The following is a 57,671-nucleotide window of genomic DNA, read 5'->3' on the forward strand; positions in this document are numbered from 1 at the left end:
TTGGCGGCAGCGAAGCTAACCTTAAGCTCGGGCTTGAAACTCTGCTGGGCGTGCTAAACGCCAGCAGCCGCCAGGGACTGAGCGCCGAGCTGACGCGCTATACGCTCAGCCTGATGGTGCTGGAGCGTAAACTCCACGCTGCCAAAGGCGCGATGGACACGCTCGGCAGCAAAATTAATGGCCTGCAGCGCCAGCTGGAACACTTTGATCTCGAGTCTGACACGCTACTGAGCGCCATGGCCGGGATCTACGTGGATGTCATCAGCCCGCTTGGCCCGCGTATTCAGGTCACCGGTTCCCCTGCCGTGCTGCAAAGCCCGCAGGTGCAAAGTAAAGTACGCGCGGCGCTGCTGGCCGGGATCCGTGCCGCGGTGCTGTGGCATCAGGTTGGCGGTGGCCGCCTGCAGTTAATGTTTTCTCGTCGTCGCCTGACCGATCAGGCCAAACAAATTCTTGCTCATTGTTAACCTCTCAGGAGTTGTTATGGAATTATCCTCACTGACCGCCGTTTCCCCCGTTGACGGGCGCTACGGCGACAAAGTCAGCGCTCTGCGCGCTATTTTCAGCGAATTCGGTCTGCTGAAATTCCGCGTACAGGTCGAAGTACGTTGGCTGCAAAAGCTGGCCGCGCACGCAGCGATCAAGGAAGTTCCTGCTTTTGATGCGGACGCAAACGGTTACCTTGATAAAATCGTCGCCGAGTTCAGCGAGGCTGACGCCGCGCGCATCAAAACCATCGAGCGCACCACCAACCACGACGTGAAAGCGGTGGAATACTTCCTGAAAGAGAAAGTGGAAGCGATCCCTGCCCTGCACGCGGTGTCCGAATTTATTCACTTCGCCTGTACTTCCGAAGACATCAACAACCTGTCCCACGCGCTGATGCTCGACACCGCGCGTAAAGACGTGGTCCTGCCGTACTGGCGTAAAATCATCGATGCGGTGAAAGATCTGGCGGTGCAGTACCGCGACATCCCGCTGCTGTCCCGTACCCACGGCCAGCCGGCGACCCCATCCACCATGGGGAAAGAGATGGCAAACGTCGCTTACCGCATGGAGCGCCAGTTCCGCCAGCTCGGCAACGTTGAAATCCTCGGCAAAATCAACGGCGCGGTCGGCAACTACAACGCCCACATCGCCGCTTACCCGGAAGTGGACTGGCACCAGTTCAGCGAAGAGTTCGTGACTTCTCTGGGCGTTCAGTGGAACCCGTACACCACCCAGATCGAACCGCACGACTATATCGCCGAGCTGTTTGACTGCATCGCGCGCTTCAACACCATCCTGATCGACTTCGACCGCGACGTGTGGGGCTACATCGCCCTGAACCACTTCAAGCAGAAAACTATCGCCGGTGAAATTGGCTCCTCCACCATGCCGCACAAGGTGAACCCGATTGACTTCGAAAACTCCGAAGGCAACCTCGGCCTGTCCAACGCCATGCTGCAGCACCTGGCAAGCAAACTGCCGGTGTCCCGCTGGCAGCGTGACCTGACCGACTCTACCGTGCTGCGTAACCTGGGCGTGGGTATCGGCTATGCGTTGATCGCCTATCAGTCCACCCTGAAGGGCGTGAGCAAGCTGGAAGTGAACCGCGACCGCCTGCTGGACGAGCTGGATCACAACTGGGAAGTGCTGGCTGAGCCGATTCAGACCGTGATGCGCCGCTACGGCATCGAAAAGCCGTACGAGAAGCTGAAAGAGCTGACCCGCGGCAAACGCGTTGACGCCGAAGGCATGAAGCAGTTCATCGACAGCCTCGAGCTGCCGGAAGAAGAGAAAACTCGCCTGAAAGCCATGACGCCTGCCAACTATATTGGCCGCGCCATTACCATGGTTGACGAGCTGAAGTAATGAAAAATGCCCTCTTCGGAGGGCTTTTTTTTGCCTGCAATTTGCCCCTCACCCCGGCCCTCTCCCCAGAGGGGCGAGGGGGAAAACAAGTGACAAAACACCTTTGTCATCCCCTCCCCCCAAAGGGGCGAGGGAGGAAACAAGTGACAAGGTATATTTTTTTATCCCCTCTCCCTCTGGGAGAGGGTTAGGGTGAGGGTCTCCAGCCAAATGCGATTGTTGACTAAGCGTTAATCTCCATAAGGGCATTGTTTATACGAGGTTTATTTCCTGTCATTAATAATTAGCGCTAAACTATCAATACTATGAATGGATTGAGGAAATACAATGCGCGTACTGGTCGTGGAAGATAATGCCCTGCTGCGTCATCACCTTAAGGTGCAGCTGCGTGAAGCAGGCCACCAGGTGGATGCGGCCGAGGATGCCAAAGAGGCAGACTATTTCCTGAATGAACATACCCCGGACATCGCAATTGTTGACTTAGGCCTGCCGGATGAAGACGGCATGAGCCTGATCCGCCGCTGGCGCAGCCATGACGTAACCATTCCCATCATGGTATTAACCGCCCGTGAAGGCTGGCAGGACAAAGTTGAAGTTCTGGGCGCCGGGGCCGATGACTACGTCACTAAACCTTTCCATCTGGAAGAAGTGGTCGCCCGTATGCAGGCGCTGATGCGCCGTAACAGCGGTCTGGCTTCGCAGGTGATTTCCCTGCCGCCGTTCCAGGTCGATTTGTCCCGCCGCGAGCTGTCGATTAACGACAACCTGATCAAGCTCACCGCGTTTGAATACACCATCATGGAAACCATCATCCGCAACGCCGGGAAGGTGGTCAGCAAAGACTCGCTGATGCTGCAGCTCTACCCGGACGCCGAACTGCGCGAAAGCCACACTATTGACGTGCTGATGGGCCGTTTACGTAAAAAAATTCAGGCTGAATACCCGCAGGAAGTGATCACCACCGTGCGCGGGCAGGGCTACAGGTTCGATCTCCACTAAATGCTGAACATTTTTCGCCATATCCTGCCGCTGTCGCTGCGGGTTCGTTTCTTACTGGCTACCGCCGCGGTTGTGATGGTGCTTTCCCTGGCTTACGGCCTGGTGGCGCTGGTGGGCTACAGCGTCAGCTTCGATAAAACCACCTTCCGCCTGCTGCGCGGGGAAAGTAACCTGTTCTATACGCTGTCCAGCTGGAAGGACGGCAAGCTGCAGGTGGACTTGCCCGATAACATCAGCATCCAAAGCCCGACCATGGCGCTGATTTACGACGAGCACGGCAAACTGCTGTGGATGCAGCGCAACGTCCCGGACGTGGTGCAGCAGATCCAGAAAGAGTGGCTGACCGGCAACGGCTTCCACGAGCTGGAGGCCGACTACGCAACGAGTACCGCCCTGCTGGACAACGACAAAGACCGCCTGGCCCAGCTGAAAGACATGCACGATGACGAAAGCGACGACGGCTACGAGATGACCCACTCGGTGGCGGTCAACCTTTACCCGGCGACGGCGCGCATGCCGGCGCTGACCGTGGTCGTGGTGGACACCATTCCTATCGAGCTAAAGCGCTCGTACATGGTGTGGAGCTGGTTTATTTACGTCCTGCTGGCCAACCTGCTGCTGGTAGTGCCGCTGCTGTGGCTTGCCGCCTGGTGGAGCCTGCGCCCGATTCAGGAACTCGCTCAGGAAGTGCGCGAGCTGGAAAAACACGACCGCGACAGCCTGAACCCGGAAACAACCCGCGAGCTGACAAGCCTGGTGCGTAACCTTAACCAGCTGCTGCGCACCGAGCGCGATCGCCACGACAAGTACCGCACCACGCTAACGGACTTAACGCACAGCCTGAAAACGCCGCTCGCCGTGCTGCAGTCGACCCTGCGGTCGCTGCGCACCGACAAGATGAACGTCGAGCAGGCCGAACCGGTGATGCTGGAGCAGATCAGCCGCATCTCGCAGCAGATCGGCTACTACCTGCATCGCGCCAGCATGCGCGGCAACAGCGCCCTGCTTAGCCGGGAGCTGCATTCCGTTGCCCCGCTGCTGGACAACCTGTGCTCGGCGCTGAACAAGGTTTACCAGCGCAAAGGGGTGAACATCACGCTGGACGTTTCGCCGGAAATCACCTTTATCGGCGAGCAAAATGACTTTATGGAAGTGATGGGCAACCTGCTGGATAACGCCTGCAAATACTGCCTCGAGTTTGTGGAAGTGACCGCCCGCCAGACCGACGACGCGCTGCACCTGATCGTGGAAGACGACGGCCCCGGTATTCCGGAAAGCAAACGCGCCATGGTCTTCGATCGCGGCCAGCGGGCCGATACGCTGCGCCCGGGCCAGGGCGTCGGGCTGTCGGTTGCCCGCGAAATTGTCGAGCAGTACAACGGCGAGATCCAGACCAGTGCCAGCATTCTGGGCGGCGCGCGCATGGAGGTGATTTTTGCCCGCCAGCAGCCGGAGCAGAATGAAGGGTGAAATAGTCCCGTAACCCGGCTCGCCATCCGTTATAATCCGTGTCAGGCTCCTCCATCTGCAGGAAGACAATAATATGGATTATCACCTGGATTTAAACTGGCCCGACTTTATTGCACGCTACTGGCAAAAACGCCCTGTGGTGCTGAAGCGCGGCTTTAAAAACTTCATCGACCCTATTTCACCGGATGAGCTGGCCGGTCTGGCCATGGAAAGCGAGGTGGACAGCCGCCTCGTGAGCCACCAGGGCGGCAAATGGCAGGTCAGCCACGGCCCGTTCCAGAGCTACGATCACCTCGGCGAAAACAACTGGTCGCTGCTGGTGCAGGCCGTGAACAACTGGCATGAACCTTCCAGCGCCCTGATGCGCCCCTTCCGCGCCCTGCCCGACTGGCGCATTGACGACCTGATGATCTCCTTCTCTGTGCCAGGCGGCGGCGTAGGCCCGCACCTGGACCAGTACGACGTGTTTATTATTCAGGGCGTGGGCCGCCGCCGCTGGCGCGTGGGCGAAAAAGTCGCCATGAAACAGCACTGCCCGCACCCGGACCTGCTCCAGGTTGAGCCGTTCGACGCCATCATCGACGAAGAGATGGAGCCGGGCGACATTCTGTATATTCCGCCGGGCTTCCCGCACGAAGGCTACTCGCTGGAAAACGCGCTGAACTACTCCGTCGGCTTCCGCGCGCCAAGCGGCCGCGAGCTGATCAGCGGCTTTGCCGACTACGTGCTGCAGCGCGAGCTGGGCGGGTTACGCTATACCGACCCGGATGTGCCTGAGCGCCAGCACCCGGCAGATATTCTGCCGCAGGAAATCGACAAGCTGCGCGAGATGATGCTGGATATCGTTAACCAGCCGGAGACCTTCCACAGCTGGTTTGGCGAGTTTATTACCCAGTCCCGCCACGAGCTGGACGTTGCGCCGCCGGAGCCGCCTTATCAGCCGGATGAGATCTACGACGCGCTGCAGCAGGGCGATAAGCTGGTGCGCCTGGGTGGCCTGCGCGTGCTCCGCGTGGCCGGAGAGGTGTACGTGAACGGCGAGAAGCTCGACAGCCCTCACCGCCCGGCGGTGGAAGCGCTGGCCAGCCACATTAAGCTGGACGCGGAGAAGTTTGGCGATGCGCTGGAAGATCCTTCCTTCCTCGCCACGTTAGCCGCGCTGGTGAACAGCGGCTACTGGTTCTTCGAAGACTAAAGCCCTGCCCCGCCTTTGCCGTTTATCGCGGTGAAGGCGGGATATTCCTGCCAACGGCGTAATTGTCACGCCGCATCCAGCCGCCAGCCCTGCAACAGCTGCACATTCACGCTCTGCCGCACCGCCAGCGGCGCAGAATGAAACGCGCTCAGCGCCTGCCCGTCCTGCAAACGCAGTTCCAGCAGATAGCGTTCCCCCTGATAAATACAGCTTTCGACGCTGGCCATCGGCCCGCTGCGTGAGATCTGCACATGCTCCGGGCGCACCAGAACCGGCACGGTTTTATTTCGCCCGGGCTGATCCAGTCCGCCGTGCAAGGCGGCGAGATCCAGACTTTGTAAGCCCGGCGAAACGGCGAGGGACAGCACGCTGCCCTGGCCGATAAACCCGGCCACCCAGCTATTCTGCGGCTGCTGATAAAGCTGCTGCGGGGTGCCCCACTGCATCAGTTCGCCCTGGTGCATCACCGCGATATGGCTGGCGAGCGCCATCGCCTCCGCCTGGTCGTGCGTGACGTAGACAAATGTCGCCCCCGTGCGGCGGTGAAACTCGCGGAAAGTCTGCTCCATAGTAGCGCGAAGATGGCGGTCGAGGTTCGCCAGCGGTTCATCAAGCAAAACCACACGCGGCTCTGAGACCAGGCAACGTGCCAGCGCCACCCGCTGACGCTGCCCGCCGCTGAGTTCCTGGGGCGAGCGCCCGAAATAGGCCCCAAGCTCCACGACCTCCAGCGCCTCCATCACACGTTTCTGCCTTGCCGCGCCGTTGACCTGGCGCAGCTTCAGCGGGTAGCCGACATTTTCCCCCACGGTCATGTGCGGCCACAGGGCGTAGGACTGAAACACCATGCCCATGTCGCGCTGTTCCGGCGGGACGTGGGTGCCGCTGTCGGCCAGCAGCTTATCGCCCAGCCACAGGCGACCGCCGCTCAGCGACTCCAGCCCGGCCACAATCCGCAGCGTGGTGGTTTTGCCGCAGCCACTCGGCCCCAGCAGGGCGGTAAAAGCTCCGGACGGGATCGTCAGGCTGAGATCCTTCACCACGGCCTGCTCGCCAAATAATTTGCTGAGCTTGTCCAGCCTTAGCTCTGCCATGGAATAACTCCTTTCGGTAAATAACGGCCCAGCGCGCCGAGCAACAGCATTACCACGGCGACCAGCCCCACCACCAGCACGGAAATCGCCGAGGCCATCACCTTGTCGCCGCTTTCGTCGAGGTTAAACACCACCACGCCGAGGGTCTCTTTTCCGGCGCTCCAGAGCAGCGCGGAGACAGTCAGCTCGTTCACCGCCGTGAGAAATACCAGCAGCGCACCGGCAAAGGCCGCCGGGGCCAGCAGCGGCAGCACGATGTGGCGTAACCGTTGGGAGGCGTCCGCTCCTGCCAGGCTCGCGGCCTCTTCCATCGCCGGATCCAGCTGCAGCATGCTGGTGTGAACCGGCTTCAGGCAGACGGTAAGAAACCGGGCCAGGTAGGCGAAGAAGATAATCGTCAACGTGCCGCTGAGACTGACGTTCAGCAGCGGCAGCGGGCGCGCAAACAGCAGAATGCAGGCGATGGCCAGCACCACGCCGGGAAGCGTGTAGGGAATGTCGATCAGGCTGTGCAGCCAGCGCAAAGGCCGACTGGGGCGACGCACCAGCAGCCAGGCCAGCGGCAGGCTCAGCGCCATCAGCAGCGCGGCGGCACTGACGGAGAGCAGCAGACTGTTGGTCAGCGCCCGCCAGGTAGCACTTTGCTCATCAAAAATGCCAGCCCAGGCGGCAAACGTCAGCGTGTCGCCGTTGAGCGGCACGCCCAGGGTTGGCACCAGCGAGGTCGCGATCAGCGCCAGCAGCGGGGCCACCAGCATCCCGGCCAGCACGAGCGCGAGCAGGATCTCCACCGCCAGCCGCCCTTTCCCTGTCGCAATACTTGCCGCCCGCCCGGCCATGCCGATCAGCGGCAAAGCGTAACGCCGCTGCATGATGCCCTGCAGCGTGACAATAGCGACGGCCAGCACGCCCATCAGCACCGAGAGCGAGGCCACCTCGTTCAGCATCGACGGGCCAAAGCTGGAGAGCGTCTGGTAGATGTACACGGGCAGCACGAAATAGGAGATGGGGATGCCGAGCATCGCCGGGATGCCGAAGTTGCCGAGGGCGGAAACAAAGGCCAGCGCCGCCCCGGCCCACAGCGCGGGTCGGCACAGCGGCAGAATAATGTCGATGAAAACTCTCCAAAGAGAAGCGCCGTTCAGCCTCGCCGCCTCAATCTGTTCCTGCGGCAAACTCTGCAACTGCGTGCGCAGGGTCAGGAACACCAGCGGCGCGTGCTGGATGCCAAGCAGGAAGGCGATCCCCTCCGCCGAATAAAGCGGATTGGGGCTGCCAAACCCCGGCGCCAGGCCGAGGCTGTTGAGCAGCACGCTGCCGGGGCCGAAAAGCTGCAGCCAGCTCAGGGCCGTGACCTGCGGCGGGATCATCATCGGCAGCATAAAGAGAAACGCCCACGCCTGGCGGCCCCGGATGTTCATCAGGCCGAGGCAAAAGGCAAACAGGCTGCCCAGCAGGAGCGAAAGCAGCGCCCCCAGGCCGCTGGTATACACACTATTCCATAGTGCGACCCAGGTGTTCGGGTTGCTGAGCACGCGGCCCAGGCTGCTTTGCCCACCGAGCCGCCAGTCCACCAACGCGGAGACCAGCAGCTGCAGGCTGGGGAGCAGGCTTAAGAGCGCAATGACGACAACAAGCAGGCGCAGCAGCCCTTTCATCAGGCTGCCGTCGTTAGGGCGGGACAATGCCGGGCTGAGCATCAATCAGCGGCTACCGAACAGGTCGGCAAACCGCTTTTTGTTCGCGTCGGTGTCCGCCAGCGCTTTGGCGGCATCAAACGGCATGATTTTGATGCTGTCGCGCGGCGGGAAGCCCTGCGGCACCGGCAGGCTGGCATCTGCTGGCAGATAGCCCTGTTTCAGCACCAGCTCCTGCCCCGCTTTGGAGAGCACGAAGTCGATAAACGCTTTTGCCGCTTCGGGATTTTTAGCGCCCTTCATCATCGCCACCGGCTCGGTGACAATGCTCACGCCCTCGGTCGGGAAGGCAAACTCAATCGGCGCGCCTTTGGCTTTCTCACGGATCGCCATGTAATCGACCAGCACGCCGTAGGCTTTGCTGCCGGAGGCAATGGCGTTCATCACCGCGCCGTTGCCGCTCTGCGGCATCGCCCCGTTGGCCTTCAGTTTTTCGTAGTAATCCCAGCCCAGCGTCGGCGCGCCCATGATCGCGGCCTGGTGGATCTGCGCCGCGCCGGAGTATAGCGGGCTTGGCAGCGTGGTCATGTTCTTCAGCTCGGGCTTGAGCAAATCGAGCCACGAAGTGGGCTTGACCGGGGCTTTGCTGTGGTACGCAATGCCGGTGGTAATCAACTTGGTACCGTAGTAATAGCCATCTTTGTCATAGAGCTGGGCATCGAAGCGCGCCGCCTCCGGCGACTTGTAGGCCGCCAGCAGGTTTTGCTGCTTGAGGGATTCCATGGTCACGCTGTCGGCAATCAGCAGCACGTCCGGCGCTGCGCCCCCGGCGGCCATTTCCGCCTGTAAGCGGGCGGTCAGCTTGCTGGTGCCGTCGCGGATCCATTTCACTTCGATGTCCGGGTTCGCTTTTTCAAAGGCGCTGACGGTGGTCTGCGCATCTTCATTGGGCTGGCTGGTGTAAAGCGTTAAGGTGGATTTTGCCAGAGCAGATGCACTCATTGCCGCCAGCATCACCGTCAACAACACATGTTTTTTCATCATTTTATGTCCCTTTTTTCCGTGGCGACGATTAAACCAGCCGAATCTGACAAGAGTATGACCGAAGCCGGACTGGCACCGCAGCTGGCTGGCCGGAGGCACGTTAAGCGTAGCGCTTAATAGCCCTAACAGGAGGAAAACATTATTAATCCCGGTAAATAATGGACTGTTTTTCATTGACTGCATATTGCCTTAAATTAAATTAACAGCATCAACCCTGTTATTTTAAAAAATAAGGAACCAACACATTATATATTGCACGCGCATGATGTTTTATATCAACCAAATAACAAATAAGCCAAAGCCTGCGCCAGGCACATATAAAAATCGCGCGAGTTTATTCGGTTGCTATAATCATCGAGCGTTTGGCGAAAAAAGTTAAACGCGGCAGGAAACATATTGCATATATTTAGTTTATTTACCCAACGTCAAATAAATATATTATATGGCATGCTCCGTTTTTATTTGACACACAGCATAAATATCCATTGTGGAGAACATTGTTATGTTCAATGAAAAAGCGATCGACGCGGCAGAAGCGTACTTTAGTCAAATCCACGGTTTGAAAGGGGCTGAACTCCTGAGTGACAAACCTCCTCTCGTTCCCGGCCTGTCTCAGGATGGCGCCGTACAATATCAAACCTATCAATTCAATGATGCCCCCGCTAATTTAAAAAAACAGGTGGAGGCTGGCCGCGTATTAATGGAACGCTTCGTCGGCGTTGCCAGCGCAGCGGTAAATAAAAAAGCCCCTAACAGTGCCGATAAATATAATTATAAAGAGTGGAAAGAAGTCACCCAGCAGCTGCTCAACGCCTTCTTTACCGATCCGGTCTCAGGCGATAAAAGCCTGGACACGTCGGTCAAAGGAATTGAAATAGCCAAAACGGTGATTGAATTTGCCTGCAGCGTTATCGCGGGGAATGTTTCTGCTTTTGCTGCCTTCCTGAAAGGCTTTGGCGACGGGCTTAGCGCAGAAATGAATAAGACCACCGCCGACTACAATTACCTGTATGCTTATTCCACTCACGATTTATTTAAAGACAACAGCGGCAATATTTTCTATAAGCCCAGTTTCCTGGTCTACGGCACCTATTTCAGCCAGGCGCAAAAGAAAATAGCCACTTCATGCGGCTCTTACAATGAGGTGAACCTCAAGTTCGGGGTCAATACTGTAGGCGGTACCTTCAAAATTGAAGAGTACTTTAGCAACCCCACTTTCAAGAAACGGGTCGATGATTTCCTCGATAAATATGAAGGGAAAGCCATCGATGAGACCGACTCCTACTTCGACGGTATCTTTAATGATTCCTCCCCGGCAAAAGATTACCAGTTCAAAAAGGAGCATGCCTATTAGCCTGATTGCTTCCGGCCAAAGGATGGCCGGGCATAATACTGTGAGCAACCCTGGCTGACTCCTGAAGGGGCGGGCACTGGCTCAACGTCTCCGCCCTGGAAGGGTTACATTGTGGTTAGCCCCCGTCTGGTGTAAGCCACCCCATTCGGGGGCTAATACTTTTCTAATGCAGTTTATTGAAAAAATTGAGGGGCGCGGCAATACGGCAACTGAAAAGGTAAGTGACGCCGGTGTATACCCGGCCCCGGGTAAGAAGAGGCTTCAGGCTGGCGGGAGAAGTCCCCACCCTGTAGCCGCCCGAGGATAAAAGATGGAAATCTGATTAGCGCCTGCCCATACTTGGGTGAACGTTAATAGGGACATTGAGCGCAATCCCATGAGCAAATCTCTGCATACTTTCCTCCTCTCCTGCCTGTTATTTGTCTGCCTGTGTCTGACGGCCCAAAGCAGCCTGGCGGCTCCGACTGAAGACCAGGATCCCAGCCTGAAAGAGATTGCCGGGCAGCTAAAGCAATACAAGACGCAGATAGACAACATTAAGCAGCAGGTGTCGCAGACCAATACCGACAACCGTCTAATCAAGCTGTTCGACACCACGCAAAAGCTGGGCGTGGAGGTGGATAGCCTGGCCGCGCTGCTGCAGCCGATGCACGACAAAGTGCAGGCTCAGCTGCAGGTGCTGGGGCCTGCTCCGGAGACCGCTGCGGGGAATGAAACCGCCAGCGTGTCCCGGCAGCGCAACGCGCTGAACAGCGACAAAAAGCAGATTGATGAGGCCATCAGCACCTCGCAAAGCCTGCAAACCAACATCCGGGCGCTAGGTATCCAGATTAACGATCTCCGCCGCACCTATTTTAAATCCCAGCTGGCGTCGAACAGCGGGAGCATGTTGAGCGCCACCTTCTGGCTGCAGGAAGCTGACACCCAGGCGGTGGATATCCAGCGCTTCAATGCCTTTGGCGAGCAGCTGCTCGAAACCTGGCAGGTAGCCTGGGAACCCGAGTTGTTCTGGGGCACCTTCTGGCTGCTCGTGGCTGCCGCCGCGATAGTGTTCGCTGGCTGCTACCTGATTGAGCGGCTGCTGGTCTGGATCGCCATCACCTGGCTGCCGGATGGCCGCCTGCGCCGCAGCTTCAATACGCTGGCCAGCACGGTAGTGACCATGTTTACTTTTGCGCTGGCGCTTTCCATTGTGAAAAGCGCCTTTTCCCGGGGGGCAGAGTTCTCTCCTCAGGTGAGCGATTTTGTCGACGGCTTTGTGCAGCTGGCCGTGTTCTGCTCATTGATTTATGGCGCAGGCCGCGCGTTCCTTTCCCTGAACCGCCCTTCGTGGCGGCTGATGCAGCTCGACGACAGCGTGGCGGAAAGCGTGCGTTACTTCCCGCCGCTGCTGGCCATTCTCGGCCTGCTCATTGGCTGCCTCGACCTGATTAATAATACAATTGGCGCCAGCCTGGGCACCACGATCCGCGCCAACGGGCTGATTTCTGCCGTTATGGCCAGCGTGCTGCTTGCCATGATGCTGCGCGTGCAGCACGCCCACCGGCGGCTGGAAAGAAACGGCGAGCCCGCCGAGAAGCGCTCCCGGCTCGACGCCCTGGTCTGCCTGCTGGTCATGCTCGCTTCGCTGGCGATTCTGGCTTCGCTGCTGGTCGGCTACATCGCCTTCGCCCGCTACCTGACTTACCAGGTCATTTGGTTCGGCATGGTGCTGGTGGCGTTTTATTATCTGGTGACCTTTGCCACCGACTTTTTCGCCGCCGTGTTTTCACCGCACACCGCCCCCGGCCAGGCGATGAAAAAGTCGCTGCGGTTTAAAGACCGGCACCTTGAACAGCTGGCAGTGGTGTTTACCGCCTTCACCAAATGCGCGCTGATACTCATGACCATCATCGCGCTGTTTAACGGCACCTTCGGCACCACCACGCCGAGCCTGCTTATCAGCAAGCTGGTGACGATTTTAAGCGGCGACGGGCTGAAGCAGCTACACATCGTGCCCGGCAACCTGCTGAACGCCGTACTTTGCCTGGTGATTGGCCTGTACATTCTGCGCGTGACCCAGCGCTGGCTCAGCCAGGAGCTGCTGCCCAAAACCATTGCCGATATCGGCATTCGTGCCTCACTGATTACTCTGTTTACCAACGTCGGCTACGTGCTACTGATCCTCATCACCCTCGCCGCGCTGGGCATTCAGTGGAACAACCTGGCCTGGATTGTCAGCGCCCTGTCCGTGGGGATCGGCTTTGGCCTGCAGGAGATTGTGAAGAACTTTATCTCTGGCCTGATCCTGCTCACCGAACGCCCGGTCAAGGTCGGCGATATGATCGGCATCGGCGGCATTGAGGGCGACGTGAGGCGGATCAACGTGCGCGCCACGGAGATCCAGCTCAGCGACCGCTCGACGATGATCGTCCCCAACTCGCAGCTGATTTCCCAGAACGTGCGCAACGCCACAATGGGCAATGCCCAAGGCGTGGTCACCATCGCTCTGACCTTCCCGACCAACATTGACCCGGAGCTGGTGCGCGATTTACTGCTCAGCGCCTACCAGGACTATGAGGTGATCCTCCCGACGCCTGCGCCGTACGTGCGCTTCAGCCAACTGGGGCCGGAGGGCATTATCCTGAGCGTGACCGGCTACGTCGCCAGCCCGCGCATGGTCGGCTCCAGCAAAAGCGAGTTGCTGTTTAATATCCTCAAGCTGCTGCGTAAGAATGAAGTGAACCTTTCCAGCCCGCAGGAAGTTGTTTTTATGAAGCAGCGGGCGAAAGCTTTGGACGATGACGACGAGTTTTCGTCTTAGGTTGAGGCGGTTTTCCGGGCCACTCACCTGAGCCTCAGGTGTCCTGCCCGCCTTCGCCGTGCTTTGTCACAGCGAAGGCGGGACGCCGTTTATTTAGTGCAGACCCTGCACCAGTTCGCCGTTAGTCCAGGCCAGGCCCTTCTTCGTGCGCACGAAGCGCGGCGCGGTTAAATTCTCTTCCAGCAGACTGAACAGCTGGCTGAGAAGATCCGTCATCTGCACCTGTTGAGCCTGCTCCAGCTGCTGGCCCAGCAGCACCTGGGTTACGGCGCTGCAATACTCACAGAGCACATCGGAATCGGCTTCCGACACGGTGCAGGGCGCCGCCGCGTGCCCTTCTTCCACCGTTAACCGCTCAATCAAGTGCTGCGGCAGCGGATGCGTTAAGACCACCCTCAGCACGTTAAACCCCGCCTGCAAACGCCCCACCAGCGCGATATATTCCGCATGGCTATGTGTTTCGGCTAATTCATCCACCCAGCAGCTGCAAATATCCAGCACATGGAATAAATCGTCCTTTGCGCCCAGCGGCATTTTTAATAACGCTGCGATGTCCTGAGCAATAATCATTTGATCCTTCGTCATTTCCGTGTACGCGAATGTGTTACTATCGGCGTTAGCCATAATGTGACTCCTTTTCAGTTACGTTGTGGTTAGCCCTCGTCTGGTGTTGGTGCACCTTTCGGGGGCGAATTCTTTCTTTGTGACCTTCGATTGCTTCTTGCGTATTAACCTCTGTTTTTATACTGGATAAGTCAACAGTGGTTTGGTTTAAAATTATTGGAAACCTAAAAAACTCGAGGGGGATCGCGGAATTGTGATAATTGAGGAATTGGGTTGCATTTGGGAGTTAATAATTTTGATGTAATCTCATTAAATTCTTAATTATTTTATTCTTGAAATAACTCAAGAAAATCTTAAAAGTGCCCCCTTCATAATATAAGCCATCATCATTTCAGTGATAAGTTTTTCAATAATAGTCAATCGATATTCTGTCTTTGTGATGCCAATTCATGGTGAAGTCGCATGAAACCTACCAATATTAGTAGCTAGACTCCCATCGAATAAGCACAAGTCTTATTGTATATTGTCAATAATTCTCTTTGAGCAAAATGAGAACTTTCACAATACTCTTCACAGCTATCAAATGCATTACTAGCAGTACAAAGAACTCATTAATTTTAATAAATAGGTTGTGACTCACAAATTAGCGCAAAGGACATTCTTTCTGCAATAGCATTCATTTTTCGATAACGTTCTAAAAAAATCTTATGTCAAAGGAAACCACCAACTGACTGGTAGAAAATTGATATAGATCTATAAGTAAAATTCCTAGATGGTTTCTCTGCAATAAAATCTTGAAGCTTTAAAATAAGAGAATAAAGTACTAATTATGCAGGTGTTATGTGACAAGCATTAAAATTTGGTGCTTTAGATGGGGATAAATATGGAGTTAACAAAAAAGCATGCATATCAAGCGATTGGAGAATTTTTCACTGAAAAACCGTTTGTTTTATTTGGCACAGGAACTTCATGTGCACTTGATTTAAATTTTGGAATGCCAGCGCTAGAGCGCCACCTTCGAACCGAGTTGACCAGTGGTATGACAGATACTCAGGCACAACAATGGCAGCAAGTTATCTCTGCACTCGATGAGGGTAGTCATGATTTTGAATCCGCGATGGACTTTATCAAGGATGAGATCTTGACCACTCGCATAGTCGACCTAACTGCAACCTTTGTTGCGCATCATGACAACATTCACGCCCATCAAATCATTTCAGGGTCACTTGATTGGCCTGCTGGTTCACTGCTTAAAAAACTCGTTGATACTCTGCCGCAGGCCGACAAACAACTGCATGTCGCAACGCCTAATTACGATTTATTAGCTGAATATGCCTTTGTCCGACACAAAATTCCATATATAACGGGTTTTTATGGAGGTTTCCTCCAACGTTATGATTGGAGTGAAGCAAAAAAGTCAGTTCAATCTATTCATAAAATCTCAGGTAAACCGAGACAACAAACAAGAATCGTTGAATGCAGGCATGTTAGGCTTCATAAACCGCATGGCTCGTTAAATACATTTGAATGGGAAGCTCAGCTTATTGAGTGTAATAGCTGGATACTCAACAAACCTGAAGGTGTTGTGCGGGCTATGATCACTCCAGGCACAGCAAAATATCAGCGATTACATAAAGACAGGGCCCAGTTAGCGGAATATGACAAAGCTGTTGGAAACCATACCTGTTTTCTTTTTTTAGGATTTGGCTTTAACGATTCCCAACTTGTAAATAACGCATTTAGAAAAAAACTTGAACAAGATCAGTGTAGAGCGTTGGTGATTACTCGAGATTCAAACCCAAGAGTTGAGGAGTGGTTAGATAGATGTCCAAATATGTGGCTTATCTGCAAACAGGAAAATTCAAATAACAGTAGAATCTACAATTCAAAATTTGAAAATTGGTTGCATATAGATGACAAGGAATTATGGCGCTTTGACACCTTCACTAACGAGTTCTTAGGGGAATAATATGGCTCTTTTTACATTTAATGATGACAGCTACATGCTTGGCAATATTCGTGAAGTAGACACCAGAAAGGTAACTATTCTGGTAAACAGTGACAAGGATCTTCGTAAGGCCAGAGTTGGACAGCTTGTAACTGTTCAATTAAGCGGAGCAACAGAATGTTGGCTCATAGGCATGATTGATAAAGTAATAAAAGCCGTCGTCGTTCAGCCCCTCACCCAAGAAGGACAAGAAGATAATGCAGACGAGATAGATGCTTTTGAAGATAGTGTAATCAACACGGTCAAGATTACGTTAATGGGCGGAACACGATGGGATGCAATTGAGAAAAAGTATAAGTTTTCCCGGTCTCTAGATCACGTCCCAGAAATTGACTCAACCTGCTATGTACTGAAAGATGCCCATCTCGAAGAATTCATGCGTGTGATTTCTGAATGTGGAGATGGAAAACACTCACTAGAACTAGGCTCTTATAAGCTCAATGAGAATGCACGTGCTTATATTGATGGCAATAAATTGTTCCAGCGGCATGCGGCTCTACTTGGAAGCACAGGATCTGGTAAATCATGGACTGTTGCTTCAATTCTGGAAAGGAGTTCTAAACTACCATCTTCAAACCTCGTTGTTTTCGATTTGCACGGCGAGTACAAAGAACTTTCTTATGCCAAACAATTAAGAATACCAGGACCGGATGAGGTTAATGCAGAGGATGACTCACTACTCTTTCTACCCTATTGGTTGCTCAACTCTGAAGAAATCCAGTCATTATTTGTTGATCGAAGTGAATTCAGTGCACATAACCAAGTTGTGGTTGTGCAAGATGCAATTACTGAGTATAAGAAAGCATTTTTAGAGGCTAATGGCCGCAATGATTTATTAAAATCATTCACTCTAGATAGCCCAATCCCTTTTTCAATTGAAGATGTTGTAGAAAAACTAAGATTTCTAAATGAAGATCATCGAGTTCCCCGTGCTGATGGTAAAGGAGATAAGAGCGGCCCATTCAACGGAGAATTTTCGAGACTTTTAGTAAGGATTAAAAGCCGTCTGAGTGATCGCCGTTATGGTTTCCTCTTTAATAGCCCTGAAAAATACAATCAATATGATTCGTTAAGTATGATCGCTGAAAAACTGATGGGGTTCGGTAAGAAAAAGCAAAGCATAAAAGTAATCGACTTCTCAGAAGTACCTGCCGATATATTGCCAGTAATCATTGGGTTGGTTGCCCGTATCATTTATCAAGTTCAATTCTGGACTGATCCGACAAATCGCAGACCAGTTGCATTTGTCTGTGATGAGGCTCACCTATACTTACCAAGAAAAGAAGGCAATCCAGTTGAACGTAGAGCCGTTGAAGCATTTGAAAAAATCGCTAAAGAAGGCCGAAAATATGGCGTTGCATTAATGATTGTAAGCCAAAGGCCTTCAGATGTAAGCACCACCATTCTGAGTCAGTGTAACAACATAATTTCATTGCGTTTAACGAATGCGGATGATCAAGCAACTGTACGAAAATTACTACCAGAAAGTCTGGAGAGCCTACTTGAGGCATTACCCATCATGGATGTCGGAGAAGCTATGGTTGTCGGTGACTCAGTACTTCTACCAAGCAGAATTAAAATTGACCCTCCAACTGAAAAACCGTTAAGTGCAACAATAGATTTCTGGTCTCGTTGGCAGGAGGACGTTACCAATGAAGACTTTGCATCGGCGGTAGAAAATATGCGTCGACAAAATAGAACGAAGTGATAAATCAAAACCGCCCCTCAGTCGAGGGGCGCTGAGACTGTCCTTAATTCTACAAAACAGACTACTACCCTTTGAGGGCTAACTCAGAAACCCACACTATCAACGCTATTATTTTTACAAACGATGCTAAGACACAATTAGTTTTATCCTCCTCCAGTAAATGTGACACATCACACACTACAGCATGCAATGCATCACATTGTTCACTGATTACAGGTTATTCACACCCTGCTTTATTCTCCCATCATCATCTAACGCAAAATTAACCCTATACTTAACATCATTCATTTCATAGAGCAGGTTATAGGTAACACCTTTCTTAAGCGTTAGATTAAAGCAATGATCCGGGTACTGTTTAGCGATATTATCGGCAAAAAACAAAGGTTCTCTATAGATATCGGCAGATGAACTTAAAATGTAATAGGTAATAACATCGCCTCTTTTGGAGTTAACACAGATGTAGTAATTATTTTTTTTAAAAATACTCCCGGCGTGTCTGAAATCAAGCCGGTCGCCAACACAGCCAGAAAGCATCAGCGCCAATAAAATCACAATATATTTCATAATGGAAAACTCCCAAGCACGCGTTTGTATTTCAGGATAAGATTTCTGACGTTTTCTCGACGGTCGTAATCTTTATATCGGATGTTTCGGATATAGTTAGAGAAACCATAGTTCAATAACAGCCAATAATCACTGACTATCCCGGCCTGTTGCTCCATGCCATAGTCGGATAACTTTTTGCCATTAAGATCGTAGTAATAATCAATCGCCCAGGAAAACAGGCCCCTGGTTCTGACCATCATGCCTCGCTGATGCTGCCACACATGCATCATTTCATGTAAAAAAAGATGCTGTGAATCGATAGCAGCAACGGAATAATCATCCCGGTACACATTGGTTTCAAACCATATTTCGCCGTTAGGCGTCATGGCCGTATTACTTTCCTGAATATTGAAAGGAAGATAACTCCCGTGATGAATCCAGACTTGATGGTAACGAATTGATGATGCAAAAGTCTTTTGTGCGAGAGCAATCTCGCCAGTTGTTAGCAGTCTTAAACCGCCTCTTTTCAACATAAAATCATCCTTTATTTATATGTAATTTATCGTCCTGGTTTCTAATATGCCTTAAACATTCACATAGAGAATATTAGCTGCGAATACATTCCTCCTGTAGATATGAAAATATAGGTAAAAGAAAAGAGGCTCTCGCCTCCTTCCCTTTCACTCACTCAAAGCAAAGCGCCCATCAACCCTTCTTCGCAGTCAGCTCAGCAATCCGCACAATAACAGCCACGGCCTTCTCCATCCCTTCCAGGGTCACGAACTCGTGCTTGCCGTGATAGTTATAGCCGCCGGTGAACAGGTTCGGGCACGGCAGGCCTTTGAAGGAGAGCTGGGCGCCGTCGGTGCCGCCGCGGATCGGCTTCATGATCGGCTCGATGTCGCAGTTGCGCATCGCCTGCTGGGCCACTTCGACAATATAAGGATGCTCGGCCACCTTCTCGCGCATGTTGTAATAGCTGTCCTCTATGACCAGCTCGATGTAGCAGTCCGGGTGCAGGCCTTTGCCGACTTTCTTGGCGATTTCCATCATTTTGCGCTTGCGGGCTTCAAACTGCTCGCGGTCGAAATCGCGGATGATGTAGTGCATTTCGGCGCGGTCGACGGAGCCTTTCATGGTGTTCAGGTGGTAGAAGCCTTCGTAGCCTTCGGTGCATTCCGGGCTTTCGTCCGCCGGGACTTCGGCGTGGATGCGCGCCGCCAGCGACAGGGCATTCACCATCACGCCTTTGGCGGTGCCGGGGTGTACGTTGTTGCCGACGATTTTGATGGTCACGGAGGCAGCGTTGAAGTTCTCGCTTTCCAGCTCGCCCACGCCGCCGCCGTCCACGGTGTAGGCCCATTCGGCGTTAAAGGCTTCGACGTCGAAGAAGTGCGCGCCCTTCCCGACTTCCTCGTCCGGGGTAAAGGCCACGCGGATGTCGCCGTGCGGCACGTTTTTACCTTTCAATACCGCCAGCGCGGTCATGATTTCCGCCACGCCCGCCTTGTCGTCCGCGCCCAGCAGGGTTTTGCCGTCGGTGGTGATCAGCGTCTGGCCCATTAACTGGTGCAGCACCGGGAACATCACCGGGGAAAGGATCTCATCGCCAATGCCGAGCGCGATGTCGCCGCCGCGGTAGTTCTCGACGATCTGCGGGTTCACGTTTTTGCCGGTGAAGTCCGGCGCGGTGTCAACGTGGGAGATAAAACCAATGGCCGGGACAGCGTGCCCGACGTTCGACGGCAGCGTGCCCATCACCGTGCCGTGGTCGCTGAGCGTGACGTCCACCAGCCCCAGTTGCTCCAGCTGCTCTTTTAACAGGCGCAGGAGCTTCCATTGCCCTTCGGTGCTCGGCACCTGCCTAACGCCGGGTTTGGATTGTGTATCCAGAGAGACATACTGCAAAAAGCGCTCAAGTAATTTATCCATTTAGCCACCCTCGTTTTTAGTGACATCAATTATCAATAAGCCGCATCGGGCAGATATTGCGTCAGGTCACTTTTAATTGGTTACGGAAAAAAAATAGTTTTCGCAGAACGAGACGTGAAATCATGAAAACATCACTTTAACCGTAGACGATAACGGCCACGGTTTCTGGCCATCGGGATTGGCGATCCCGCCGCTTTGCCGTAGAATGCCAGCCCTTACTCAACGTGCCAAAACCCAAGGTGGTTAATCACAAACCCCGTATCCTTCGCTCCGGATACGTCATTTATGGGACAGCGTAAAAAATTGAAAAAACAGCCTCGTTCGCACTCCATGCTGGTCAACCTGGCGGGAGTCGCCAAGCGCTTTGATGGTAAATCCGTAATTTCTGACTTCTCCCTCACCATTAATCATGGTGAATTCCTGACGCTGCTCGGCCCTTCCGGCTGCGGCAAAACCACCGTTCTGCGCCTTATCGCCGGGTTAGAAACCGTCGATGCCGGGCAAATCACGCTCGATAATCAGGACATCACCCATGTGCCTGCCGAGCACCGCCACGTGAATACCGTTTTCCAGAGCTACGCCCTGTTTCCGCACATGACGGTGTTTGAAAACGTCGCCTTTGGCCTGCGGATGCAGAAAACGCCGGCGGCGGAAATCACCCCGCGCGTGACCGAAGCGCTGAAAATGGTGCAGCTGGAAGAGTTCGCCCAGCGCAAGCCGAACCAGCTTTCCGGCGGCCAGCAGCAGCGTGTGGCCATTGCCCGTGCAGTGGTGAACAAGCCTCGGCTACTGCTGCTCGATGAGTCGCTGTCGGCCCTGGACTACAAGCTGCGCAAGCAGATGCAGAACGAGCTGAAAGCCCTGCAGCGCAAGCTCGGTATTACGTTTGTGTTCGTCACGCACGATCAGGAAGAAGCCCTCACTATGTCCGACCGCATCGTGGTGATGCGCGACGGCAAGATTGAGCAGGACGGCACGCCGCGAGAAATTTATGAAGAGCCAAAGAACCTGTTTGTGGCGAGCTTTATCGGCGAGATCAATATCTTCGACGCGACGGTGCTCGAACGCATCGACGAGCAGCGCGTGCGGGCGAACGTTGAAGGCAGGGAATGCCACATCTTCGTGAACCAGCCGGTGACCGTCGGGCAGAGCCTGAAGGTGCTGCTGCGCCCGGAAGATTTGCGCGTGGAAGAGGTAAACGACGCCCGGGAAGTGGACGGACTGATTGGCTACGTACGCGAGCGCAACTACAAGGGCATGACGCTGGAGTCCACCGTCGAGCTGGAAAACGGCAAGATGGTGATGGTCAGCGAGTTCTTTAATGAAGACGACCCGGACTTCGACCATACGCTGGATCAAAAAATGGCGGTGACCTGGGTAGAGAGCTGGGAGGTTGTGCTGGCAGATGAAGAGCTCGCGTAAATTCCAGAATGTGGTGATTGCTACCGTGGTGGGCTGGCTGCTGCTGTTTGTCTTCCTGCCCAACCTGATGATCATCGTCACCAGCTTCCTGACTCGCGATAACGACAACTTCGTGAGTCTTGTGTTTACGCTGGATAACTACACCCGGCTGGCCGACCCGCTGTACGCCCAGGTGCTGCTGCACTCGCTGAACATGGCGGCGATAGCCACGCTGGCCTGCCTGGTGCTCGGCTACCCTTTCGCCTGGTTTCTGGCGCGGCTGCCGGAGAAGGTGCGCCCGCTGCTGCTGTTCCTGCTGATTGTGCCGTTCTGGACCAACTCGCTGATCCGCATTTACGGGCTGAAGATTTTCCTCAGCACCAGGGGCTACCTCAACGAGTTCCTGCTGTGGCTGGGGCTTATCGATACGCCGATCCGCATCATGTTCACGCCCAGCGCGGTGATTATCGGCCTGGTGTATATCCTGCTGCCGTTTATGGTGATGCCGCTTTACTCCAGCATTGAGAAGCTGGACAAGCCGCTGCTTGAGGCGGCGCGGGATCTCGGCGCCAGCAAGCTGCAAACTTTTGTGCGCATTATTCTGCCGCTGACCATGCCGGGGATTGTCGCTGGCTGCCTGCTGGTGATACTGCCAGCGATGGGACTGTTCTACGTCTCGGATTTGATGGGCGGCGCGAAGAACCTGCTGATCGGCAACGTGATTAAGAGCCAGTTCCTCAACATTCGCGACTGGCCGTTCGGCGCGGCGACGAGCATTACGCTGACGCTGGTGATGGGCCTGATGCTGCTGGTGTACTGGCGCGCGGCGCGCCTGCTTAACAAGAAGGTGGAACTGGAATGATCGGACGCCTGCTTCGCGGCGGCTTTATGTCCGCCATTTACGCTTTTTTGTATATTCCGATCGTCATCCTGATCGTGAACTCGTTCAACAGCTCACGCTTCGGCATTAACTGGCAGGGCTTTACCACCAACTGGTACAGCCTGCTGATGAATAACGACAGCCTGCTGCAGGCCGCAAAGCATTCGCTGACGATGGCGGTGTTTTCTGCCAGCGCCGCCACGCTTATCGGCTCGCTTACCGCCGTGGCGCTGTACCGCTATCGCTTTCGCGGCAAGCCGTTCGTCAGCGGGATGTTGTTTGTGGTGATGATGTCCCCGGACATCGTGATGGCTATCTCGCTGCTGGTGCTGTTTATGCTGCTGGGGGTGTCGCTTGGCTTCTGGTCGCTGCTGTTTTCCCACATCACCTTCTGCCTGCCGTTTGTGGTGGTCACCGTTTACTCGCGCCTGAAAGGGTTCGACGTGAAGATGCTGGAAGCGGCGCGTGACCTGGGCGCCAGCGAGCTGACCATTCTGCGCAAGATTATTCTGCCGCTGGCGATGCCTGCCGTGGCCGCTGGCTGGCTGCTGAGCTTTACCCTGTCGATGGACGATGTGGTGGTGTCTTCGTTCGTTACGGGGCCGAGCTACGAGATCCTGCCGTTAAAAATTTACTCGATGGTCAAGGTCGGCGTTTCGCCGGAAGTGAACGCCCTGGCCACTATTCTGCTGTTACTTTCACTGCTGCTGGTGATCGCCAGCCAGCTGATTCTTCGCGATAAAACTCAACCTCAGGGGACGTTAAAATGAAAAAATGGCCACGCCACCTGCTTGCTGCGGGCGCTCTGGCGCTCAGCTTCGGCGCCGCGCATGCCGACGACAGCAAAACGCTTTATTTCTACAACTGGACCGAGTACGTGCCGCCAGGCCTGCTGGAGCAGTTCACTAAAGAGACCGGCATCAAGGTGATTTATTCGACCTACGAGTCGAACGAAACCATGTACGCCAAGCTCAAGACCTACAAAGACGGCGCGTACGATTTAGTGGTGCCGTCCACCTACTTTGTGGCGAAGATGCGCAAAGAAGGGATGATCCAGAAGATCGACAAGAGCCAGCTCAGCAACTTTAAAAATCTCGACCCGGATATGCTGAACAAGCCGTTCGACCCGAACAACGACTATTCCATCCCGTACATCTGGGGCGCCACGGCAATTGGCGTGAACAGCGACGCTATCGATCCGAAGAGCGTCACCAGCTGGGCCGACCTGTGGAAGCCGGAGTATAAGCAAAGCCTGCTGCTGACCGACGACGCACGCGAAGTGTTCCAGATGGCACTGCGCAAACTTGGCCTGTCCGGCAACACGACCGATCCGAAAGAGATTGAGGCCGCGTACCACGAGCTGCAAAAGCTGATGCCCAACGTGGCGGCGTTTAACTCCGACAACCCGGCCAACCCGTACATGGAAGGTGAAGTGAACCTCGGCATGGTGTGGAACGGCTCGGCCTACGTGGCTCGCCAGGCCGGGACGCCGCTGGAGATCGTCTGGCCGAAGGAAGGCGGGATTTTCTGGATGGATAACCTGTCGATTCCAGCCAACGCGAAGAACGTCGACGGCGCGCTGAAGCTGATCAACTTCCTGCTGCGCCCGGACGTGGCTAAGCAGGTGGCGGAAACCATCGGCTACCCGACGCCAAACCTCGAAGCCCGCAAGCTGCTGCCGAAGAACGTGGCGGAAGATAAGTCGCTGTACCCGGATGCAGAGGTGATTAAGGCTGGCGAGTGGCAGAATGATGTGGGTGACGCGAGCGCGCTGTATGAGTCTTATTATCAGCGTTTGAAGGCGGGGCGGTAAGTTTACCCTCACCCCGGCCCTCTCCCTGGAAGGGAGAGGGAGAAAACAATTGATTTATGCTCGATCCAGTTCCCTCTCCCCTTTGGTGATGCGGGGAAAACAACTGACTTATTCTCGATCCAGTTCCCTCTCCCCTTTGGGGAGAGGGTTAGGGTGAGGGGCTCAGAAGAACTACAACCCCTTCAAAAGCTTATCCACAAACTCCGGCACCACCTGGCTCGCCAGCCCGTAATGCTTCTCTTCAAACTCGCTGCCAACCTGGCTTGGCTCCAGATTCAGCTCCACGGTGTGCGCCCCCTGCAAACGGGCCTCGTGCACAAAGCCTGCCGCCGGGTAAACGTGCCCGGAGGTGCCGATAGCAATAAAGTAATCTGCGGTGGCAATCGCCTGATAAATCTCGTCCATACCAAGCGGCATTTCGCCGAACCAGACAACGTGCGGGCGCAATGCCGAGGAAATCTGGCAACAGTGGCAGCGGTCTTCCGGGGTAATGTCGTCCTGCCAGTCCAGCACCTGGCCGCTGCTGGCGCAGCGAACCTTGAGCAGCTCGCCGTGCATGTGGATGACGTTTTTACTGCCCGCCCGCTCGTGGAGGTTGTCGATATTCTGGGTGACCAGCACAAAATGGTCACCCAGCACCTCTTCCAGCTTCGCCAGCGCCAGGTGTGCGGCGTTGGGCTGGATTTCCGGCTGCTGAAGCTGGCGGCGGCGGTCGTTATAAAAACGCTGCACCAGCGCCGGGTCACGGGCGAAGCCTTCCGGCGTCGCCACGTCTTCAACGCGGTGCTCTTCCCACAGCCCGTCGGCGGCCCGGAAGGTACGAATACCTGATTCAGCGGAGATCCCCGCCCCGGTCAGTACAACAACTCTTGGTCTGTCCATCGCTTCCGGCCCTGTCCTGTCTCTGAAAAAGATGCGCTGACGCAAACGTTGGCGCAGCAGGCGTTTGTTCTTCCGAAACCGGCTCAGCCGGTGCTGACGACGAGAAAGCATGACTTACTCCGTGTAGTGGAGGAATGCCGCGCCACGCATACCGCCTGCGTCACCGTGGCGCGCCTGTTCAATACGCGGCACTGCGGCAACCGGCAGCAGGTACTTCGGCAGGCGTTCCGGCAGTTGGGCGTAGATATCGCTAAAGTTAGACAATCCTCCGCCAATCACCACCAGATGCGGGTCAATTGAGGTCAATAAATTGCCGAGGCAGGCGGCCAGCAGCTCCAGGAAGCGGTCCACGTGCTCGATGGCCTGCTCGTCGCCCTGGCGGTAGCGGGAGATGATCTCTTTCGCGTCCAGCGGCTCCTGGTAGAAGTGCTGCCACAGCCAGGCAAAACCGCGCCCGGAGAGGTAGTTTTCAATGCAGCCGTTTTTACCGCAGCCGCAGCGGGTAAACGGAATGTCGCGCCCGAGGATTTCCAGCGCGTCCACAGGCAGGCGGGTATGACCGAATTCGCCGGTGATGTAGCTGCGGCCGGTGATAGATTTGCCGTTGATGATGATGCCACCGCCGACGCCAGTGCCGAGGATCAGGCCCATCACCACCGGGTAGTTGAGGAACTCGTCGTCCCAGGCTTCGGAAAGCGCGAAGCAGTTGGCGTCGTTGTCGATGCGCACGTCGCGCTCAAGCATGGCGCTCAGGTCTGCGCGAAGCGGTTTGCCGCTGGCAGCCGGAACGTTAGCGGCATACAGCGTGCCGTCGTCGGTTTCCGGCATACCCGGAATGCCAATACCTACCGAGCCGCGGCAGTTAAACTTCTCGTCGGCCTGCGCCACCAGCCCGACCACCGCGTCGAGGAAATTTTCGTAACTGTCATGAGGAGTAGCAACCCGGGCTTCCCAAAGTAAACGCCGCTGCTGGTCGTAAACGCCGAGTGCAATCTTAGTGCCGCCGATATCAAATCCGTAATACATCGCTGCTCCCAATGCCCGTTGTGCCTCAAGCTGCGCCTGGATTCTGCCGGGTCACAGCTCGAATGATGTAGGGCAAATTATAGTTAATTGAATTTATTGTCCGCTTAGTACCCTTGCCGGATCGATATTGCTTGCGCGCCGGGCCGGGTACCAGCTAGCCAGAAGGCTAAGGACCAGCGCCGTCACCAGAACGTAAACCACGTCCAGCCAGTGCAGCTCAGAAGGTAAGAAATCAATGAAATAAATATCACCGGACAGGAAATGGTGCCCGATGAGTTTTTCAATCACGCCGATAATGTTGGTCAGCTGCCACGAAGCCAGCACGCCCACCACCACGCCGCTGACGCTGCCCAGCAGTCCGGCCAGCAGCCCGTACCAGACGAAAATAGCGCGGATCAGGCCGTCTTTGGCCCCTAAGGTTCGCAGCACCGCGATGTCACTGCTCTTGTCTTTCACCGCCATCACCAGCGTGGAAACGATGTTAAAGCAGGCCACGCCTATCACCAGCACCATCGCCAGATACATGATGGCGCGGATCATCTGGATGTCGCGGTACATATAGCCGTAGGTATCAATCCAGCTGCTGATACGCACGTAGGAATTGGTTGCCAGCCCGGCGTCACGCACCAGCTGTCGGGCGTTAAACACGTCATTCACCTTGATGGCTATCCCGGTGACGCTATCGCCCATATCCAGGTAGCCCTGTGCATCCTGCAGCGGCACCATGGCCAGGCTGTGATCCAGCTGGCCACTCAGGGACAGAATACCGGCGATTTGCAGCCGGACGCGCTTGGGCTGCATCAGTTTGGTGCCGCCGTCGTTGTTGGGGATCATGATCGACACCCAGTCGCCCTGCTTCACCTTCAGCGCGTCCGCCACGCCTTTGCCCATGATGATTTGCTGCTGCCCGGCCTTAAAGTTCGCCCAGGCATTGTTCTGAACGTATTGTGGCAGAGCGCTCAGCTGCGTTTCCTGCACCGGATCAACGCCCTTTACTTCAACGGCGCGCAGATTCGCCCCGCTTTCCACCAGCCCGGTAAAGCGAATATACGGCGCGGCGGCCACGATGCCTTTGACGCCTTCCACCTCGGGCAGCGCCCGCTGCCAGTTGCTAAAGGGCTGGTTCACCGGCTCAATGTCACCGTGGGGCACCACGGCAAGAATGCGGTTTTTCAGCTCGCGCTCGAAGCCGTTCATCGCGCTCAGGCCGACGATCAGTACCGCCACGCCCAGCGCGATGCCTAACGTGGAGATCACTGAGATCAGCGACACCATGCCGCTGCGGCGTCGCCCACGGCTGAAACGCAGGCCAATCAATAAAGAAAGCGGGGAAGCCATTACTCCGCTCCCATCAAGGTCAGATCGCTGGTTAAGCGGCCATCGCGCATTTCCAGCTGGCGGGACATGCGTTTCGCCAGCTGCAGATCGTGGGTGACGACCAGGAATGCGGTGCCCTGACGCACGTTCAGTTCGCCCAGCAGCTCGAAAATGCTGTCGGCGTTGCGCGCATCCAGGTTGCCGGTCGGCTCATCCGCCAGCACCAGACGCGGGTTGTTCACCAGCGCACGGGCAATCGCCACGCGCTGACGTTCGCCGCCGGACAGCTCCGACGGGCGGTGGCTACTGCGGTGATCCAGCCCAACGGCGGCCAGCATCTCCAGCGCACGCTTCTGCACTTCTTCCGGCTTTTTCTTACCGATAAGCAGCGGCATCGCCACGTTTTCCAGCGCGGTGAAGTCCGGCAGCAGGTGGTGGAACTGGTAGATAAAGCCCAGCTCGCGGTTACGCAGCTCCGCCTTCGCCGCCGAGGAAAGTTTGCTCATCGCCTGGCCGTTGAACACCACGTCGCCGGAGGTCGGCGTGTCCAGGCCACCCAGCAGGTGCAGCAAGGTACTTTTGCCGGAGCCGGAGCTGCCGACAATCGCCATCAGTTCACCCGCGTTGATGCTGAAGCTGACATCGTGCAGCACATCCGTTTGCACTTTGCCTTCCTGATAGCGTTTGCACAGGTTGTCACACTGCAACAGGACAGAATTACTCATAACGTAAAGCCTCAGCGGGTTGGGTCGCGGCGGCGCGCCACGAAGGGTAAAGCGTGGACAGCAAAGCAATGGCCATCGCCACAATGGCAATCACCACAACCTGTATCGGTTCGATGGCGACCGGCAGGGCCGCGCCATCAAGCAGGATGCCGATGATCGGCATTAAATTATTCAACTGGCTGGCAAGTAGCGCCCCGAGTAAAGCCCCGAGCAGCGCGCCAATCACGCCCGCGCCCGCGCCCTGCACCATAAACACGGTCATGATCTGGCGGCGGGTCAGCCCCTGGGTTTGCAGAATTGCCACCTCGCCCTGCTTTTCCATCACCAGCAGGCCAAGGGAAGTAATGATGTTAAAGGCGGCGACGGCCACGATCAGGCTCAGCAGCAGCCCCATCATGTTTTTCTCCATGCGCACGGCCTGGAACAGCTCGCCTTTGCGCTCGCGCCAGTCTTTCCATTCGGTGCCCTGCGGCAGCGCTTGTTGGCTCAGCACATCGACCTTGAGCGGCTCAGCCAGCCACAAACGCCAGCCGGTGATATTGCCCGCCGGGTAGCGCATCAGGCGTGAGGCGTCCTGCTGGTTGACCAGCATCTGGTAGCCGTCTACTTCGCTGTTGGCGGCGAAGGTACCAATCACGGTGAACAGACGCTGGCTCGGCAAACGCCCCATCGGCGTAAACTGGCTGGCAGACGGCACCATAATGCGGATGGTTTCCCCACGCTTAACGCCCAGTGAACCGGCAAGCTGCTCGCCGAGGATGACGTTGTACTGCCCGGCCACCAAATCGGCCTGCTTAACGTTCACCAGGTACGGGGAAAGCGGATCTTTCTCGTCCGGCTGCACGCCCAGCATTACGCCCACGCCCACGCTGCGGGCGCTTTGCAGCACCACGTCACCGGTAGTCAGCGGCGCAATACGCGTCACGCCCTGAAGTTTCAGGGAATAGGAGGGAAGTTGCTGGGGATTAATAGAGCCGGAAGGTGAGGTGATCAACGCCTGCGGCATCAGGCCGAGGATGTTGTTTTGCAGCTCACGCTCGAAGCCATTCATCACCGAAAGGACCGTGACCAGCGCCATCACCCCGAGGGTGATACCAATCGTCGACAGCCAGGAGACAAAGCGACCGAAGCGGTCCGCTGCTCGCCCACGCATGTAGCGCAGGCCTATAAATAACGCGACAGGTTGATACATGAAATCCGTCTTGTTGCGGGTTGCCTAAGCAAAGATCAGGGAGTATACGACACCTCCCCGGCCAAATGAATTCCGTCGACTAAATTATTCCCGTTACATCTCAAGTGCCTGCACCTTTTCCTAAATTTACCAAATCAGCGCCAAAAACAGACAATTGAGGTCGAGATCGCATCGGTTTGACACCAGGATAGCAGGCCCATGACAACTGGAGCCCGTCACGACGCGGATATCGCATGAAGAAAAAGCAACTCTGGATCAACCAAATCAAAGGATTATGCATTTGCCTGGTGGTTATCTACCATTCGGTGATTACCTTCTACCCTCACCTCACATCTCTCGGGCCCGGCCTGAATCTGTATGTCGCCAAACTCTGGGTTTACCTTAATCTCTACCTCGCGCCCTTCCGAATGCCGGTGTTCTTCTTCATTTCCGGTTACCTGATCGCCCGCTACATCCATGAAGTGAAATGGCGCGACAGCGTGGACAAGCGGCTGTGGAACATTTTTTACGTGTTACTGCTGTGGGGCTTGATCCAGTGGATCGCGCTGACGCACCTTAACCAATGGCTGGCACCCGATCTTGAGCGTAACCCGACGTCCAACGCCGCCTACGCCGACTCGCTGGGGCAATTTGCTCTTAGCATGGCAAAGGCCAGCACCAGCCTGTGGTATCTCTACGCCCTGCTGGTTTACTTCGTGATGTTTAAAGCCCTGCGCCGCTACCGCATCCCGGTGCTGCTGGCACTGATGGGCATCAACGTTGTTATCGCCTTTGTGCCTCTGCCGTGGTGGGGGCTGAACAGCGTGGTGCGGAATATGGTGTATTACGGCCTCGGCGCGTGGTTTGGCCCTTTGCTGATGGCCTGGATGAAGGACTTCCGCTTTTCGCAACACCCGTTTGTCTGCGCAGGCATAGCCCTGGGATCGCTGGCGCTTTACTTTGTCAACGTGCCGCTGGTGATTTCTCTGGTATCTATCGTGGCTATCCTGCGCGGGTTCTATTTGCTGAACGGCTGGCGCGAAGCACGTGAAGACAGCTTCCTGAACGTGGTGGGCTCGAATACGATTGCCATTTACACCACGCACCGCATTGTGATCGAAGCGATAAGCCTGGTGATGCTGGCTAAAATCAACAGCGGTGCGCTTTCTGACACGCTGGTGCTGGCGATTCTCCTGGTCTATCCGTTTGTTAGCCTGGGCATTTGTACACTGGTTGGCCTCGGTTTCCGCAAGCTTTCGGTCGCGCTGTTCGGCGATCTGTTTTTCTCTCCTCCCGCGCAAATCGCCGCCAGCCGGTAAGTGCTTAAGCAACCCGCCTGAGCGGGTTGCTTTTACGTAGATTAAGCCCGTACATCACGAGTAACGGCTATCGGCATGGCCGCTGTTTCCTGTGGCACAGCCGGGGGCGATACTTTGCGATATTTATCCAGCAGGTGAATCTGGATTTTGCGAAGCCGATCGCCGTTCAGACGATAAAAGCGGAAATAGAGCACCAGAGTGATGGCAAAGAATAACGTCGGCAGCGCAATCATGATGAACTGCATCCCGAGTATTGTTTCAGCCGACTGGGCGACGTTCGGCACATAGCCAATGACGCCTAAAACGACCGCGATAAAGAAGGCTGAAAACGCCGAGCCGCCCTTCACCACCATCGTCTGCACCGCATAGGCAATACTTTCGCAGCGAACGTTAAACTTGTATTCACCGTAATCAACGGTATCCGCCACCATAATCACCTGCAGCACCCAGAACAGCGCGGTACCGACGTTAAGGAATACGCCCGCAAGGCAGATGACCAGCACATTGGCCGAGCCCGTCAGCGCCATCACCAGCAGCACGCCGCTGCTGGCTATCGGCAGAAGCGACGCTCCCGCCCATAAAATACGCCGGGACAGCGCTTTCGCCAGACGCGGGAAGAGTATTAGCGTGAGCAAGTTTGCCGCCCCTGCATAGGAGAGATAGTACGGGAAGAGATCGGCATTGCCGACAACATAGGTGAAATAGTAAATGGCAAAGCCGGTAATGATATTGGACGCGACGTTGTAGGCCAGGGCCATTCCCAGCAGGCACGAAAGCTGGTCATTTTTGTAGATCAGGGCAAGAATTGCTTTCAGCGAAAGCCGGGTGCTGTCCGCCGTGGCCTCGTTGTCTGACGAGAAAACCTCATGGACGTTACGCAGTGTGACAATCGTGGAGGCGATAAAGAACGCGATCAGCACCAGCGTGAACATCTGAAAACCAAACCCGCGGTCAGCCCCACCCACATAGTTCACAAACGGCAGCGTTACCCCGGCAGTCACGAATCCAGCCAGGCTCGCAAAAAAACGCGGGAACGGCACCAGCTGTTCGCGTTCACGCTTATCCAGCGTGATGGTAGGCACCAGGGACCAGAATGGGATGTCCATCAGGGTATAGGTTGTCCCCCAGAGGATGTAGGTCACACAGACAAACACCACCTGGGTCGTCCCTTCAAAAAGGTGGGCGCTGAACAGTAAAAACAGTACCAGCGAGTTCGTGAGCGTGCCGAGCAGGATCCACGGCTTAAATTTGCCCCACCGCGATCGCGTGGCGTTCACAATCCAGCCCATCACCGGATCGTTAAACGCGTTCCAGATTTTTGCCACCAGGAACAGGGTGCCCACCACGCCCACTGATAAACCCACCACATCGGTGTAGTAGTACATCAGGTACATGTAGACGATCCCGATGGCGAAATCCTTACCAAATGCACCGAATCCGTAACTGAGTTTTGTTTTCAGAGAGATGCTCATAGGGTACCGGGTCACCGTTACCAGCGCCCGCCTTCTGTTATTAGAAAGATCAACGCCGGGGCTTATACCCGGCGTCGTTTTTTATTAGCGATGCAGCCAGGCGGGCAGCCAGTCGCCGTGGGCGGCAATCAGGTCATCCACCAGCGCGTAAATCTCGTCGATGCCCAGGACTGCCGCGGTGTGAGGATCCATCATCGCCGCATGGTAAACGCGGGCGCGGTTTTCGGTCAGAATGGCCTCGGTCAGCAGCGTCTGCACGTTGATGTTGGTTTGCATCATGGCGGCCAGATGCGACGGAATCGCCCCAACTTTTGTAGGCTGTATGCCGTTGGCATCCACCAGGCAGGCGACCTCAACGCAGCTGCCCTGCGGCAGGTTATCGATAAGCCCGTCGTTACGGACATTGCCGTAAATTACGCTAGGCTCACCGGTCCAGATGGCATTCATAATCGTGCTGGCATACTCGCGCGACGGCTTAATATCTATGCGTTCCGCCGTTTTGTACTCTTCCAGCTCTTTATGCCAGTTCGCCAGCTGTTCGACGCAGCGTTTCGGGTATTCATCCAGCGGCACTTTATAGCGCTCAATCAGATCTTCACGCCCCGGCTTGATAAACCACGGAGTATATTCCGCAAAGTGCTCTGACGATTCGGTGACAAAATAGCCCAGCTTTTTAAACATCTCATAGCGCACAATATTCTGGCAGCGTTCATTGCCGTGAATATTCGGTTTCGGGGCCTGGCCCGCTTCATAAGCTGCGAGCAGTTCCGGATAGAGGTTGACGTAATGCCCTTCCGCAGTTTTGCGTTCCAGCTCAAGATAGAACGCCATATGGTTTATCCCGGCACTGCGGTAGCGCAGCGTGGCCGGGTCAATGTTGAGGTCACGGGCCAGCTCTTCAGCCGTGCCCTGCACCGAATGACAGAGGCCCACTTGCTTGATATGCGGGTAGCGGGCATACATTGCCCAGGTGTTCATCGCCATCGGGTTAACGTAGTTGAGCATCGTCGCATTCGGGCACACTTCGGTCATATCGTCGCAGATCCGCCACAGATGCGGGATGGTGCGCAGGGCGCGCATAATGCCGCCGGGGCCTAGCGTATCGGCGATAGTTTGCTCCAGCCCGTGACGCTTGCACACCTCAAAATCGGTAACGGTACAAGGCTCATAGCCGCCAATCTGGAACGCGACCACCACGAAATCCGCCCCTTGCAGCGCTGTTTTTTGATCGGTGTGACAGGTGATGTAGCCGGATGCCCCGGCGGAATCCATCAGTTTGCGCACCACGATGTGTGACTCTTCCAGACGCGTCTCGTCAATATCCATCAGCGCAATGTGTGCCGACCTGAGCGCTTTGCGATGAAAAACATCGCCCAGAATATTTTTAACGAAGATGGTCGAACCCGCGCCGATAAAGGTAATTTTTGGGGCTGTCATTATCACTCTCCAGAACAGTAGGTAACGTCTTCATCGTGGCACGCGCCCCCGGCAAAAACCTCCATCTTCCCCATGGAGCATTCCCGGAAACTCAGATCTGATGTCGATCGCTACAAAATCTGAGTTTTTGGGAATAAATAGACTAAAAAGCAGAGTATCCGGCCTGTTAGCCAGGCTAATATCTGTTGAAGAGACGGAGACTGAATCCGTACTGCTGGCATGATTCTGATAATTCAGGAAATGGAGTGACGATGATCGATGAGCCAATTACCTTTCTGCCGCCTGACCCGCATATGTGCAACGGCGATGAGAAGCAGACTCGCAGTCCGCTGTCACTCTATTCTGAATATCAGCGTATGGATATTGAGCTCCGTCGACCACATGCTATGGCCGCCAGCCACTGGCACGGTCAGGTGGAGGTTAACGTGCCGTTTGATGGCGACGTGGAATATCTGATTAACAACGAAGTGGTGCAGATCAAACAGGGCCATATCACGATGTTTTGGGCTTGTACGCCGCATCAGTTAACGCGCCCGGGCAACTGCCGGCAAATGGCGATTTTGAGCCTGCCGATGCACCTCTTTCTCTCCTGGCCACTGGATCGCGAACTCATTAACCACGTGACTCACGGCATGGTGGTGAAATCACTCGAGACCCAGCAGCTCAGCACCTTTGAAGTCCTGCGCTGGCAGCAGGAAGCCAACAGCCCGAACGAGCAGATCCGGCAGTTGGCGATCGATGAAATTGGTCTGATGCTTAAGCGCTTTAGCCTTTCGGGATGGCAGCCTATCCTGCTTAACAAAACCTCGCGCACCCACAAGAACAGCGTCTCCCGTCACGCGCAATTCTATGTCAGCCAGATGCTGGGCTTTATTGCCGATAATTACGATCAGGCGCTGACCATCAACGACGTCGCAGATCACGTAAAACTCAATGCCAACTATGCAATGGGTATTTTCCAGCGCGTCATGCAGCTCACGTTAAAACAGTACATTACGGTGATGCGCGTTAATCACGTACGCGCTCTGCTCAGCGACACTGACAAAACCATCCTCGATGTGGCGATGACCGCGGGGTTCCGATCCAGTAGCCGATTCTATAGCACCTTCAGCCGCTACGTCGGTATGTCACCCCAGCAATATCGCAAGCTCAGCCAGCAGAAACGACAAATGCTCTGAACCGCATCTCTCGCTATTTTCAGCGGTTGCACTCGCGCCGCCATCACGGATAATAAGTAGAGAAAATTTATATTATTACCGTGAAAACACGGCTTTCTGGAGAACGCGCGCTGACTATGCCTGAACATGCCCGTTACGACCTACCGAGTAAACCCGCAGAACAACGCCTGCTGGGCGAGCTGACCGGTTCAGCCTGCGCGACCGAAGTCGCCGAAATCGTTGAACGCCATAGCGGCCCGGTGGTGCTCATTGCCCCGGATATGCAAAACGCGCTGCGCCTGCACGATGAAATCACCCAGTTCACCGACAACCTGGTGGTCAATCTCGCCGACTGGGAAACGCTGCCGTACGACAGCTTCTCGCCGCATCAGGAAATCATCTCCTCGCGCCTGTCCACGCTTTACCAGCTGCCGACCATGCAGCGCGGCGTGCTGATCATGCCGGTGAACACGCTGATGCAGCGCGTTTGCCCGCACAGCTACCTGCACGGCCACGCGCTGGTGATGAAAAAAGGCCAGCGCCTGTCGCGGGATAACCTGCGCGCGCAGCTGGAACAGGCCGGGTATCGCAGCGTCGATCAGGTAATGGAGCACGGCGAATTTGCCACCCGTGGCGCCCTGCTTGACCTCTACCCGATGGGCAGCACCCAGCCATACCGCATTGACTTCTTTGACGATGAAATCGACAGCCTGCGCGTCTTCGACGTGGATTCTCAGCGCACGCTGGAAGAAGTGGACGCCATCAATCTGCTGCCGGCCCATGAATTCCCGACCGACAAAAACGCCATTGAGCTGTTCCGCAGCCAGTGGCGCGACAAGTTCGACGTCAAGCGCGACGCCGAACATATCTACCAGCAGGTGAGCAAAGGCACGCTGCCTGCCGGGATCGAATACTGGCAGCCGCTGTTCTTCAGCGAACCGCTGCCGACGCTGTTTAGCTATTTCCCGGCCAACACGCTGCTGGTGAACACCGGCGATCTGGAAGCCAGCGCCGAGCGCTTCTGGCTGGACGCAAACGCCCGCTTTGAAAATCGCGGCGTGGATCCGATGCGCCCTCTTCTGCCGCCGGAAGATCTGTGGCTGAAAACAGACTCGCTGTTTAGCGAGCTGAAAGCCTGGCCGCGCGTGCAGCTCAAAACGGATTCGCTGGCGAAGAAAGCCGCCAACGTGAACCTGGGTTATCAGGCGCTCCCGGATCTGGCCGTACAGGCGCAGCAAAAAGCCCCGCTGGACAGCCTGCGGAAGTTCCTCGAGTCCTTCACCGGGCCAGTGATTTTCTCGGTCGAAAGCGAAGGTCGCCGTGAAGCGCTGGGCGAACTGCTGGGCCGCATCAAAATCGCACCAAAACGCATTTACCGCCTGGAAGAAGCCGAAAATAACGGCCGCTATCTGATGATCGGCGCCAGCGAGCACGGCTTTATTGATACCCTGCGCAACCGGGCGCTGATTTGCGAAAGCGACCTGCTGGGCGAGCGTGTCAGCCGCCGTCGCCAGGACAGCCGCCGCACCATTAACCCGGACACGCTGATCCGCAACCTGGCCGAGCTGCATGCGGGCCAGCCGGTGGTTCACCTGGAACACGGCGTGGGTCGTTACGCCGGGCTGACCACGCTGGAAGCTGGGGGCATTACCGCCGAATACCTGATGCTGACCTACGCGGGCGACGCCAAACTTTACGTCCCGGTTTCGTCCCTGCACCTGATCAGCCGCTACGCGGGCGGCGCCGACGAAAATGCGCCGCTGCACAAGCTGGGCAGCGATGCCTGGTCCCGCGCCCGCCAAAAAGCAGCGGAGAAAGTCCGCGATGTCGCCGCCGAGCTGCTGGATATCTATGCGATGCGCGCCGCCAAAGAAGGCTTTGCCTTTAAGCATGATCGCGAGCAGTACCAGCTGTTCTGTGACAGCTTCCCGTTCGAAACTACCCCGGACCAGGCTCAGGCCATCAACGCCGTGCTGAGTGACATGTGTCGCCCGCTGGCGATGGACAGGCTGGTGTGTGGCGACGTGGGCTTCGGTAAAACCGAAGTTGCGATGCGTGCCGCATTCCTGGCAGTGGAAAACAACAAACAGGTGGCGGTACTGGTGCCGACGACCCTGCTGGCTCAGCAGCACTACGACAACTTCCGCGACCGCTTCGCCAACTGGCCGGTGCGCATTGAAATGCTTTCCCGCTTCCGCAGCGCCAAAGAACAGACCCAAATTCTGGAACAGGCAAGCGTTGGGAAAATCGATATTCTGATCGGCACCCACAAGCTGCTGCAGGCCGACGTGAAATGGCGCGATCTTGGGCTGTTGATTGTCGATGAAGAGCACCGCTTTGGCGTGCGCCACAAAGAGCGCATCAAAGCGATGCGCGCCGACGTGGATATTCTGACGCTGACCGCAACGCCTATTCCGCGAACCCTGAATATGGCAATGAGCGGCATGCGCGACTTGTCGATTATCGCCACGCCTCCGGCACGCCGCCTGGCGGTGAAAACCTTCGTGCGCGAGTACGACAATCTGGTGGTGCGGGAAGCCATCCTGCGTGAAGTGCTGCGCGGTGGCCAGGTGTATTACCTTTTCAACGACGTCGAAAACATTCAGAAAGCCGCCGATAAGCTGGCTGAACTGGTGCCAGAAGCGCGTATTGCCATCGGCCACGGCCAGATGCGCGAGCGCGAGCTGGAGCGGGTGATGAACGACTTCCACCACCAGCGTTTTAACGTGCTGGTGTGCACCACGATCATCGAAACCGGGATCGATATTCCGACCGCCAATACCATCATCATCGAGCGGGCCGACCACTTTGGCCTGGCGCAGCTTCACCAGCTGCGTGGCCGCGTCGGGCGTTCTCACCACCAGGCCTATGCCTGGCTGCTGACGCCGCACCCGAAGGCAATGACCACGGACGCGCAAAAACGCCTGGAGGCCATTGCCTCGCTGGAAGATTTAGGTGCCGGGTTCGCGTTAGCCACCCACGACCTGGAAATTCGCGGCGCGGGCGAGCTGCTGGGGGAAGATCAGAGCGGGCAGATGGAAACTATCGGCTTCTCGCTGTACATGGAGCTGCTGGAAAACGCCGTCGATGCGCTGAAAGAGGGCCGCGAGCCCTCGCTGGAAGATCTCACCAACAGCCAGACAGAGGTCGAGCTGCGAATGCCCGCCCTGCTGCCGGATGATTTTATTCCCGACGTCAATACGCGCCTGTCGTTCTACAAACGCATCGCCAGCGCCAAAGGCGAGCACGAGCTGGACGAGCTGAAAGTTGAGCTGATAGACCGATTTGGCCTTCTGCCGGATGCGGCACGTAATCTGCTGGACATCGCCGCGCTGCGCCAGCAGGCACAGAAGCTGGGCGTGCGTAAGATTGAGGGCAATGAAAAAGGCGGCACCATCGAGTTCGCGGAGAAAAACCACGTTGATCCGGTGTGGCTGATTGGCCTGCTGCAGAAGCAGCCGCAGCATTACCGCCTTGACGGCCCTACCCGACTGAAGTTCTTCCAGGAGCTTGAGGACAGAAAAACGCGCATGGAATGGGTGCGCAACTTTATGCGCAGCCTGGCGGAAAACGCCGCGGCCTGACGCCTCTGCGCCTTACCGCCCGGTAAGGCGCAATTTTCTGTGACATTTACACACTCTTTGCAATCCCCAGGACTTCCCGACACGCAGCTCAGCGATAATTGGCGTTTATCTGCCTCAAAAATTAACCATTAAAATCGCAGGGTTTAAGCTATGTTTGCTTCGCGTACTTTGTCTTTCCGCCGCTGGTTTACCGCCGCCGCCTTACTGGGTGCCGCGGCCATGGCGCTGCCCGCCAGCGCTAACGATTATCCGCTTCCCGCCGCTAACAGCCGCCTGATCGGCAAAAACCTGTTCCATCAGGTTGAAAACGACGGCGGTTCGCTGGAGGCCATTGCCAAAAAGTACAACGTCGGTTTCCTGGCGTTGCTGCAGGCCAACCCGGGCGTGGATCCTTACGTGCCCCGAGCCGGGAGCGTGCTGACCATCCCGCGCCAGATGCTGCTGCCAGATGTCCCACGCGAGGGAATTGTGATTAACCTCGCCGAACTGCGTCTGTACTATTTCCCGGCAGGGAAAAACAGCGTCACCGTTTACCCGATTGGCATTGGCCAACTGGGCGGAGACACGCTGACCCCGACGATGGTGACAAAAATTTCTGACAAACGGGCCAACCCGACCTGGACGCCAACGGCCAATATTCGCGCGCGTTACCTGGCGCAGGGCATTAAGCTCCCGGCCGTGGTTCCTGCCGGGCCGGATAACCCAATGGGGCACCACGCGATTCGCCTGGCGGCGTTCGGCGGCGTTTACCTGCTGCACGGCACCAACGCGGACTTCGGCATCGGTATGCGAGTCAGCTCCGGCTGTATCCGCCTGCGCGACGGCGATATCAAAGCGCTGTTCAACACGGTTCCGGTCGGCACTTCAGTGCGCATCATCAACACGCCAATCAAAGCGTCCGTTGAGCCGGATGGCTCCCGCCTGGTTGAAGTTCACCAGCCGCTGTCCAAAGCGATTGATGACGATCCAAAAATCCTGCCTATTGTGCTGAACGAGCAGATGACGCAGTTCCGCAACGCACCTAAAACCGATGCGCAGGTGATGGAACAGGCCATGGAGCACCGTTCCGGGATGCCGATCAACGTCAGTGCCCATGCGGCTGACCAGTCGAACAACGAAATCTGAGTTCAGGTTTTATGCGTAAAAAAAGGCCCTGTCTTACGACAGGGCCTTTTGCTTGCAGTGGCATATAACGAATAAGGTCAAACGTATTGAGGGTTAACGTCTGGCTTATTTATAGATGACGGCAGTACCGTGCAGGGTGTTCGGACCGTTAACGGAGGTAATACGGAACGATTTAGCGCCCATTGCATCGGCCTTCGCGGCCAACTGTTCTTCCAGGGAAGAGAGGTTGCTGCCCGCATTGGCGCTGATGGTGCCAACTTTTTGCTGACCAGCAGGGGTAGCAGAAACTTCAACCGCCGCAAAGCTTGCAAATGAGAGTGAGCTAATCACAGCGGCAGCGAACAGAGTAGTTAAGGTTTTCATGATTCAGGTCCTAAGCAGGTGAATGTTAGGTCGTTAAACTTAATTAGTTAACGATCGATAACTAAATCATAATCGTGATCCACGTCACACGTCAACACATTTTAATAACGACCGTTAATTAATTAAAAAAAGCGCTATTTTTCATTGTGATAAGAAATAATTATTTTTCATAACGTGGCACTGGCTACCGCCGCCGATTATTTTTATAATAAGTGTTCACTAATTAGACAGAGGTTAAACGGCAGGTATGGCAACCGAGACTTTAAGTTGCAGCAAAAAAAGCCGTGGCCGTCCAAAAGTGTTTGACAGGGAAGCAGCACTCGACAAGGCCATGACACTCTTCTGGCAGCATGGCTATGAAGCAACATCCATGGCGCATCTGGTAGAAGCCACCGGGGCAAAGGCCCCAACGCTCTACGCGGAGTTCATCAACAAAGAAGGCCTGTTCCGCGCGGTGCTGGATCGCTATATCGCGCGCTTTGCGGCGAAGCACGAGGCCTGCCTGTTCTGTGAAGAGCAGACCATGGAAGCCGCGCTGGAGAACTATCTTTCCGCGGTCGCGCAATGTTTTACCGATAAGAGCACGCCCGCTGGTTGCTTTATCATTTGCACCTCATCCGTGCTGGCCGCGTCGTCGGAAGACATCGCCGCAACGATAAAAGCCCGCCATGCCGTGCAGGAACAAACGCTGGTGCGTTTCCTTGAAATGCGCCAGCAAAAAGGCGAGATCCCGGCGGAACGTAACATTAGCTGCCTGGCAAAATACCTGTGCTGCATCATTCAGGGGATGTCGGTCAGCGCCCGCGAAAACGCCAGCTATGAAGAGTTAATGCAGATTGTGAAAACCACGGTGATGTTGATGCCGCAGTTGAAGAAGATCTGAAAAGGGCGGCCAATGGCCGCCCTTTTCACTAGCGAACTCGCCCTTTCGCCCAGTAGGCCATAAAGTTAATGGCTTCGTGCTCAACGCCACGTTCGCCAATCAAATGGCGGCGCAGCAGCTTAACCACCGTCGACTCCGCCGCTACCCAGCCGTAAAACTCGTTGCTACCGGTGGTGGCTTTATCCCACAGCAGTTCGCCTTCAGCCTCTTCCTGGACGGCTTCGTGATGGCCGCTTTCCGGTACCCTCGCCTGCATTTTTACCGCCTGAATCAGGCATTCGCCGTGGGTGGCAGAGACAGTTTTACGCGGCAGCCAGTTGATCTCGGCGAAGCCATAGGCGCTTAAGTCCACGCAGTCCCCTTCGTCCGGCACCTCAAAAAAGGCCTGTATTTTTGGCGGCTGAGCCTGGCGAGCCAGCATTTCCAGAATGCCTCGTGCGGCGGGCAAAGCCGTCTCATCAGCGATAATCAGCGCGTTTCGCAGCCCGGCAGGCGGCGTCCATTCATAGCCGCCGCTGTCTTCCGGGTGGGCGGCGTTAGGGGCCACAATCTGGATAGCATCGCCGGGAACAGAATTAATCGCCCATGCGGAAGCCGGGCCTTCAGTGCCGTGGCTGACAAACTCCACCGTCACTTCCTGACGGGCAGGATCGACATGGCGCAGCGTATAGGTGCGGATCACCGGGCGCTTCTCTTTTGGCATCCCCTGGGCAATCTGGTACCACTGCCCTTCGGCAGGCAGCGACGGCGGCGTCCCGTCTTCGGAGGGAAACAGCATTTTAATACGCTGATCAGGCGAGTCACATTTCATCTGCGCCACATCAGGCCCGCTAAATACCAGGCTCAGCAGCGAAGGCGACACGGCCGTTTTCCGCGCCAGTTGAACGTTGAACAGACGATAGCCCTGAACTCCAGCCATAACTTTTCCTTACGCTTAAATTACAGAATGACGTGAACGGTGGCGGCTGCGCCAGATAACGCCGGACACCACGGTAAATAACACGGCGGCTAAAAAGGCCACCATAATCAGCGCTGCCTCAGCGCCCGTTTTTGATACCAGCGGCACCAGCATGGCGCAAAGCCCGTAGCCCAGAGTGTGGCTGGTCGCCACCCAGCCGGCCCCTGCCCCATCGGCAAGCTTGTCGTTCAGCAACAGTTGATAGGCCGGGGTCGCCAGCGCGGCCCCAAACGACAGTACCGCGCAGCCGACGTAAAACAGCCACAGCTGAACGGAAATCATCATCGCCAGGCCAACGATCATCAGCAGCCCGGCGCTCAGCAGGAGCCCCATTGGCTTCAGGCGCTGTGGCCGGAGAATGCCAAACTGTGCGGAGAGCGAAGCCACCGCGGCCAGGCTCAGCAGCCAGGCAACCTGATGGCTAATTGCGGCGGTATCCGTGGCAAACTGGCGGCCAAGCGCCGGAGAGAGCCCCAGCTGCATCAGGCTGACCGAGGCCGAAAGCAGCAAGGCACAAAGCAGATAAGGCAGGCAATCGGGCCGAAGACGAGCGCTTTTACGTTCGGCTGCTGGCTGCGGCGGCGTGCCCGGCAAACGTAACAGCATCACCAGCGCCAGCAGCGGAGCCACCATCAGAAGTCCCAACGGGGCGAGCGGATGAATCGCCAGCATGCCAGCGGCGCAAAGCGGGCCAAACAAGCGCCCGCTGCTCAGCCCGGAGCTGATCGTGGCCAGCGCCGCCATGCGCTTTCCTTCCCCGGCACGCTGCAGCGCCCAGACCTGGCAGGCCGGAACCATCGCCGACACGGTCAAGCCGTAGATAATCCTCGCCACAATCAATATGCCCAGCCCGAGATAACCCGCGACCGCATCCGTGGCCAGCAGCAGGCAACCAAGTCCGAGCAGCATAAAGCTTGCACCATATCCTCCCAGCGCCCAAAGCACGACGGGCTTACTGCCGAGGCGCGCGATCTGTTTCCCCCACCACGGCGAGGACGGTAAAAACAGCATCGACCCAAGCGTTAGCAATGCCGCCCAGACGGACAGGCTCAGATGTGTCTGCATCACCAGCACCGGGATCGCGACCAGCAGGCCATTTTGCCCGACGCCAAGCAGCCCGGCGCTCAGCGCAAGTGGCCAACAGGAAAGGGATTTTTGCGGCGAATCCGCCAGTTCAAGCGATGTCAAAATGTTACTAACCCGTGTGGTTATTGTGCGTATTTGTAAAATTAATTTTATCTATTCTAACAATTGTTATTGATAATGAGAAACGTTATCGGCAGAATTCGCATTATCATAACGCGTGGAAACTGTTTGATGATGACTTTGCCAAATAAAACTCTGGCCTGGGATGTGGCCGCACAGTGCTTTCTTAATTCCCTTGTCCGTGAAACCAGCGACTGGCGACTGACCGACAGCCACCCAGCCGAACTCATTATCCCCCTGGGGGAACGGCAGGCGCTCTACTTCAAAGTGGCCTATTTCTCTCCCACCCAGCATCACCGCTTCGAATTCCCGGCTCGTCTGGTCACTGCCACCGGCAGTCAGCCGATAGACTTCGCCACCCTTTCCCAGATGATTGTCGATAAACTCCAGCACCAGCAGATGCTGCCAGCCACCGGTTGCGAAGCGTTTTATCAGCGCGTAATGGAAAGCCATGCCCACACGCAGCAGGCGATTGAAGCCCGTCATGACTGGAATGGGCTGCGCGAAAAAACGCTGAATTTTGGCGAAGCCGAGCAGGCATTGCTGGTGGGACACGCCTTCCACCCGGCGCCAAAATCCCACGAACCGTTTAACCAGCAGGAAGCCGAGCGCTATCTGCCTGACTTCGCCCCGCATTTCCCGCTGCGCTGGTTCGCCGTAGATAAAAGCTACCTGGCGGGCGAAAGTCTGCACCTCAATCTGCAGCAGCGCCTGACGCGCTTTGCGGCTGAAAATGCGCCGCAGCTGCTGAGCGAACTCAGCGACAATCAATGGCTGTTCCCGCTGCATCCGTGGCAGGCCGGCTATCTGCTGGAGCAGGACTGGTGCCAGCAGCTGGTCGCCAAAGGTTTGGTGAAAGATTTAGGCGAAGCCGGTGCACCATGGCTGCCGACCACGTCATCACGCTCGCTTTACTGCCCCACCAGCCGCGACATGATCAAGTTTTCTCTGAGCGTGCGCCTGACCAACTCCGTGCGTACGCTGTCGGTAAAAGAAGTCAAACGCGGCATGCGCCTGGCGCGCCTGGCGCAAACTGACCGCTGGCAAACGCTGCAGGCCCGCTTCCCGACCTTCCGCGTGATGCAGGAGGACGGCTGGGCCGGACTGCGCGATCTCCACGGCAACATCATGGAAGAAAGCCTGTTTGCCCTGCGCGAAAACCTGCTGGTTGAGCAGCCGCAGAGCCAGACTAACGTCCTGGTTTCCCTGACCCAGTCAGCCCCGGACGGCGGAGACTCCCTGCTGGTTGCCGCCGTGAACCGCCTGAGCACTCGCCTTAGGATCACGCCGAAACAGGCTGCACACGCCTGGGTCGACGCCTATTGCCAGCAGGTGCTGAAGCCGCTGTTTACCGCCGAAGCGGATTACGGCCTGGTTCTCCTCGCTCACCAGCAAAATATTCTGGTGGAAATGCAGCAGGATCTGCCGGTCGGGCTTATCTACCGCGACTGCCAGGGCAGCGCTTTTATGCCGCATGCCGCAGGCTGGCTCGACATGATTGGCGAAGCACAGGCGGAAAACGTCTTCACCCGCGAACAGCTGCTGCGCTACTTCCCTTATTACCTGCTGGTCAATTCGACCTTCGCCGTCACCGCCGCGCTGGGTGCTGCGGGGCTGGATAGCGAAGTGAACCTGATGAGCCGTGTACGCAGCGCGCTTAGCGCCGTGCGTGACGAGGTGACGCATAAAACCTGCCTCGACTACGTGCTGGAAAGCCCGCACTGGAACGTGAAGGGGAACTTCTTCTGCTACCTGCACGACCATAACGAAAACACCATCGTCGATCCTTCGGTGATTTATTTCGACTTTGTAAACCCGCTGCTGGCTCAGGAGGGCTGAATGTTTCAGGCATCTATTGTTCACGGCGGCCACGGGCTGCGCTGTGAAAAGCTCAATAAGCCTCTGAATCTGAGCTGGGGCCAGGACGGCGGCGCGGTCCTGCACTGGCCGGGCGAACTGCCTGCAGGCTGGCTGCGCGATGCGCTGGATCAGATGTTTGTCGCGGCGCCGCAGCTTACTTCTATCGTGCTGCCTTACGCCGAATGGCGGGAAGAGCCGCAGGCGCTGGTGCTGTTCGATTTGCTGAAAAGCGACATAGTTCACCGCGCAACCTTCTGGCAGCAACCGCTGTGGCTCAGCGCTCCGGCAAATCACGCTTCCGGCGAAATGGTGTTTGACGCTGAGCGCGAGATCTATTTCCCGCTGCGCCCTGCCCGCCCGTCCGGGGAAGTTTACCGCCGTTACGATCCACGCGTTCGCAAAACGCTGAGTTTCCGCGTGGCCGATCCGGCGTTGGACGCAGAACGTTTTACCCGCTGGATGAACGATCCGCGCGTGGACTATTTCTGGGAGCAAAGCGGATCGCTGGAGGTACAAACCGCGTATCTGGAGCGCCAGCTCACCGGCAAACATGCGTTTCCGCTGATCGGCTGCTTTGACGACCAGCCGTTCAGCTACTTCGAAATTTACTGGGCAGCGGAAGATCGCATCGGCCGCCATTACCCGTGGCAGCCGTTTGATCGCGGCCTGCATCTGCTGGTGGGCGAGCAACAGTGGCGCGGCGCGCACTATGTACAAAGCTGGCTGCGTGGCTTAACCCACTATTTGCTGCTGGACGAACCTCGCACCCAGCGCACCGTGCTGGAGCCGCGCGCCGACAACCAGCGCCTGTTCAAGCATCTGGAGCCTGCGGGCTATGTGACGCGCAAGGAATTTGACTTCCCGCACAAGCGTTCACGCCTGGTCATGGCAGACCGCCACAACTTCTTTAGCGAGGTAGGCCTGTAATGAATCGCAAGGATTGGGATTTCGTTAACCGCCAGCTGGTAGCCAAAATGCTGGCTGAGCTGGAGTACGAGCAGGTTTTTCAGGCCGAATCGCTGGGCGAAAATCGCTACTGCATCAGCTTAGCCGGGGCCGAGTGGCATTTTAACGCCGAGCGCGGCATCTGGGGCTGGCTGTGGGTAGACGCGCAAACGCTGCGCTGTGCGGACGAGCCTGTGCTAGCGCAGACGCTGCTCATGCAGCTCAAGCCTGTGTTGTCGATGAGCGACGCCACCGTGGCCGAGCATATGCAGGATCTGTACGCCACGCTGCTGGGCGACCTGCAGCTGCTGAAAGCGCGCCGCGGCATGAGCGCTGATAACCTGATCGATCTCGACGCTGACCGCCTGCAGTGCCTGCTGAGCGGCCACCCGAAATTTGCCTTTAACAAAGGGCGTCGCGGCTGGGGCAAAGAGGCGCTGGAGCGCTATGCGCCGGAGTATGCCAATACCTTCCAGCTGCACTGGCTGGCGGTTAAACGCGAACATATGGTCTGGCGCTGCGATAGCGAGCTGGATATTCAGCAGCTTATCGCCGCCGCGATGGACGAGCAGGAGCTGGCCCGCTTTGCTCAGGCGTGGCAGAACAATGGCCTGGATGATAACTGGCTGCCGCTGCCGGTGCATCCGTGGCAGTGGCAGCAGAAAATTGCGCTGGATTTCGTGGCCGATCTCGCCGAAGGCAAGATGGTGTCTCTGGGCGAATTTGGCGATCGGTGGCTGGCCCAGCAGTCTCTGCGCACCCTGACCAACGCCAGCCGCCAGGGCGGGTTAGACATCAAGCTGCCGCTGACAATTTACAACACCTCCTGCTACCGCGGTATTCCGGGCAAGTACATTGCCGCCGGGCCGCTGGCTTCCCGCTGGCTGCAGAACGTCTTTGCTACCGACAGCACACTGGTGAAAACCGGGGCGGTTATCCTCGGCGAACCGGCTGCCGGCTATGTTTCTCATGCAGGTTATGCCGCGCTGGCTCAGGCGCCCTATCGCTACCAGGAGATGCTGGGCGTTATCTGGCGCGAGAACCCGACCCGCTGGCTGAAGCCTGACGAGACGCCAATTCTGATGGCGACCCTGATGGAGTGCGACGAGAACAATCAGCCGCTGATTGGGGCCTATATTGCCCGCTCAGGCCTGGATGCAGAAGCCTGGCTGACGCAGATGTTCCGCGTAGTGGTGGTGCCGCTGTATCACCTGCTCTGCCGCTACGGCGTGGCGCTGATCGCCCATGGACAAAATATTACGCTCGCCATGAAAGACGGCGTGCCGCAGCGCGTGCTGCTGAAAGATTTTCAGGGCGATATGCGTCTGGTGAAGGATGAGTTCCCGGAGATGGACTCCCTGCCTCAGGAAGTGCGGGATGTGACCGCCCGCCTGAGCGCCGACTATTTAATTCATGATTTGCAGACCGGCCATTTTGTGACGGTGCTGCGTTTTGTTTCGCCGCTCATGGCCCGCCTTGGCGTGCCGGAGAGACGCTTTTATCAGCTGCTGGCCGCAGTGTTGAGTGATTACATGCAGGAACACCCGCAAATGTCGGCGCGTTTTGCGCTTTTCTCACTCTTTAAGCCACAAATCATCCGCGTTGTGCTGAACCCGGTAAAACTGACCTGGCCTGACCAGGACGGCGGCAGCCGCATGCTGCCGAATTACCTCGAGGATCTGCAAAACCCGCTGTGGCTGGTAACCAGGGATTGAATTATGACAAACACTGTTGATTTTATTGGCGTAGGTATCGGCCCGTTTAACCTGAGCATTGCGGCGCTGTCTCACGAAGCAGAGGGATTTAGCAGCCAGTTCTTTGACAGCCGCCCTGACTTTGCGTGGCACCCGGGCATGTTAGTGCCGGACTGCCATATGCAGACCATGTTCCTGAAAGACCTGGTCAGCGCCGTGGCGCCCACCAGCCCGTTCAGCTTTGTGAACTACCTGGTGAAACGTAAAAAATTCTACCGCTTTCTGACTACCGAACTGCGCACCGTCTCGCGCGATGAGTTTTCGGACTACCTGCGCTGGGCCGCAGAGGGCATGAACAACCTGCAGTTTAACCAGACGGTTGAGCGCGTTGATTTCGACGAGCAGCGCAAACTGTTTGTGGTGCAAACCGGCCAGGGGGAAACGCTGGCGCGCAACATTTGCCTCGGCATTGGCAAGCAGCCTCACCTGCCGCCGTGCGTAAAAACCGCCACGCCAACCTGCTTCCACGCCAGCGAAATGAGCCTGCGCCTGCCGAATCTGGCCGGGAAACGCGTCACGGTTGTTGGCGGCGGGCAAAGCGGCGCCGACCTGTTCCTGAATGCGTTCCGTGGCGCCTGGGGCGAAGTTGCCGAAGTGAACTGGGTTTCACGCCGCAATAACTTTAACGCGCTGGATGAAGCCGCGTTTGCCAACGAATACTTCACGCCAGAATACGTCACCGGCTTTGTGGGCCTGAATGAAGACGCCCGGCAGAAAATGCTCGATGAGCAGAAGATGACCTCCGACGGCATTACCGCCGATTCGCTGCTGACCATCTACCGCGAGCTGTATCACCGCTTTGAAGTGCTCGGGCTGCCGCGCAATGCTCGCCTGCTGCCAAGCCGCTCTGTAACAGGCCTTGAAAGCCGTGGTCAGGGCTGGCAGCTGCTGCTGGAACACCATCTGGACAAGGGCTATGACACGCTGGACAGCGACGTGGTGATTTTCGCCACCGGCTACCGCCCTACGCTGCCGCAAATGCTTTCGCCGTTAATGTCACGCATGGCGATGCTGGATGAGTGCAACTTCAAAGTGCGCGACGACTTTACGCTGGAGTGGAATGGCCCGGCCGGAAATAACATCTTCGCGGTCAATGCCAGCATGCAAACCCACGGCATTGCCGAGCCGCAGCTGAGCCTGATGGCATGGCGCTCTGCCAGAATTCTGAATCGCGCGCTGGGGCGTGATTTGTTCGATCTCAGTACGCCGCCCGCGCTGATCCAATGGCGCAGCGGCAGCCGGGAAAAACCGCAGCACAGCGCTGCGTCCTTAACTCACTACTCCTCAAAATCATTCGAAATGCAGCCCGGCGCTAACTGAGTTTATCCCCCGGCACGCAGGCCGCTGCGGGACGGGGGTAACCGTTAACCCCGCGTCAAATTGAAGAATGACGAGGACACAGCATATTTGGGCCGATGTTTGTCAGCCCGTATGAAGGAACAATGATGATAACCAAAAAGCAAACGCTTTGGGCGCTCAATCCGTTACTGCTCGCCATGATGGCGCCGGCAGTGGCACAGCAAACCAGTGACGAGACAATGGTGGTTTCTGCCAACCGCAGCAACCGCACCGTCGCCGAGATGGCTCAAACCACCTGGGTGATCGAGAAAGCCGAACTGGAGCAGCAGATCCAGGGCGGCAAAGAGTTTAAAGACGCTCTCGCCCAGCTGATCCCCGGCCTCGACGTCAGCAGCCAGAGCCGCACCAACTACGGCATGAACGTCCGTGGTCGCCCGCTGGTCGTGCTGGTTGACGGCGTGCGTCTCAACTCTTCCCGTACCGACAGCCGCCAGCTGGACTCTATCGATCCGTTCAACATCGATCATATTGAGGTCATTTCCGGCGCGACCGCCCTGTACGGCGGCGGCAGTACCGGCGGGCTTATCAATATCGTGACCAAAAAAGGCCAGAAGGATACACAGGTAGAGTTTGAGACCGGGATCAAGAGCGGCTTTAACAGCAGCAAAGATCACGATGAGCGCGTCGCCAGCGCCATCTCCGGCGGGAACGACCATATTTCTGGCCGTGCGTCAGTGGCCTATCAGAAATTCGGCGGCTGGTTTGACGGCAACGGTGATGCCACCCTGCTCGACAACACCCAGACCGGGTTACAGTATTCCGACCGCCTGGACGTGATGGGTACCGGCACGCTGAATATCGATGAAAACCAGCAGCTGCAGCTCGTTACCCAGTATTACAAAAGTAAGGGCGACGACGACTACGGTCTGAACCTCGGGAAAAACTTCTCTGCCATCAGCGGGACAAGCAGCCCGTACGTGAGCAAAGGGCTGAACTCTGACCGTGTTCCGGGCACAGAGCGCCACCTGATCAGCATGCAGTATTCCAACAGCGACTTCCTCGGTCAGGAGCTGGTGGGCCAGGTTTACTACCGCGATGAGTCGCTGCTGTTCTATCCGTTCCCGACGGTAAACGCGAGCAAAAAAGCGACCGCGTTCTCCTCTTCCCAGCAGGATACTAATCAGTACGGCGCGAAGCTGACGCTGAACAGCAAGCCGCTCGACGGCTGGCAGCTGACCTACGGCCTGGACGCGGACCACGAACGCTTCACCTCCAACCAGATGTTCTTCGATCTGGCACAGGCCAGTGCCTCTGGTGGCCTGAACAACCAGAAAATCTATACCACCGGACGTTACCCGGCGTATGACATCAGCAACATGGCGGCGTTCCTGCAGTCCAGCTATGACATCAACGAGATCTTTACCCTGAGCGGCGGCGTGCGTTACCAGTACACCGAGAACAAGATTGATGATTTCATCGGCTACGCGCAGCAGCAGCAAATTGCGGCCGGCACGGCAAAATCTGCTGACGCCATTCCTGGCGGCTCCACGGACTACGACAACTTCCTGTTCAACGCCGGCCTGCTGATGCACATCACCGAGCGCCAGCAGGCCTGGCTGAACTTCTCCCAGGGCGTAGAGTTGCCGGATCCGGGTAAATACTACGGCCGTGGCACCTACGGCGCGGCGGTGAACGGCCACCTGCCGCTGACCAACAGCGTTAACGTGGGCGCCAGCAAACTGCAGGGCGTGAAGGTTGATTCCTACGAACTGGGCTGGCGCTACACCGGCGACAGCCTGCGCACGCAGATTGCCGCCTACTACTCGCTGTCCGATAAGAGCGTGCTGGCGAATAAAGACCTGACCATCAGCGTCGTTGATGACAAGCGCCGCATTTACGGCGTGGAAGGTGCGGTGGACTACTTTATTCCGGACACCAACTGGAGCACCGGCGCTAACTTCAACGTTCTGAAAACGGAATCCAAAGTTAACGGCAGCTGGCAGAAATATGATGTGAAGGTCGCCAGCCCGTCGAAAGCAACCGCCTATATTGGCTGGGCGCCGGATCCGTGGAGCCTTCGCGTGCAGAGCACAACGTCGTTTAACGTGAGCGACGCGGCAGGCTACAGCATCGACGGTTACACCACTGTTGATTTACTGGGCAGCTACGAGCTTCCGGTGGGTAAACTCAGCTTTAGCGTCGAAAACGTCTTTGACCGTGATTACACCACCGTTTGGGGCCAGCGTGCGCCACTGTACTACAGCCCGGGCTACGGTCCTGCTTCGCTGTATGACTACAAAGGCCGCGGCCGCACCTTCGGCATGAACTACTCCGTGCTGTTCTAAGCCTCTTCCCTGCCCGGCAGCTGCCGGGCAAGTTCACACGCTTACCCTTCCTAACAGTTTATCCCTCGACCCGCGCAAAATAGTCTTTTAAAAATAAGGGATATTTTCCTCTCTTATGACCGGAGACGATATGCAAATTGGCTTTATTGGCGTGGGCAGCGTAATAGAAACGGCTTACCTGCCAGCTATTCAGCGACTCGCCCGGCGCGATGTGGTTTGCTATGGGTTTGATCCCGCCCCGCGCTACCGCTCTGATGCCATCACGCTTCTCCCCTCCCTAACCCAGCTTCTGGCGCTGCCGCTTGACCTGGTGTTTATCACCACGTCATCGCTCCGGCATTGGCCGATCCTGAAGCAGGTGCTACAGCAAAGTTCGCTGCCCGTCGTGGTGGAAAAACCCGTCGCGGCAACGCTACAGCAGTTGGACGAACTCACATCATTCCTGAGCGATCCGGCCATTGCCGCGCGGGTGCTGGCCCTGGATCACTGGATGGTGAGAACCGATGCGGCACGTTTTATCGACCGCCTCGAAGATATCGACCGTATCGAAGGATTCCTGCTGGAACCCAGCGGGTTTAATGCCGCCGGAGAGCCCATTGCGCTGAATTTTGCCACCGGCGAGCCCGATACTCGTGAGCTGCGACACCCGGACGGCGTTATCGTGGACATCGGCACGCATGTGCTGGCGATGATGCGCGAAACGCTTATGCAAGCGGGCGCTGACGAAGCGCTGGAGCTGGAGTTGTTGCTTGCCAAAGACCGGCTCGGCAACGGTATTGTGCCCGGCGATGTCACCACGGCAGAAGGCCAGGCGTTGCTGCGCGGGGAAATGGGCGGCATCCCCTGCGTGCTGCAGCTGAACAAATATGCCGGGCCCGCCGGGGGGCAAAAAGGTATTAATATCGTGCTGAAAGACGGCAGAGTGATTGCCGTCGACAGACGCGGGGTGAATGAAACCCTGAGCGTTGACGACGAGGTAAAACGGGATATCAGCGGGCCGCTGTACGACCGCTGCCTCGGAGAGGTCATTTTTGCCGGTAAAACACTGTTTGAGCAGGCTCCTGAGACCATTCCCGCCTTAACCCGCCGCAGAATTCAGGAAGTCAGGGTCTTATTGACGCTGCAGCAAACGCTGCGCGGCGAGCACTAGAAACACAAAACCCGCCAGAGGGCGGGTTTGTATCTTAAGTCTCGACATCAGGCCTTGTTTAGCACCAGCTGGCCTTTGCTGTCCAGCGGGATCTGAGTGCCAGGGTCTTTATCCATGCGGATTTTGCCCTGCTGATCGCCGATTTTGTAGGTCACATCATAGCCGAGCATTTTTTCTGATTTGTCATACACAGTCTTGCAGCGCTGCTGGGTGGTGGTGTAGGTATCCCCCTCCTGCATCGCGCCCTGCACCTGGTTCCCGGCGTAGCCGCCGCCCAGCGCACCCACGACCGTGGCAACATCCTTCCCGCGCCCACCGCCAAACTGATGACCAAGCACGCCCCCGGCCACCGCGCCCAGAGCAGAACCTAAAATACGGTTCTCATCCTGAACAGGTTTGCGGTGCGTCACGGCCACATTGCGGCACTCCTGACGCGGTGTTTTAACCGTTTCCTTGATTGGCGTCGCTGACACCACCTGTGCATACTGGGGACCACGGTCAAACACGTTCAAACTGGCTACCGCAGCCACGCCCAGCGCAGCGGCCACGCCAATACCTATACCCGCTAACATTGATTTATTCACAGGACATCCTCCTGACCTTGTTGTTAACCTAATTTTGCACCTCAGTGACAACATTGAGAAATCAGACAACGGATCAAAAGTGCGGGATCGTGCGGTGAAAACGTGTGTTTAAGACAACTCCGAGCAATCTGCCAGGAATATGCCGAATGTTATGCTGCTTCCCGGCAATAAAAAACCCGGCACGGGGGCCGGGTTTCGGAAGGAAATAAAACTTAGTGCAGCTTCAGGCGTGGACGAATCACGCGGTTGATGCTGCCCACCAGCATCATCAGGCCAGTTTTGAAATAACCGTGCAGCGCAATCTGGTGCATACGGTACAGAGAGATGTACACGAAGCGGGCGATGCGGCCTTCCACCATCATCGAGCCGCGCATCAGGTTACCCATCAGGCTGCCCACGGTGGAGAATTTGGACAATGAAACCAGCGAGCCGTGATCTTTATAGCTGTAAGCTTTGAGCGGCTGGCCTTTCATCTGCGCAAGGATGTTAGTCAGTGCGCGGGAAGCCATCTGGTGCGCGGCCTGAGCGCGAGGAGGCACGAAACCGCCCTCCGGGCGAGCACAGGATGCACAGTCGCCGATAGCATAGATATCCGGGTCGCGCGTGGTCTGCAGCGTTGGCTCAACCACCAGCTGGTTAATGCGGTTAGTTTCAAGGCCGCCGATATCTTTCATGAAGTCTGGCGCTTTGATGCCCGCCGCCCAGACCATCAGATCCGCTTCGATGAACTCGCCGTCTTTGGTGTTCAGGCCATGCGCTTCGGCACTGGTCACCATGGTTTGCGTCAGCACGCGAACGCCAAGCTTGGTCAATTCGCTGTGCGCGGCGGCAGAAATGCGCGGCGGCAGCGCAGGCAGAATGCGCTCCCCGGCTTCCACCAGCGTGACGTTCAGCGCTTCATTGGTCAGCCCTTTGTAGCCGTAGCTGTGCAGCTGCTTAACGGCGTTATGCAGCTCAGCAGACAGCTCAACGCCCGTCGCGCCACCACCAACGATAGCGATGTTAACCTTGCCGCTTGCGCCGAGGTTGGCGGAGTATTTCAGGAACAGGTTTAGCATCTCGGAATGGAAACGACGCGCCTGATGCGGGTTGTCGAGGAAGATGCAGTTCTCTTTCACGCCAGGGGTGTTGAAGTCGTTGGAGGTGCTCCCCAGCGCCATCACCAGCGTGTCGTATGGCAGCTTACGCTCAGGCACCAGCAGCTCGCCCTTTTCATCGCGCAGTTCGGCGATGGTCAGCGTTTTGCTTTCGCGGTTGATATCCACCACGGAACCCAGCTGGAACTGGAAATGATGATTGCGCGCGTGGGCCAGGTAGCTCAGCGCATCCACGCCTTCATCCAGCGAACCGGTAGCCACTTCATGCAGCAGCGGTTTCCACAGGTGGCTGTGGTTACGGTCGACGAGCGTAATTTTGGCTTTTTTGCCACGCCCCAGTTTTTTACCCAACTGAGTCGCCAGCTCCAGACCACCAGCGCCGCCGCCAACAATCACTATTTTTTTCAATGGTGTAGTCAACTTGACCCCCTAAAATATTAACCAATTGTTAATTAAAAGTTATCTAAATAACCTTTAATTAACAAAGGGTTACTGCACGTTTAACGCTAAACTTTATCGAGAATAACATGAAGGGTGCATTGGTCATACCAAAATTGATGTACATCAATTTTTATGCCGAAAAGATAAACAAAAAGGCCAGCGCGAGGCTGACCATGACATTTTCCCTAAATAATTCGAGTTGCAGGACGGCGGCAAAGCTGAGAAACCCCAGGAGCATAGCTAACTATGTGACTGGGGTGACAAATCTGTCGGGAATAGATTTGAACGCTGCTCGCAGCGGCCCTTTAGGGTGAGGCTCATGGATGAGCCGAATAGCAGGTGCAGCCAACACACCTGCGGCTTGAAGTATGACGGGAAAATTTAGCCCAGGGTTTTAAAGGCTTTAATGCGTTGCAAATGCCGGGAGATATTTTTGAATTTGTGGGTTTGCTGCTCGTCCCAGACGATTTCATAGTAGTGATGCAGCGCTTCAGCCGTGCGCCGGTTGTCCAGCGCTTCGTCGTTGCGCGAGAGAATAGCCAGGCAGCGATCGCGGTTCTTCTCACGGAAGTTTGGCACGCACTTGGTGGTGATATCCGAGTACTCTTCCGGCCTGTCGATCTTCCCTTCCATGTTTTCATGAGGGTAAAGGTTCGGGTTAAAAATAACCTGCCGCATATCGCAGAGAAAACCAATGCGCTCCGCCCAGAACCCGCCGAGACCCACGCCGCAAATTAAGGGGCGTTCGTCGTCGGTAAGCTGCTGCATCTTGTCGACTTCCTTCAGCAGATGCTGCATGTCGTGCTTCGGATGCAGCGTGCTGTAGCTGATCAGCCGCACGTCGGGATCGATAAACTGAAGCTGCAGCACTTTTTCATGGTTTCCGGGACTGTTTGAGTCAAAACCGTGCAAATAGATAATCATCGCATCCTCATTACCTGAATATTAGCCCGCCTTATGCGCCTGCCACTGCTCGTGCAGCGCTTCCAGCTGCTGGTTCACCTGTTTCCAGCGGTCGGATGAACGCAGCTCATCGCGGGTAAATGACCCTTTATGATACAAACCTGTAACACGTTCTGCTTTGACCGGCGACAGGTTATCAAGCACGCTCACCGCCCCTTTACGATTATTGCAGACGAGGATCATATCGCAACCAGCGTCCAGCGATGCCTGACCGCGTTCGGCATAGCTGCCCATGATAGCCGCGCCTTCCATCGACAAATCATCGGAGAAAATCACACCATTAAAGCCCAGTTCGCCGCGCAGGACCGTTTTTAGCCAATACTCAGAGCCGCTAGCCGGACGCGGATCTACTTCATCATAGATAACGTGGGCAGGCATGATGGCATCCAGCTTATTCTCGCGAATCAGTGAGGCAAAAATGCGCATGTCGTGCTCGCGAATTTCCGCCTTCGGGCGCGGGTCGTGCGGAGTTTCTTTGTGCGAATCGGCGGTGACCGCCCCGTGGCCAGGGAAGTGTTTACCGGTGGTTTTCATGCCCGCGGCATGCATCCCGTCGATAAAACGCGTGGCCATTGCCAGCGCTTTGGCCGGGTCTTCATGGTAAGAACGTTCCCCAATGGCCGCACTGATGTGCCCGATATCCAGCACAGGCGCAAAGCTGATGTCGATATCCATGGCGATCATTTCGCTCGCCATCAGCCAGCCTGCCTCAGCCGCCAGCTTGCCGCCCTCTTCCAGGCCGCGGAGTGCCGCAAAAGATTGTGCCGCAGGCAGACGGGTAAACCCTTCGCGGAAGCGCTGCACGCGACCGCCTTCCTGATCGACGGCAACAACCAGACGATGGTGCGAAGCTTCACGGATCTGGCGCACCAGTTCACGAAGCTGCTCCGGGTCGTGGTAGTTGCGGGTAAAAAGAATCAAACCGCCCACCAGCGGGTGCTGCAAAATTTCACGCTCTTCCGCATCCAGCTCGAAGCCGGCCACATCCAACATTACTGGGCCCACAATACTCTCTCCTGATGTTTGCTCGCCCGCAGCGCGCGCCACGCGTCGTCTGCCAGCGTAATAAAATGTTGCTCCCCGGTTTGCCGCCAGCGGCATTCATACCAGGATGCCATAAGTAATGCTATCCACGGCCGCCAGCGCGCAACCTGGCGATTGAGGACGTCGAGGCTGAGTGAAGCCTGGGCTGCATACAACTCCAGCAGCGCTTTACTGTCGACGGTGTTTGCCGCCAGCACGGCGGCCAGCTCTAGCGCAATATCACCATCTCCGGCGTATTCCCAGTCAATAAGCCCCAGGCGATTGCCCGGTTGCCGCACCAGATTTCCCGCGTGAACATCCATATGCAGAGGGGCCAGCCGCAGAGGCCTGGGCTCCTGACGCCGCTTCAGGCGCTTTAATTCACGCAGCCAGGTCAGGGTTCGCCTGTTTGGGTCGCTTTCCTGCCAGTAAAACTCAAGCAGCGGAACCAGGCTTATACGCCAGCCGAACGGTTTCTGCCGGTGAAGATAATACAATAAGCCCGTTAATTCAGTGAGCGGGGCCAGGTTCGGCAAAACCTCGCCGTCAAGCCAGCGGGTGAACAGCCAGCTTTCCGCCAGACACCAGGGCTCGGGCGCGATGCCGACGGGCAACTGTCTGAGCGCGCGATGATGACGCCGAAGGGAAATCCCCGGCAAACGCTGTTCGGGCAGCTTTCTTGCCGTAAAGCTGCCGGCTTCTGTCTCTACGCGGTAGCTTGTGCCGCTCAGTCCCTCGAGCGCAGAAACACAACCGGCGGCCTGAGCCGCCGGAAGGTATCGAGTCACTGCCGCATCGAGCGATGCTTTAGTTGGTTTGCTGAACAGCACCGCTACCCGACCAGATGATTTCGCCGGTTTGCACCAACATCAGCTGCATTTTCAGCGTGGGCGTGTTCACGTTGCCGCTGGCGTTGGTGTAAAGCACGTACTGGGCGCCGGTGTTGCGCGCAATGCCAATCGCTTTGCTTCGCGTACCTAAGCTGTCCTGCGGGGAAAGCCCAAGCTGCTGCTTAGCCATCGAGAGCTGCTGCGCAGAAACCAGCGTGAACTTGTTGTTGTTGGCCAGCGCGCCGCGCAAGGCTTCAGTCGCGCTGCTGGTTTGCAGGCTGCCATTGGTGCGGTTGTTGACGCTGTCCACCAGCAACACGCTACCCGGCGTCACGCCATCCGCCTGCAGCATTTTGCTGACCATCGGCTGCATGGCACTGTTCCAGTCATAGGTGCGAACCTTAGGCTGAGGCGGAATAGTAGGCTCTGGTTGTTCCACAGGGCCAGGCTGCG

At 56.3% G+C, this 57,671-nt stretch carries 47 protein-coding genes (2 of these 47 cut by a window edge); 24 read left to right on the forward strand and 23 right to left on the reverse strand.

The genetic code is table 11. The features are described 5' to 3' along the window. The 5 genes from hflD to F3J28_RS08775 all read left to right on the forward strand — a co-directional run. A protein-coding gene (gene hflD / locus F3J28_RS08755; protein WP_166875059.1) for a high frequency lysogenization protein HflD crosses the window boundary here: on the forward strand, window positions 1-467 show its 3' portion. 163 nt of this gene lie to the left of the window's left edge; 467 of the gene's 630 nt are visible here — the last part of the coding sequence; its start codon lies off the left edge, out of view; the stop codon is at window positions 465-467. 16 nt (window positions 468-483) lie between these two features. Further along, window positions 484-1,854: an adenylosuccinate lyase gene (purB, locus tag F3J28_RS08760; RefSeq protein ID WP_166875062.1), complete on the forward strand. Its 1,371-nt coding sequence runs from the start codon at window positions 484-486 to the stop codon at window positions 1,852-1,854. Window positions 1,855-2,181: 327 nt separating this feature from the next. Further along, window positions 2,182-2,853, forward strand: a complete 672-nt coding sequence (gene phoP / locus F3J28_RS08765) for a two-component system response regulator PhoP (protein WP_008453365.1) — start codon at window positions 2,182-2,184, stop codon at window positions 2,851-2,853. Continuing rightward, window positions 2,854-4,323 carry a two-component system sensor histidine kinase PhoQ gene (gene phoQ, locus F3J28_RS08770; RefSeq protein ID WP_166865350.1) on the forward strand — a complete coding sequence of 490 codons (1,470 nt, stop codon included), beginning with the start codon at window positions 2,854-2,856 and terminating at the stop codon, window positions 4,321-4,323. Between the two features lie 73 nt (window positions 4,324-4,396). Next, the gene (locus F3J28_RS08775; protein WP_008453370.1) at window positions 4,397-5,518 is read left to right on the forward strand and encodes a ribosomal protein uL16 3-hydroxylase; all 1,122 of its coding nucleotides are present in this window, start codon (window positions 4,397-4,399) and stop codon (window positions 5,516-5,518) included. 65 nt (window positions 5,519-5,583) lie between these two features. On the opposite strand, the gene F3J28_RS08780 is transcribed toward F3J28_RS08775, so the two are convergent. From F3J28_RS08780 to F3J28_RS08790, 3 genes are read right to left on the reverse strand one after another with little or no spacing between them, the layout of a single operon-like run. Next, window positions 5,584-6,612, reverse strand: coding sequence for an ABC transporter ATP-binding protein (locus F3J28_RS08780; protein ID WP_166875065.1), 1,029 nt, complete (start codon window positions 6,610-6,612; stop codon window positions 5,584-5,586). After that, entirely contained in the window at window positions 6,600-8,312 is a 1,713-nt protein-coding gene (locus F3J28_RS08785; protein ID WP_166876502.1) for an ABC transporter permease, read from the reverse strand. Before F3J28_RS08785 ends, F3J28_RS08780 begins: the two co-directional genes overlap by 13 nt. A 3-nt stretch (window positions 8,313-8,315) precedes the next feature. Continuing rightward, a complete protein-coding gene (locus F3J28_RS08790) occupies window positions 8,316-9,293 on the reverse strand; it encodes an ABC transporter substrate-binding protein (RefSeq protein WP_166875068.1) in 978 nt (325 codons plus the stop codon). A gap of 502 nt (window positions 9,294-9,795) precedes the next feature. Between F3J28_RS08790 and F3J28_RS08795 the strand changes: the two genes are divergently transcribed. Both F3J28_RS08795 and F3J28_RS08800 read left to right on the forward strand, forming a co-directional pair. Continuing rightward, complete coding sequence (locus tag F3J28_RS08795) at window positions 9,796-10,647, forward strand: Evf family palmitoylated virulence factor (RefSeq protein ID WP_008453376.1); 852 nt, start codon at window positions 9,796-9,798, stop codon at window positions 10,645-10,647. A 376-nt stretch (window positions 10,648-11,023) separates the two neighbouring features. Then, window positions 11,024-13,450: a DUF3772 domain-containing protein gene (locus F3J28_RS08800; protein WP_166875071.1), complete on the forward strand. Its 2,427-nt coding sequence runs from the start codon at window positions 11,024-11,026 to the stop codon at window positions 13,448-13,450. A gap of 93 nt (window positions 13,451-13,543) precedes the next feature. On the opposite strand, the gene F3J28_RS08805 is transcribed toward F3J28_RS08800, so the two are convergent. After that, window positions 13,544-14,074, reverse strand: coding sequence for a hypothetical protein (locus F3J28_RS08805; protein ID WP_166875074.1), 531 nt, complete (start codon window positions 14,072-14,074; stop codon window positions 13,544-13,546). A gap of 823 nt (window positions 14,075-14,897) precedes the next feature. Here F3J28_RS08805 and F3J28_RS08810 point away from each other — a divergent pair. Then, window positions 14,898-15,983, forward strand: a complete 1,086-nt coding sequence (locus F3J28_RS08810; RefSeq protein WP_166875077.1) for an SIR2 family protein — start codon at window positions 14,898-14,900, stop codon at window positions 15,981-15,983. 1 nt (window position 15,984) lies between these two features. After that, window positions 15,985-17,730 carry an ATP-binding protein gene (locus F3J28_RS08815; protein ID WP_166875080.1) on the forward strand — a complete coding sequence of 582 codons (1,746 nt, stop codon included), beginning with the start codon at window positions 15,985-15,987 and terminating at the stop codon, window positions 17,728-17,730. Window positions 17,731-17,940: 210 nt separating this feature from the next. Here F3J28_RS08815 and F3J28_RS08820 read toward each other — a convergent pair whose 3' ends face one another. The 3 genes from F3J28_RS08820 to pepT all read right to left on the reverse strand — a co-directional run bounded on the left by F3J28_RS08820 (window position 17,941) and on the right by pepT (window position 20,208). Beyond that, a complete protein-coding gene (locus F3J28_RS08820; RefSeq protein WP_166875083.1) occupies window positions 17,941-18,294 on the reverse strand; it encodes a putative T6SS immunity periplasmic lipoprotein in 354 nt (117 codons plus the stop codon). After that, window positions 18,291-18,809 carry a type IV secretion protein Rhs gene (locus tag F3J28_RS08825; RefSeq protein WP_166875085.1) on the reverse strand — a complete coding sequence of 173 codons (519 nt, stop codon included), beginning with the start codon at window positions 18,807-18,809 and terminating at the stop codon, window positions 18,291-18,293. The genes F3J28_RS08820 and F3J28_RS08825 overlap by 4 nt, the downstream gene beginning before the upstream one ends. Before the next feature lie 172 nt (window positions 18,810-18,981). Next, window positions 18,982-20,208 carry a peptidase T gene (gene pepT, locus F3J28_RS08830; protein ID WP_166875089.1) on the reverse strand — a complete coding sequence of 409 codons (1,227 nt, stop codon included), beginning with the start codon at window positions 20,206-20,208 and terminating at the stop codon, window positions 18,982-18,984. 285 nt (window positions 20,209-20,493) lie between these two features. On the opposite strand from pepT, the gene potA reads away from it, so the two are divergent. Genes potA through potD form a run of 4 tightly spaced genes read left to right on the forward strand, consistent with a single transcriptional unit; the run spans window position 20,494 to window position 24,302 of the window. Continuing rightward, window positions 20,494-21,630, forward strand: a complete 1,137-nt coding sequence (gene potA / locus F3J28_RS08835; RefSeq protein ID WP_166875091.1) for a spermidine/putrescine ABC transporter ATP-binding protein PotA — start codon at window positions 20,494-20,496, stop codon at window positions 21,628-21,630. Then, window positions 21,614-22,471 carry a spermidine/putrescine ABC transporter permease PotB gene (gene potB, locus F3J28_RS08840; protein WP_166875094.1) on the forward strand — a complete coding sequence of 286 codons (858 nt, stop codon included), beginning with the start codon at window positions 21,614-21,616 and terminating at the stop codon, window positions 22,469-22,471. The genes potA and potB overlap by 17 nt, the downstream gene beginning before the upstream one ends. Then, window positions 22,468-23,259, forward strand: coding sequence for a spermidine/putrescine ABC transporter permease PotC (gene potC, locus F3J28_RS08845; protein ID WP_008453392.1), 792 nt, complete (start codon window positions 22,468-22,470; stop codon window positions 23,257-23,259). The genes potB and potC overlap by 4 nt, the downstream gene beginning before the upstream one ends. Beyond that, a complete protein-coding gene (gene potD / locus F3J28_RS08850; RefSeq protein WP_039301991.1) occupies window positions 23,256-24,302 on the forward strand; it encodes a spermidine/putrescine ABC transporter substrate-binding protein PotD in 1,047 nt (348 codons plus the stop codon). The genes potC and potD overlap by 4 nt, the downstream gene beginning before the upstream one ends. Before the next feature lie 171 nt (window positions 24,303-24,473). Here the strand turns inward: potD and cobB are convergent, their stop codons facing one another. From cobB to lolC, 5 genes are all read right to left on the reverse strand, one after another. After that, the gene (gene cobB, locus F3J28_RS08855; RefSeq protein WP_166875097.1) at window positions 24,474-25,295 is read right to left on the reverse strand and encodes a Sir2 family NAD+-dependent deacetylase; all 822 of its coding nucleotides are present in this window, start codon (window positions 25,293-25,295) and stop codon (window positions 24,474-24,476) included. A gap of 3 nt (window positions 25,296-25,298) precedes the next feature. Continuing rightward, window positions 25,299-26,210, reverse strand: a complete 912-nt coding sequence (gene nagK, locus F3J28_RS08860) for an N-acetylglucosamine kinase (protein WP_039292009.1) — start codon at window positions 26,208-26,210, stop codon at window positions 25,299-25,301. Window positions 26,211-26,303: 93 nt separating this feature from the next. Beyond that, window positions 26,304-27,548 (reverse strand): lipoprotein-releasing ABC transporter permease subunit LolE, encoded by a 1,245-nt coding sequence (gene lolE, locus F3J28_RS08865; RefSeq protein WP_008453401.1) that lies wholly within the window; start codon window positions 27,546-27,548, stop codon window positions 26,304-26,306. After that, a complete protein-coding gene (lolD, locus tag F3J28_RS08870) occupies window positions 27,548-28,252 on the reverse strand; it encodes a lipoprotein-releasing ABC transporter ATP-binding protein LolD (protein ID WP_008453403.1) in 705 nt (234 codons plus the stop codon). Before lolD ends, lolE begins: the two co-directional genes overlap by 1 nt. After that, on the reverse strand, window positions 28,245-29,444 hold the full coding sequence (gene lolC / locus F3J28_RS08875) for a lipoprotein-releasing ABC transporter permease subunit LolC (RefSeq protein WP_166875100.1): 1,200 nt from the start codon (window positions 29,442-29,444) through the stop codon (window positions 28,245-28,247). Before lolC ends, lolD begins: the two co-directional genes overlap by 8 nt. A 233-nt stretch (window positions 29,445-29,677) precedes the next feature. Between lolC and F3J28_RS08880 the strand changes: the two genes are divergently transcribed. After that, entirely contained in the window at window positions 29,678-30,742 is a 1,065-nt protein-coding gene (locus F3J28_RS08880) for an acyltransferase family protein (protein WP_166875103.1), read from the forward strand. 41 nt (window positions 30,743-30,783) lie between these two features. On the opposite strand, the gene melB is transcribed toward F3J28_RS08880, so the two are convergent. Both melB and melA read right to left on the reverse strand, forming a co-directional pair. Next, window positions 30,784-32,214: a melibiose:sodium transporter MelB gene (gene melB / locus F3J28_RS08885; RefSeq protein ID WP_166875106.1), complete on the reverse strand. Its 1,431-nt coding sequence runs from the start codon at window positions 32,212-32,214 to the stop codon at window positions 30,784-30,786. Between the two features lie 84 nt (window positions 32,215-32,298). After that, window positions 32,299-33,654, reverse strand: coding sequence for an alpha-galactosidase (melA, locus tag F3J28_RS08890; protein WP_166876524.1), 1,356 nt, complete (start codon window positions 33,652-33,654; stop codon window positions 32,299-32,301). A gap of 248 nt (window positions 33,655-33,902) precedes the next feature. On the opposite strand from melA, the gene melR reads away from it, so the two are divergent. The 3 genes from melR (at window position 33,903) to ldtC (ending at window position 39,517) form a co-directional block, all read left to right on the forward strand. Beyond that, complete coding sequence (gene melR / locus F3J28_RS08895; RefSeq protein ID WP_166876527.1) at window positions 33,903-34,829, forward strand: transcriptional regulator MelR; 927 nt, start codon at window positions 33,903-33,905, stop codon at window positions 34,827-34,829. A 116-nt stretch (window positions 34,830-34,945) separates the two neighbouring features. Then, on the forward strand, window positions 34,946-38,392 hold the full coding sequence (mfd, locus tag F3J28_RS08900) for a transcription-repair coupling factor (RefSeq protein WP_166875109.1): 3,447 nt from the start codon (window positions 34,946-34,948) through the stop codon (window positions 38,390-38,392). A 150-nt stretch (window positions 38,393-38,542) separates the two neighbouring features. Then, window positions 38,543-39,517 (forward strand): L,D-transpeptidase LdtC, encoded by a 975-nt coding sequence (gene ldtC / locus F3J28_RS08905; protein ID WP_166875111.1) that lies wholly within the window; start codon window positions 38,543-38,545, stop codon window positions 39,515-39,517. A gap of 105 nt (window positions 39,518-39,622) precedes the next feature. Here the strand turns inward: ldtC and bhsA are convergent, their stop codons facing one another. After that, window positions 39,623-39,880, reverse strand: coding sequence for a multiple stress resistance protein BhsA (gene bhsA, locus F3J28_RS08910; protein ID WP_008453418.1), 258 nt, complete (start codon window positions 39,878-39,880; stop codon window positions 39,623-39,625). Window positions 39,881-40,127: 247 nt separating this feature from the next. On the opposite strand from bhsA, the gene F3J28_RS08915 reads away from it, so the two are divergent. Continuing rightward, a complete protein-coding gene (locus F3J28_RS08915; RefSeq protein ID WP_166875114.1) occupies window positions 40,128-40,763 on the forward strand; it encodes a TetR/AcrR family transcriptional regulator in 636 nt (211 codons plus the stop codon). A gap of 28 nt (window positions 40,764-40,791) precedes the next feature. On the opposite strand, the gene F3J28_RS08920 is transcribed toward F3J28_RS08915, so the two are convergent. Both F3J28_RS08920 and F3J28_RS08925 read right to left on the reverse strand, forming a co-directional pair. Further along, window positions 40,792-41,682, reverse strand: a complete 891-nt coding sequence (locus F3J28_RS08920) for a siderophore-interacting protein (protein WP_008453422.1) — start codon at window positions 41,680-41,682, stop codon at window positions 40,792-40,794. 15 nt (window positions 41,683-41,697) lie between these two features. Continuing rightward, a complete protein-coding gene (locus F3J28_RS08925) occupies window positions 41,698-42,909 on the reverse strand; it encodes an MFS transporter (RefSeq protein ID WP_166875117.1) in 1,212 nt (403 codons plus the stop codon). A gap of 132 nt (window positions 42,910-43,041) precedes the next feature. Between F3J28_RS08925 and iucA the strand changes: the two genes are divergently transcribed. The 6 genes from iucA (at window position 43,042) to F3J28_RS08955 (ending at window position 52,280) form a co-directional block, all read left to right on the forward strand. Further along, on the forward strand, window positions 43,042-44,766 hold the full coding sequence (iucA, locus tag F3J28_RS08930; RefSeq protein WP_166876531.1) for an aerobactin synthase IucA: 1,725 nt from the start codon (window positions 43,042-43,044) through the stop codon (window positions 44,764-44,766). Continuing rightward, window positions 44,767-45,714 carry a N(6)-hydroxylysine O-acetyltransferase gene (gene iucB / locus F3J28_RS08935; RefSeq protein WP_166875120.1) on the forward strand — a complete coding sequence of 316 codons (948 nt, stop codon included), beginning with the start codon at window positions 44,767-44,769 and terminating at the stop codon, window positions 45,712-45,714. After that, window positions 45,714-47,447, forward strand: a complete 1,734-nt coding sequence (gene iucC, locus F3J28_RS08940) for an aerobactin synthase IucC (protein ID WP_166875123.1) — start codon at window positions 45,714-45,716, stop codon at window positions 47,445-47,447. Before iucB ends, iucC begins: the two co-directional genes overlap by 1 nt. Before the next feature lie 3 nt (window positions 47,448-47,450). Further along, window positions 47,451-48,806 carry an NADPH-dependent L-lysine N(6)-monooxygenase gene (gene iucD, locus F3J28_RS08945; RefSeq protein ID WP_166875126.1) on the forward strand — a complete coding sequence of 452 codons (1,356 nt, stop codon included), beginning with the start codon at window positions 47,451-47,453 and terminating at the stop codon, window positions 48,804-48,806. 122 nt (window positions 48,807-48,928) lie between these two features. Beyond that, complete coding sequence (gene iutA / locus F3J28_RS08950; protein ID WP_166875129.1) at window positions 48,929-51,130, forward strand: ferric aerobactin receptor IutA; 2,202 nt, start codon at window positions 48,929-48,931, stop codon at window positions 51,128-51,130. Window positions 51,131-51,260: 130 nt separating this feature from the next. Beyond that, the gene (locus F3J28_RS08955) at window positions 51,261-52,280 is read left to right on the forward strand and encodes a Gfo/Idh/MocA family oxidoreductase (protein ID WP_166875132.1); all 1,020 of its coding nucleotides are present in this window, start codon (window positions 51,261-51,263) and stop codon (window positions 52,278-52,280) included. 47 nt (window positions 52,281-52,327) lie between these two features. Here F3J28_RS08955 and F3J28_RS08960 read toward each other — a convergent pair whose 3' ends face one another. From F3J28_RS08960 to lpoB, 6 genes are all read right to left on the reverse strand, one after another. Next, window positions 52,328-52,864, reverse strand: coding sequence for a glycine zipper 2TM domain-containing protein (locus F3J28_RS08960; RefSeq protein WP_008453441.1), 537 nt, complete (start codon window positions 52,862-52,864; stop codon window positions 52,328-52,330). A 212-nt stretch (window positions 52,865-53,076) separates the two neighbouring features. Then, window positions 53,077-54,381: an NAD(P)/FAD-dependent oxidoreductase gene (locus F3J28_RS08965; protein WP_008453443.1), complete on the reverse strand. Its 1,305-nt coding sequence runs from the start codon at window positions 54,379-54,381 to the stop codon at window positions 53,077-53,079. 402 nt (window positions 54,382-54,783) lie between these two features. Further along, a complete protein-coding gene (ycfP, locus tag F3J28_RS08970) occupies window positions 54,784-55,326 on the reverse strand; it encodes an alpha/beta hydrolase YcfP (protein ID WP_166875135.1) in 543 nt (180 codons plus the stop codon). 21 nt (window positions 55,327-55,347) lie between these two features. After that, window positions 55,348-56,370, reverse strand: a complete 1,023-nt coding sequence (nagZ, locus tag F3J28_RS08975) for a beta-N-acetylhexosaminidase (protein WP_008453449.1) — start codon at window positions 56,368-56,370, stop codon at window positions 55,348-55,350. After that, complete coding sequence (gene thiK / locus F3J28_RS08980; protein WP_166875138.1) at window positions 56,358-57,218, reverse strand: thiamine kinase; 861 nt, start codon at window positions 57,216-57,218, stop codon at window positions 56,358-56,360. The genes nagZ and thiK overlap by 13 nt, the downstream gene beginning before the upstream one ends. Continuing rightward, a protein-coding gene (gene lpoB, locus F3J28_RS08985; RefSeq protein ID WP_166875143.1) for a penicillin-binding protein activator LpoB crosses the window boundary here: on the reverse strand, window positions 57,196-57,671 show its 3' portion. The gene runs 166 nt beyond the window's last position; the window shows 476 of its 642 coding nt (coding positions 167-642); the start codon falls outside the window, past its right edge — the gene reads right to left on this strand; the stop codon is at window positions 57,196-57,198. The genes thiK and lpoB overlap by 23 nt, the downstream gene beginning before the upstream one ends.

Source organism: Enterobacter sp. Ap-1006, from assembly GCF_011752835.1.
Lineage (GTDB): Bacteria > Pseudomonadota > Gammaproteobacteria > Enterobacterales > Enterobacteriaceae > Cedecea.

What these genes read in the sequence shown, in the direction of transcription:
- purB (WP_166875062.1), top strand. Translation starts at nt 484, where the DNA reads ATGGAATTATCCTCACTGACCGCCGTTTCCCCCGTTGACGGGCGCTAC.
- phoP (WP_008453365.1), top strand. Translation starts at nt 2,182, where the DNA reads ATGCGCGTACTGGTCGTGGAAGATAATGCCCTGCTGCGTCATCACCTT.
- phoQ (WP_166865350.1), top strand. Translation starts at nt 2,854, where the DNA reads ATGCTGAACATTTTTCGCCATATCCTGCCGCTGTCGCTGCGGGTTCGT.
- F3J28_RS08775 (WP_008453370.1), top strand. Translation starts at nt 4,397, where the DNA reads ATGGATTATCACCTGGATTTAAACTGGCCCGACTTTATTGCACGCTAC.
- F3J28_RS08780 (WP_166875065.1), bottom strand. Translation starts at nt 6,612, where the DNA reads ATGGCAGAGCTAAGGCTGGACAAGCTCAGCAAATTATTTGGCGAGCAG.
- F3J28_RS08785 (WP_166876502.1), bottom strand. Translation starts at nt 8,312, where the DNA reads ATGCTCAGCCCGGCATTGTCCCGCCCTAACGACGGCAGCCTGATGAAA.
- F3J28_RS08790 (WP_166875068.1), bottom strand. Translation starts at nt 9,293, where the DNA reads ATGATGAAAAAACATGTGTTGTTGACGGTGATGCTGGCGGCAATGAGT.
- F3J28_RS08795 (WP_008453376.1), top strand. Translation starts at nt 9,796, where the DNA reads ATGTTCAATGAAAAAGCGATCGACGCGGCAGAAGCGTACTTTAGTCAA.
- F3J28_RS08800 (WP_166875071.1), top strand. Translation starts at nt 11,024, where the DNA reads ATGAGCAAATCTCTGCATACTTTCCTCCTCTCCTGCCTGTTATTTGTC.
- F3J28_RS08805 (WP_166875074.1), bottom strand. Translation starts at nt 14,074, where the DNA reads ATGGCTAACGCCGATAGTAACACATTCGCGTACACGGAAATGACGAAG.
- F3J28_RS08810 (WP_166875077.1), top strand. Translation starts at nt 14,898, where the DNA reads ATGGAGTTAACAAAAAAGCATGCATATCAAGCGATTGGAGAATTTTTC.
- F3J28_RS08815 (WP_166875080.1), top strand. Translation starts at nt 15,985, where the DNA reads ATGGCTCTTTTTACATTTAATGATGACAGCTACATGCTTGGCAATATT.
- F3J28_RS08820 (WP_166875083.1), bottom strand. Translation starts at nt 18,294, where the DNA reads ATGAAATATATTGTGATTTTATTGGCGCTGATGCTTTCTGGCTGTGTT.
- F3J28_RS08825 (WP_166875085.1), bottom strand. Translation starts at nt 18,809, where the DNA reads ATGTTGAAAAGAGGCGGTTTAAGACTGCTAACAACTGGCGAGATTGCT.
- pepT (WP_166875089.1), bottom strand. Translation starts at nt 20,208, where the DNA reads ATGGATAAATTACTTGAGCGCTTTTTGCAGTATGTCTCTCTGGATACA.
- potA (WP_166875091.1), top strand. Translation starts at nt 20,494, where the DNA reads ATGGGACAGCGTAAAAAATTGAAAAAACAGCCTCGTTCGCACTCCATG.
- potB (WP_166875094.1), top strand. Translation starts at nt 21,614, where the DNA reads ATGAAGAGCTCGCGTAAATTCCAGAATGTGGTGATTGCTACCGTGGTG.
- potC (WP_008453392.1), top strand. Translation starts at nt 22,468, where the DNA reads ATGATCGGACGCCTGCTTCGCGGCGGCTTTATGTCCGCCATTTACGCT.
- potD (WP_039301991.1), top strand. Translation starts at nt 23,256, where the DNA reads ATGAAAAAATGGCCACGCCACCTGCTTGCTGCGGGCGCTCTGGCGCTC.
- cobB (WP_166875097.1), bottom strand. Translation starts at nt 25,295, where the DNA reads ATGCTTTCTCGTCGTCAGCACCGGCTGAGCCGGTTTCGGAAGAACAAA.
- nagK (WP_039292009.1), bottom strand. Translation starts at nt 26,210, where the DNA reads ATGTATTACGGATTTGATATCGGCGGCACTAAGATTGCACTCGGCGTT.
- lolE (WP_008453401.1), bottom strand. Translation starts at nt 27,548, where the DNA reads ATGGCTTCCCCGCTTTCTTTATTGATTGGCCTGCGTTTCAGCCGTGGG.
- lolD (WP_008453403.1), bottom strand. Translation starts at nt 28,252, where the DNA reads ATGAGTAATTCTGTCCTGTTGCAGTGTGACAACCTGTGCAAACGCTAT.
- lolC (WP_166875100.1), bottom strand. Translation starts at nt 29,444, where the DNA reads ATGTATCAACCTGTCGCGTTATTTATAGGCCTGCGCTACATGCGTGGG.
- F3J28_RS08880 (WP_166875103.1), top strand. Translation starts at nt 29,678, where the DNA reads ATGAAGAAAAAGCAACTCTGGATCAACCAAATCAAAGGATTATGCATT.
- melB (WP_166875106.1), bottom strand. Translation starts at nt 32,214, where the DNA reads ATGAGCATCTCTCTGAAAACAAAACTCAGTTACGGATTCGGTGCATTT.
- melR (WP_166876527.1), top strand. Translation starts at nt 33,903, where the DNA reads ATGATCGATGAGCCAATTACCTTTCTGCCGCCTGACCCGCATATGTGC.
- mfd (WP_166875109.1), top strand. Translation starts at nt 34,946, where the DNA reads ATGCCTGAACATGCCCGTTACGACCTACCGAGTAAACCCGCAGAACAA.
- ldtC (WP_166875111.1), top strand. Translation starts at nt 38,543, where the DNA reads ATGTTTGCTTCGCGTACTTTGTCTTTCCGCCGCTGGTTTACCGCCGCC.
- bhsA (WP_008453418.1), bottom strand. Translation starts at nt 39,880, where the DNA reads ATGAAAACCTTAACTACTCTGTTCGCTGCCGCTGTGATTAGCTCACTC.
- F3J28_RS08915 (WP_166875114.1), top strand. Translation starts at nt 40,128, where the DNA reads ATGGCAACCGAGACTTTAAGTTGCAGCAAAAAAAGCCGTGGCCGTCCA.
- F3J28_RS08920 (WP_008453422.1), bottom strand. Translation starts at nt 41,682, where the DNA reads ATGGCTGGAGTTCAGGGCTATCGTCTGTTCAACGTTCAACTGGCGCGG.
- iucA (WP_166876531.1), top strand. Translation starts at nt 43,042, where the DNA reads ATGACTTTGCCAAATAAAACTCTGGCCTGGGATGTGGCCGCACAGTGC.
- iucB (WP_166875120.1), top strand. Translation starts at nt 44,767, where the DNA reads ATGTTTCAGGCATCTATTGTTCACGGCGGCCACGGGCTGCGCTGTGAA.
- iucC (WP_166875123.1), top strand. Translation starts at nt 45,714, where the DNA reads ATGAATCGCAAGGATTGGGATTTCGTTAACCGCCAGCTGGTAGCCAAA.
- iucD (WP_166875126.1), top strand. Translation starts at nt 47,451, where the DNA reads ATGACAAACACTGTTGATTTTATTGGCGTAGGTATCGGCCCGTTTAAC.
- iutA (WP_166875129.1), top strand. Translation starts at nt 48,929, where the DNA reads ATGATGATAACCAAAAAGCAAACGCTTTGGGCGCTCAATCCGTTACTG.
- F3J28_RS08955 (WP_166875132.1), top strand. Translation starts at nt 51,261, where the DNA reads ATGCAAATTGGCTTTATTGGCGTGGGCAGCGTAATAGAAACGGCTTAC.
- ycfP (WP_166875135.1), bottom strand. Translation starts at nt 55,326, where the DNA reads ATGATTATCTATTTGCACGGTTTTGACTCAAACAGTCCCGGAAACCAT.